This is a genomic window from Moraxella marmotae (assembly GCF_042219885.1).
In the GTDB taxonomy this organism is placed as follows: Bacteria; Pseudomonadota; Gammaproteobacteria; order Pseudomonadales; family Moraxellaceae; genus Moraxella; species Moraxella marmotae.
Map to the genome: position 1 here is coordinate 807,400 of NZ_JBHJHR010000002.1, position 57,671 is coordinate 865,070.

Here is a 57,671-nt window from a genome sequence, read left to right on the forward strand (position 1 = left end):
ATGCCGATGGACTGCACCGAGCGTAAGGCGGTATCGGCAAGCAGTAGGGCATTGGGGTTGGCAAGTCCGATGTCTTCGCTTGCCAAAATCACCAAGCGGCGTGCAATAAAGGCAGGGTCTTCGCCAGCAGCCAGCATTCTGGCCAGCCAATACACCGCCGCATCAGCGTCCGAGCCACGCACCGATTTTATCATCGCTGAGACCAGGTCATAATGATTGTCGCCAGTTCTGTCGTAGCGGACGAGTGATTGCCCTGCCACGGCGGTAACGCTGGCATTATCCACCACAATCGGCTCATCGCTGGCACAAGTCAGCTCAAGCAAGTTCAAAGCACGCCGACCATCGCCTTGGGATAGATCAATTAAGGCAGTTAAGTCTTTGATTTGTATTTGTTTTTGATTTAGATAACTGTCTTGGCTGATGGCACGATGCACTAAAGTACTGATTTCATCAGGGCTTAGGGGGTGTAATTTATACACCTGACAGCGAGACAATAGGGCATTATTGACGCTAAACGATGGGTTTTCGGTGGTTGCTCCAATAAAGGTAATCTCGCCAGTTTCGATGGCTTGTAACAAAGCGTCTTGTTGGGCTTTATTAAAACGGTGAATCTCATCAACAAACACCACAGGCGGCTCATGAAACAAACCATCATCACCGCCGATGACTTCACGCAGCTCTTTGACGCCACTACTGATGGCAGACAGCGGACGAAATGGCCGACCGACAGCGTCCGCCAGTAGCATGGCAAGTGTGGTTTTGCCGATACCTGCCGAGCCGTGCAAGATCATCGATGGCAAAAAGCCTTGTCGCAGAATATTGCCAATGGGTGCATTTTTGCCCAAAAGGTGGCTCTGTCCGATGATGTCGTCAATCTTTGTGGGGCGAATGCGTTCGGCAAGTGGCTTGGTGATGGCTTTCATAATGGCTTGGTTTTGGTGGTTGATTGTGTTATTTTAGCACAATATTTGGCACAATATTCATGGTGTCATCATCACGGCGTTATCTTTGCTTGTTTTGCTTTTTATTTCTTTTGCTTTGTTTGTTTAAAATCGGTTTTATTTGGGTTTGTTATGCTAAATAATCCTTTGACCCATCAGGCCAAATCTCGCCCCCTAACCCTTGGTGAGCGGCAGATGGCACGCCGTGTGTTTGGTGCGGCGTTGGTGCTTGACGATATCCGCCTAAAAACAGCGTGGTGGGTGCTAAAAGGCTATGCCGTCGCTCCTGATGGTAATATTTATTTTCACCCAAGCGATTGGTGTGATGATTTTTGCCAAAAAAATTTGGCACATCGAGCTTGGCTCATACATGAGCTGACCCATGTTTGGCAAAGACAACAAGGCATTTGCGTGTTTTGGCGTGCTTTGTTTAATCGTCGTTATCGCTATCGGCTCAAGGCGGACAAATCGTTTTGGCGTTATGGCGTTGAGCAGCAGGCTTGTATGGTTGAAGATTTTTATATCCGCTGTGAGCGTGGCGAAGATTGCACGGCATGGCGGCAGTGCATTCCGTTTTTGGCAGATTTATCAAATCTATCCAACACCACCAATTATGACAATGATACCAAAACTTAAATTTGCCCATTTGCCGATTTGTTAGGTAATCGTTGAATTTGCATGATTTGAATAAGTTGGTAAATCTGAACACCGCTTGGCGTTATCAATCCCAGTTTAATAAAATTATCAAAGAAAATGCGATGATAATATTGATAATGATTGTTATTTTTATTATAATATATCTGCGGAGATGCTCAGCATTTCTTGATATTTGGTCGTTTTATTGTATAAGGATTGCACCATGACAAAGCATTTTATGTTATCACTATTGGCTTGTTCAGTACTTATGACAGCTTGCCAAGACAAGCAAGCAGCCACTGCCGAAACCCCAGCTGCCACAGAGCAGGCACAAGAAACTGCCGCCGCTGGTAAGCCTGATTTGTCTGCTGAGACGGCAGCGTATCGTGCTTGGGTAGAGTCGGAGATTGGTCAGCTGGTTGATGGCACCGAAAAGTTCGTCGCCGCACTCAAAGCAGGCAATGTCGAAGAAGCCAAAGCCCTGTATCCGCATGTGCGTATGCACTTTGAGCGTAGCGAGCCGATTGCAGAGAGTTTTGGCGATCTTGACCCACGCATCGATAACCGTGAAGCAGATTTGGCAGAAGGCGAAACTTGGACAGGTTTTCACGCCATCGAAAAAATCCTATGGACCCAAAACACCACCGAAGGCACGGACAAATTGGCAGATCAACTGCTTGCTGATGTCAAAGAATTGCACGCCAAAATTTCTACCGTTGAAGTGACGGGCGATTTGATGGTTCAAGGTTCGGTGGATTTGTTGAACGAAGTTACCACCAGTAAGATTACTGGCGAAGAAGACATTTTCTCAAAAACTGACTTGTACGATTTTAAGGCAAATGTTGAAGGTGCACAAAAGATTTTTGAAATCCTAACGCCAAAAATCGAAGCCAAAGACCCTGCATTGGTCAAGACTTTGACAGAGCGTTTTGCGGCGGTCAATGATTTGCTGGCAAAATACCAAGTCAGCGATGGCGAATACAAGCCATACAATGAACTGACCAGCGATGACACCAAGGCACTTGCCGAATCGGTCAATAAATTGGGTGAACCTTTGGCACAGATGGGTATTGTGCTTGAGTAAACCAACAAAAAGCTGGGGCGATTTCCCAGCTTTTTTCAATTTAACCGTTTAACCTTGATTTAACCTTGAGTAGTATTGAATCGGTCTTGAGTTACTCTTAGTATTTATATTTTAATATTTTTAGCAATTTGACAAGCCAATCCTGGCATTGCGTTTTATTTGGAGAAATGGAGATACATCATGTCAAAACTTGGGTCAGTGAGCCATCGCCGCAATTTTTTAAAGGGTATGGGCGTGGCAGGATTGGGAGCTGGTACATCGGTGCTGGCGGCTTGTCATCAATCCACGGCAGTCGCTACCGCTGATAAATCCGAGCCATCTAACTGTATGGCGGATTTGCGTTATGAGTTTTTTGGTGAGCATCAAGCAGGCATCATCACGCCAGCCCAGCGGCATGTGTATTTTTTGGTGGCGGATTTGCATTCGCATGATTTGGGCGAGATACGCCAAATGTTTGAGCATTGGACGCAGGCGGCTGCCAAGCTGACCCAAGGCGAAAACATCGCCGAATACGCAAAAAATCCGCATGTACCGCCAACCGACACAGGCGAAGCGGACAGCTTGGGAGTGTATGGTTTGACCTTGACTTTTGGGGTCAGTCCCAGCTTTTTACAAAAATTGGGCTTAACCGACAAAGCCCCAGCGGTGTTTAAGGATTTGCCAAGTTTTTCCCGTGATCAGATTCGCCCAGAATTGTCTGGCGGTGATATTTGCATTCAGGCGTGTGCCAACGATCCGCAAGTGGCCTTTCATGCCGTGCGTCAGTTGGTGCGTCAGGCAAGGGACAAAATCACCATGCGATGGTCGCAAGCTGGCTTTAATTCATTTGACAAAGGCAGCGACACACCACGAAATTTATTCGCCTTTAAGGACGGCACTGCCAACCGCCTAACTTTACAAGAAGCCGACAAATACATCTGGGCAGACGATGCCGATTGGCTCAAAGGCGGCAGTTATTTGGTAACTCGGGTGATTCAGATGCACCTTGAGACTTGGGACAGAACATCTCTGCAAGGTCAAGAAGAGACCTTTTCACGCCAAAGAAGCAGCGGCGCACCACTGGACGGCAAGGACGAATTTGACACCTTTGACCCCAATGCTGTCGATGACAAAGGCGAAGCGGTCGTACCAGAAGGCGGTCATACAGCACTTGCCAATTTGACAGGATTGCAGCTGCTGCGTCGCTCGTTTTCGTACAGCAGCGGTATTGATCGCAGAACAGGGCAATTTGACGCAGGCTTGTTGTTTATTTCTTTTCAAAAATCGCCAGAGCAATTCATCGCTATCCAAAACGCCTTGGGTCGCATGGATAAGATGAACGAATACACCACGCACATTGGTAGCGGCTTGTTTGCGGTGTTTGGCGGTGTCAAACAAGGCGAATATTTGGGACAAAAATTGCTCGGCTAATGCCAAATCAACCACAAATCTGCCAGTTTTGGTGGGTTTGTGGTTTGTTGATATTAACTTAATATTAAATTGATTAATTGATATTAATTTGTTGATATAAAAAAATTGGTATTAAAATTGATATAAAAAAGTTGTGAAATTTTGGAGAAAATTTTGGGAAAAACCATGTTTCGGCATTTTTCTGCCGTGGTGATGGCATTGGTGCTGGGCGTGGCACCAAGCATGGCAACCATCGCCCAAGCCAACACGCCAGCCGACCAAGTTCAAGCTGATGCCAAGGCGGATAAGTCGTTCAATTTTAGCCCTGTGTTTGTGATGCTGTCTGATGCGATGACTGCCCAAAAAGCAGGCGATATGGCTTTGGTTCAGACGCATCTGACAGCCATCGGTGAGCAGCTGGCTGCCGTGCCTGCCGATGCTGACCAAAAATCAGCACTGCAAGACACGCTAAACGCTGCCATGCAGTCGCCCACACCAGAGACGATGGCGACATTTTCAAGTCAATTATACGAGCTACAAAAATCGCTCAACCCTGTGGATTATACCGCCGAGCGTCAAGCCTTTGCCAAAAAAATCAATCCTGCCTTTGATGAGCTGGCAGGCGTGCTACAAGCCATGAATGCCGATGATGCCGACAGCGTGGCAGCTGCCAAAATGGCGTATGATAAATTTAACCGCACATGGGTGGCCAATGAGCGAGTGGTGCGAAATACCAGCAAAGGGCATTATGGCAAAATCGAAGTGGCGATGGCACTGATGCGAGCTGCTATCGAGACGACGCCTGCCAACCGTGAGCAGCTGCTGGCACAGACAGCCATTTTAAAGCAGCAATTGGACAGCTATAACCAAGGCGACACCGAACAAAGTCAAAGTACAAATCCAGCGGGTTTGTCAGATGGTATTGCTTTATTGCAAGATGGCTTGGCGGCGTTTAAAGCACAAGATACAGCGACAGGTTCGGCAAAGCTGGGTGAATTTATCAGCCTATGGACGAGCATCGAAGGTGAAGTCAGTACTCGCAATCCGTCGCTATACACACGCATCGAATCGCAAATCCCTGTCATCATGGCACAAGGGCAAAACCCCAAGCATCAGCAGGATTTGGCTGATTTGATTGAACAATTACAAGCCATCAATCCGCAAGCTGGCTACACGGCAGTCGATGCCATGCTGATATTGCTGCGTGAAGGACTAGAAGCATTGCTCATCGTGGTGGCACTGATTTCGGCATTGGTTGCCGCCAAGCAGACACGAGCCAAAATCTGGGTCTATGCTGGCGTGGTGGCAGGACTTTTTGCCAGTATCTTAGGGGCGGTTGCCTTACAGATGCTATTTCCTGCGGTCACTTCAGGGGCTAGCCGTGAGATGATCGAAGGCGTGGTCGGCATCGTGGCGGTAGTGATGATGGTTGGCGTCGGTGCGTGGCTGCACAGCAAATCTTCGGTCAAATCGTGGAATCAATTTATCAAGCGGCAGATGAATCAGGCGCTTGGCACAGGCAGTTTTGTGGGTTTGTTTGCCTTAAGTTTTTTGTCGGTGTTTCGTGAAGGGGCGGAGACCATTTTATTTTATGCAGGCATTTTGCCCAGTATCAGCACCGCAGATTTTTTGACAGGCATTGGCTTGGCGTTGGCGATTTTGGCATTGATAGCGGTTATTTTATTAAAAACTTCGGTCAAATTGCCCATTCCTAAGCTGTTTTTGGGTTTGACGCTGCTGATTTATGGCTTGGGGTTTAAGATTTTGGGCGTAAGTGTCGCTGCTTTGCAATTAACCAATCACCTACCACGCACGGTGCTGGACTTGCCAAGTGTGGCATGGGCAGGGTTTTATCCGACCGTACAAGGCGTGGCGGCACAGCTGATTTTTGTGCTGGCGATTGTTATTGTGTGGTGGTGTGTTAAGCGTCAAGAAAACGCCAAATTATAAATTAAATCTAACAAATCACAGCATGCTAACGCCTGAGATGTCGTGTGCCAAGCGTGCGGCGGTGTTGTCGGTTAGGCCACAGATAAAATCCAGCACCGCCATATAATCATCGTACAGCGTGCTTTTGGCGGTTTTATCCAGTCCAATCAAATCCAGTGCCAAGGCGTGCTTGGTACTGGCTTTGCCCTGATGATGGGCAAAAACCGCAGGAATCAACAAATCTAAAATCGAACCCAAGCAGCCAAAAGCCGCAATCTCGGTGGCAAGTTTGCTGCGATGACGAAAAATCTCATTGGCGGCAAGATTTTTGGCATTTTTTAGTGTGGTTTTGATGGCATCATCGCTGACAGCGAGCAAATCTGGCTGGTTAAACCGCCCCATCAACAAATCATCATGATGCTGCATAAAGGCATCGCTGATGCTTTTGGTTGCCTGTCCGATTGCCGTGCCACGCATCGCCCCACAACGCTGCTCAGGATTTTTGATGTTGTTAAGTTTATCAATGCCGTCAATATTTTTAAGAATATCATAAAAATCATCAATGCCGATTAAGCCCAGTTCGACAGCATCTTCTAAGTCAAGCAGTGCATAGCAAATGTCATCAGCCGCTTCCATCAGATAAGATAAGGGGTGTCTTGCCCAGCAATCTGGGGCAATGCTTGGTAGCTGCAGCTCATTGGCGATTTGGCGAACTGCAGGCAGCTCGCTTTGGTAGATGTTAAATTTTTTGCCATCATGGGGGTGAGTGCTAAGCCAAGGGTATTTTATCAACGCACCGATACTGGCGGCGGTCAGACGCATGCCGCCTTGGTTTTGGTACATTTCTAGGCGTAGCACGGTACGCAAGCTGTGGGCGTTGCCTTCGTAGGTGCAGATGTCGCTTCGCTCATCATCGCTTAGAGCGTCAAGATAGCAGGCGTGCCTTGGGTCGCCAAACCATTCTTGCAGTGCCGATTCGCCAGTATGACCAAAGGGCGGATTGCCCAAATCGTGTGCCAGACATGCCACCTGCACCACCGTGCCGATATTGCTTGGGCTATAACCTGTTGGCAACAACTCGGCAGCTTGTAAGGCGACACCGACAGCGTTACCGATACTGCGGCCGACACTTGCCACTTCGACACTGTGAGTTAGGCGGTTGTGTGTATGGTCGGAGACGGCCAAGGGGTGAACTTGGGTTTTGCGTCCCAATTTGCGAAAAGCACGACTAAACACCACACGATCATAATCCACATGAAAGCTGCTTCTGATGTTATCCAAGTCGTGCGTGGACTTTGGGCGATTGGGCTTGTCATCGCCAAACCGCTGGGTGGATAGCCGTGCTTGCCATTGCTTGGTGTGGTTTGTCATGCGTTTTGCCTTGTGTGTGTCAAATTGCCATGAATTTGGCAATTTATTGCCATTTGCCAATTTATAATTAATCTTTAATTGCCATGGTGACGGTGTAGGTTTTGCCTTGTTTGATTTTGTCGGCATTACCAAAAACTTCGGTAAATGAACGCTTCATAAAATCACGCAAGCCGTTGATGGTAACGACATAAAATCTGCCGCCAGATGTCATCGCATTGTATGCATCTAGTAAGTACAGATAATGCTGCTCTTTGCTGGCTTTGGCAGGCAGGTTGCTCATCACTAGGCTAAATTTGTCCGCTTTATCGACATGATAAAAGCCGTTTGAGAGCATGACTTTGGCATTGGTTAAGCCGTTATTTTGGCAGTTGAGCTTGGCGTATTCGACAGCGACAAAGTCCTTATCAATCAGCAAATGCTGACCGTCTGGGCATTCTCTGGCGGCGGTCATGCCCAGCACGCCATAGCCGCAGCCTAAATCGATGGAGCAATCGTCTTTTTGAAAATTGATATAATCCAGCAGCATCAAACTGCCATCGTCCAATTTTTCAGGCGAAAAAATCCCCCAAGTGCTGCGAAAATGAAACGGCTTGTCCAGCACCTGCTGCTCAAAGCTGATGTCATGACGCCATTGTTGGGATTTGGTGAGAAGTTCGGAGTTGATTTGGTGCATGGTGTACTCATTTGTCGGTGTATTTGGGCAGATTGTAGCACATTTTGGGCATTAGGCATATTCAACAATCAGCGGCGTGCGTCCGATGGCAGTTGCACTCACCACAGGGCGGACGCTTGCCAGTTGTGCTTTGATACGCTCGCTGACTGCTTGGGCGTAGGCGGTGTGCGTGGCGGTGATACGCTCATCATGCTGATTAAACAAATAAGCGTCCAACAGCCGCTCGGCGTGCATGCCATCACGGCAGTGGTGCAGTATGCCAGCGTGCTGGTCGCCAAACAGCGTGCCGACTGCCGTCATTTGTGCCAAAGCGATGCCCAATGCCCCATCTTCGCCGCCCAATTCACGAAATAACTCATCTTGGGGAAAACCGCCGCACGCCAAAAAGATGCTTTTGCGAAATATCGTATTGCCGCCGACCGTCATTTGTAAAATGTCCCACGCTTGGGTAAGATTTGGGTGGGTGGCGTAGCGTTCGGCAAGATTGACAGGGCGAAGTTTTAGCCGCACCAGACTCAGCTGCGGCATCATCTCAAAAATACTCGGCAAAATGTCCAAAGCGTGCGGCTCATACGCATCATCAGCGTCCAAAAACGCCAGCAAATCGGCATCGCTTGCCATCGCCCCAAAGTTTCTGGCGGCGGCGACACCACTATTATTTGCCAAAAATAAGGCGGTAATTTTGTCAGGATAGGCATCAGCAAGCTGCCTGATAATCGCAGGCGTGGCATCGCTTGAGCCATCATCAACTAGAATAATGCGGCGGCAGGCGGTTTGCTCAAGTGTGCTAAGTATCGCACGCTCAAGCGTGGCAGCGGCATGATAGCAGGGGATAATCACATCTAAAGTTGGCATGGTTTACGGTTTTGGTGAATGTTTGGCAAATAAGCCATTATAACGACAATGGAAAAAATTACCAAATCATCAGCACTATCAAATTGGCAAATGGCAAATGGCAAATTTTAATTTTTCATGCAAATTTAATGCTGAAAATCGTCCAATCGGTAAATTGCCAATATCATTAAAATTACCAAAATCGCTAAATTTTAAAATAAAAATCGCTAATATCAGCCAATTTACCAAACCATTTGCCAAAATGTTTCATGTGAAACAACACATCGCTATCAATCATCGCAAATTGGTCAAAATCGCCTAAAAACTGTCTGCTGGTACAAATACTTGCCCTGCCATCAGCCGTCTTGCCGAGCGGCTCATGGATACCTTGCGGGCGAGCCATTTGCCGTCCACGCATTCTGACTGACCGCCCACCGTGAGCGTGCCAGATGGGTGTCCAAAACACACTTCGGTGAGTGCCTGACCGCCTGCCATATCATTAACCAATGTACCGACTATCGTCGCTGCCGTGCCGATGGCAACCGATGCCGTTCCCATCATGGCGTGATGCAGCTGCCCCATGCTCATCGCTCGCACGAGTAGGTGAATGTCGCTGGCGTGGACGGTCTTGCCGCTGGACGACACATAGTCGGCAGGTGGGGCGACCCAAGCGATTTTGGGCGTGTGCTGGCGTGTTTTGGCTTCATCAATATCTGTTATCAAGCCCATTTGCAATGCACCATAAGCTCGGATCTTTTCAAGTTTTGCTAAAATATCAGCATTGGCATTGATGTCTTTTTGGGATTCTGTGCCAGTCAAACCCAAATCAGCCGCTCTTAAAAATATCGTAGGAATACCAGCGTTAATCAATGTGACGGCAAATTCACCGACTTCAGGCACGACCAAAGTATCCACCAAATTGCCCGTGGGGAACATTTCGCCATCATCGTCCACAGGATTGATAAATTCCACCTTAATTTCGCTGGCAGGAAAGGTGACACCATCAAGCTCAAAATCGCCCGTTTCTTGGACTTGTCCGTCTTTGATGGGCACATGGGCAATGATGGTTTTGCCGATGTTTTGTTGCCAAATTCGCACGGTGCAGATGCCATTTTGGGGGATTTTATCAGCATCTATCAAGCCATTAAAAATCGCAAAACTGCCCACCGCTGCCGTCAAGTTACCGCAGTTGCCTGACCAGTCAATCACAGGCTTATCGATGGCGACTTGCCCAAACAGATAATCAACATCGTGGTCGGCTTGCTTGGACTTTGATAAAATCACCACCTTTGATGTGCTTGATGAGCCACCGCCCATGCCGTCAATCTGCTTGCCATAAGGGTCAGGGCTGCCCACCACTCGCAGTAAAAACGCATCTCGTGCCGCTCCTACCACTTGGCAACGCTCAGGCAAGTCAGATAATTTAAAAAATGTGCCTTTGGAAGTGCCACCACGCATATAGGTGGCTGTGATTGGGGTTTGCATGGGTTAGTCCTTGTTTTGAGTGTTAAAACTTTCCAGTAGTTCATCAACCAAATAACCGTCTGATAAGCAGTGGCTATCACCAACACCTTCACGCATCAGTAGATAGGTGTTTGAGAGCATAAAAAAATCCAATGCATCCGCCAAAGAAATATTGGCTTTTTTGGCAAATTCGCTGATGATGCGAGCGTATTTGCGTTGTAACAAAATTGGGTTGGCGTTCATAATCTTTCACTGCCTTTAAAAATCAAATGCTTATCAATCACGGATTGATTTAAAAAGCAAATTTGCAAATTATTTTCTTCATAAATCAGGCGACCTAAGGCAGTTTTTTTATCAATTAAATCTTCTAAATATAATTCAATGGTATTAAATACTCGATCATTTGCCACGCCACCAATGATGACATCAAATTTTTCAACCGCATTGCCTGTACGATTGGCAACAATAAAATCAAACCACTGTTCATTATAAGAATAAAACTCTTTAATGTTAATGATTTTAAAGACATTTTCGTCAAATTCATAAATATTTAATACCGCATTCTTGCCAATTCGACCAAATCTTTTTGCCCAGTTTATGGCTTGCTGCTTGATGGGTGTGGTATAAAATCCTTGTCCAAAATCCAATTTTTCACGAGAAAAGGCGGTGTTTGGTGCATGAATTTCTTGATAAGAACCGTGATACAAAATCATAGCAAATCTCGCTGTTTCATCACATCAATAATATCATCAACCAAATACTCCTTGCCTAGGGTGTGTAAGGTTTCATAATTGTCAATGATATAATCTTGCAACAATCCGCTAATTTTTAATTTTTGATAAACAATATCAGGTGATTGATTGAGTTTTTTGGCAACAAAATCAATGCAAAACAAGGCAAATTCCAGCTGTTTTGGCGACAGTTCGGTTTGGTTGTTTGTGGATTGTTTCATAATTTTTCTTAAAAATTTAGCAATATGATGATTACGATTACGATGATATTGTCAAGTTTTGACAAATCGGGCACGATGCCAAAACTTGGCAGATCAAGACGATTTTATCACAAAACCGCCTTGGTTGAATCAGTCATGATGACGCTTAGTCGCCTTTTGCTTTATTTAATCGTCTTTTAAAAACTCCCTAGCAAATTGCTGCAACACGCCGCCAGCTTGGTAGGTTTTGACATCGCTGTCGCTATCTAGGCGGCACAACACAGGCACGATTTCGGTATTGCCGTTTAATATGCCACTTGGCAACGCTCAGGCAAGTCAGATAATTTAAAAAATGTGCCTTTGGAAGTGCCGCCACGCATATAGGTGGCTGTGATTGGGGTTTGCATGGGTTAGTCCTTTTGTTATACCAAACATTTACGCATTATCTTGCACCAGTTGCACCGTTTTATCATCAAGTTTTCCAGCAAAAAACTGTCGCAATAACTGGTCAAATATCGGCTGATTGTCCTGCACAAGCGAAAATAAAGTCAGGCTTGAATGCAATTTTAACGCATCAATTTCGCCAAAAATCTCAACCGCCGTTTTATCGTCAAAATGCAAAAGTAGCGTGCAGCACTCAATCAATCGCAATCCCAAAATGGGGTGATTGAGATAAGCATGGGCTTCACTCAAATCATTTATGGCGTATTTGACAGACATCGCACTTTGTCCAAGTCCTTGAATTTGTGGGAAAATATACCACATCCAATGGCTTTTCTTTTTGCCGTTTTGTAGCTCACGCCACGCCTGCGGATAGACGAGTGCTTGAGCGGTTTCAAAGCGAGACAAATCACTACTCATAGTTTAAAAATCCTAACAAGTGGATTGGCAAAAAGGCATCAGCCTGATTGCCAATTTTTATGGTTTAAATTGCCAAACCAAAAAGAGCGATTTAGGCAGTTTTTAAAAACTCCCTAGCAAATTGCTGCAACACGCCGCCAGCTTGGTAGGTTTTGACATCGCTATCGCTATCTAGGCGGCATAATACAGGCACGATTTCGGTATTGCCATTTTGGCGTTCGATGATAAGCTCAAGCTCACAGCGAGCCGAAATTTCGCCCTTGACCGAATAAATCTCCGTGCCATCAAGCCCAAGCGTGTGGCGATTGACACCGTCTTTAAATTGCAGCGGCAGTACGCCCATACCGACCAGATTGGTGCGGTGAATGCGTTCAAAGCCTTCGGCGACAATCACTTGCACACCAGCCAGTCGCACGCCCTTAGCCGCCCAATCTCGTGATGAACCTTGACCATAGTCTGCTCCAGCGATGATGATCAGCGGTTGATTTCTATCCATATAGGTTTCGATCGCTTCCCACATTCGCATCACTGTGCCGTCAGGTTCGACACGAGCCAGTGAGCCTTGGCGTACCGTACCATCGGCATTACGCACCATTTCGTTAAACAGCTTAGGATTTGCCAAAGTTGCTCGTTGGGCGGTCAAATGGTCGCCACGGTGGGTGGCATAGCTGTTAAAGTCGGCTTCTGGCACGCCCATTTTGGTCAGATATTCCCCTGCCGCTGAATCTTTGATGATGGCATTGGACGGTGAGAGATGGTCGGTGGTGATATTATCTGGTAAAATCGCCAAAGGACGCATCTGGCTTAGGGTGCGTGGTGCTGCCAATGCCCCTTCCCAGTAGGGCGGACGGCGAATGTAGGTGGACTGCTCTCGCCAGTCGTACAGTGGGCTTTTGGCTTTTTGTGATTTGTCCAGATTAAACATTGGGATATACACTTGTAAAAATTGCTCTGGCTTGACCGATTTTTTTACCAAATCATCAATCTCATCATCAGATGGCCAGATGTCTTTTAGATAAATCGGCTTGCCATCATGATAGCCTAGGGCATCATTTTCAATATCAAAGCGTATCGTCCCTGCGATGGCATAGGCGACAACGAGCGGCGGACTTGCCAAAAACGCTTGCTTGGCATAAGGGTGAATGCGTCCGTCAAAATTGCGGTTGCCCGACAGCACAGCAGTGGTGTACAAATCACGGTCAATAATTTGCTGCTGGATAGCAGGGTCTAATGCACCGCTCATGCCGTTACAAGTGGTGCAGGCATATGCCACGATGCCAAATCCCAATTTTTCCAAATCCGCCAACACGCCAGCTTGCTCTAGGTATAATGCCGCTGCCTTTGAGCCGGGGGCAAATGATGATTTGACCCATGGTTTACGAGTCAAGCCCAGCTGATTGGCTTTTTTTGCAAGCAGTCCTGCCGCCACGGTGTTGCGTGGGTTGGAAGTGTTGGTGCAACTGGTGATGGCAGCGATGATAATTGCCCCATCTGGCATCAAGCCATCATCACGCTGCTCTACTGCCCCTGCGATGCCTTTTTGTTTTAATTCGCTGGTGGCTACTTTGGCGTGTGGGTTGGACGGGCCTGCGATATTGCGAGTGACGGCGGACAAATCAAAACTCAACACTCGTGGATATTTGGCATCTGCCATCTCATCTGCCCACAGCCCCACGGTTTTGGCATATATCTCCACCAGTTTGACTTGACTGGATTCACGCCCTGTCAAGGTCAGATAATCCAGCGTGTTTTGGTCAATGTAGAACATGGCAGCGGTTGCACCATATTCAGGCGTCATGTTTGAGATGGTCGCACGGTCGCCGACTGATAAGCCGCTAACACCTTCACCAAAAAATTCCAAATACGCCCCAACCACTCGCTCACAGCGTAAAAACTCGGTCAAAGCCAGCACAATGTCCGTTGCGGTGATGCCTTCGCCACGCTTGCCAGTCAGATGCACACCGACAATCTCAGGCGTTCGCATCATCGATGGCTGCCCCAGCATGATGCATTCGGCTTCCAGACCGCCCACGCCCACCGACAGCACGCCCAGTGCATCGGTATGTGGCGTGTGGCTGTCTGTACCCACGCAAGTATCGACAAATGCCACGCCATCTTTGACTTGCACCACAGGTGACATTTTTTCTAGGTTAATCTGGTGCATGATGCCGTTACCTGCTGGGATAACATCGACATTGACAAAGGCGGTTTTTGTCCAGTTGATAAAATCAAAACGGTCATCATTGCGGCGGTCTTCGATGGCACGGTTTTTGGCAAAGGCATCAGGGTCATCGCCACCATGCTCCACCGCCAGCGAATGATCAACAATCAGCTGCGTCTGCACCACAGGATTGACTTTGGACGGATCGCCGCCTTGTTCGCTGATGGCATCACGAAGTCCTGCCAAATCCACCAATGCCGTCTGTCCCAAAATATCGTGGCACACCACACGGGCAGGATACCAAGGAAAATCCAATTCTTGTTTATTATCAATCAGCTGAGATAAATATTCACCCAGCTGCCCATCGTCCACACGGCGAACCAGCTGCTCGGCAAGCACTTTGGCGGTGTAGGGCAATGCATCATAAGCATTTGGCTTGACATCGTTGATGGCTTGACGCACATCATAATAATCAAGGTTGGTATTTGGTAGGGGTTTGCGGTAGTTTTTCATCGCTGTGTCCTTTTGGCTGTGAAAATTACGAGAAGAATATGAATGCAAAAATCTATTTGCAATATCTTAATTAAAACGGCATTTATTCTTGGTTGCCTTGATTATTTTTAATGTCAAACCCTGTTGTACAATCATAAGCCACCCCTGTTGCAGCAACTTGTGATTTATCAACCACAGGAGTTCCACCATAAGCAATAGCCATTGGCTTAACAGAGTAACCAACAAAAATAATATTTAAATCCAAATGGGGATTTTTCCAAGCTTTTTGTAATTGGTTGATTTTTGATTGCATCTTATCGGTATTTTGAGCATTAATTTCAATATCTATTTGTCCAGTTTTTTCATTGTAACTGACCATTTGCACGCCAGTTAGGTATTGCTGTGCCAAATTTTGGGCTTTTTGCAACTGTCCTTTTGCAACATTGATTGTGGTCTTTGCTCCATAAATAAATTCAACTGGAACATTGATATTAGGCAATGTCTTATCCAGAGCGATTTCCTTTTTCTCGTTTCGCCCACTTCCTTTTAATTTAACAACAATTGTATAAGTTGGCGTATTTTCAATATAAATGCCAGCCAAACGCCCCTTATACTGATTTTCTATCAGGCTAATAATGTCATCTCTGTGCAATTCAATATTCAAAGCCTTTTTTGCTTCGTCAATACCAACGCCGTGCAAGATGGCGTACTCTTGAGCATCTCTATCAAAAGCTTCATTGGCAAAGGTCGCAGTAGAAGGTATCAATATTGCACACAGTAGGGCTTTTGAGATCATGGTTTTCATTTAAGCATACCCCTTAAATTAAGTTATTAAAATCTAAATAAAGTTAGATTTAATCTAACAGATTAAGAATAAAAAATGTGACTTTTTTGTAAAATAAAGGCATGTCTCTCAACTATCCATCGCCACAAACGCTAAATTGCATGATAATTTAGCTAATTTTGCCGATTCTCCGCCCAAATCATCACCAATCCACCGATGACAATCAGACCCAAGCCCAGCAATTTGACTGGCTCAATTTTTCTTACTTCCAAGCCCAAAAATCCATAATGGGCAAGGACAGTAGCAAATAACATTTGTCCCAAAAACACCCACAGCAGCGTATTGGCAGAGCCGATTTTTGGGGCGGCGATAAACATAAATAAAATATAAAAACTGCCCAAAAATCCTGTCAGATAGTGCCACCATTGGGCATTTTGGGCTTGTGGCGGTCTGATGCCACCACTGATCAAAAAAGACATCAGCAGCGACGCCACCGCACCACCCAAATACAGATAAAAAGTTGCTTGGATTTGGCTGGCTCCACTACTTTGGCGAAAGGCATGAACCATCGCCAACTGCAAGGGAATAATCAGTCCGCCCAAGACGCTTAGTAGCACAAATGGTAGCAGTTTCATCATCTCTCCTTAGATGGCAAATCCATCATGCCTTGACCTTTTGGCATAAGGCGACACCAAATAACGCAATGGCAAAACCCAAAATCTGTAATAGCGACAACCGCTCGTCAAACAATAAATTGGCTTGTATTGCCGCCAAAGGTGGGCATAGCAGCATGAGCGATGTCGTCTTGACTGCATTGTGATTTTTGGTCAGATACATCAGCAGGTACACGCCCACGCCCGATAGCACAAAAACCGCCCAAAATAACGAAAACAAAAAATCAAAATTGACATAAAAAGTGCTTTCTTTTAAAACAGTTGCCAATATCACCGACATCAACGCACCAGATAGATTTTGAATAACCAGTGATGTGATTAATTCTGAACTTTTTATGTAGTATTTTTGAAATAATAATCCCACTGTAATACAAACAATGGACAACACTGAGATTAAAAATACTAAAAAATCGTAACTTTGGTTGGGTGATTGATGAGATGATGGCAAAGCCAAATACACGCCAAACAAGCCAACAATAATGCCCCAAATATAATCAATTTTAAAACGCTCACCAAACAAAACACTGCCAAAAACCAAAGTTATCAAGGGCTGCAGTCCGCCCAACAGTGCCATGATGCCAGCAGGCATGCCGTGATTGATTGCCCAATAACTGCCACCCAAATAAATGCCATTGCACAAAAATCCGACAACCATATGCTTGGGGATTTCTGAAAATTTGGGGTATTGCTTTTTTAATAATAAAGCAATGCTAAAAAACAAAACCGCAGTACCAAAAAATCTGATTGCTAAAAATATATTGGGCGAAACGCTACCAACAATCATACGACCGACAATAAAGCCAGACGACCAAATCAAGACAAACACCACAAATAACACAATCAATTTTTTATCAGACATCATCAGTACCAATCATTAAAACGCCATAAATAAACCTTGGTTGTGCTATTTGTTGAATAATTTATTGATTTTTCTATAAAAATTTCTTAAATTTACATGCCAAACATCTTAATGAATAAGATATTTGGCAGTTTTTAACAATCACCGCTCACCCATCGCCACAAACGCCAAATCATCAGGCCCTGTATAATTGGCAGATGGGCGGATAATCTTACCGTCCGCTCGCTGCTCTAGCACATGAGCCGACCAGCCTGTGGTGCGAGCGATGACAAATAGCGGAGTAAACATCGCCGTCGGCACGCCCAGTTTTTGATAGGAGACGGCAGAGAACCAGTCAAGATTTGGGAACATTTTTTTCTCATGCCACATCAAGCTCTCAAGTCGTTCGGCAATGTCAAACATATAAAATCTCCCCTGCAAATAACAAAGTTTGTGAGCATTCTTTGGGTACTGGTTTTTTTGATGAAGTGGCATTAACTGTATTTGTGCCACTTAATTCAACATTATCGCCAATTAAGAATTTTTTGTTTGATTTTGGATTGATTAAGCCAATAATCTTTTGATTTTCATCAAATAAAATTAAATTTTCATCTGACAAAATAAAAGTAAAATATTCTTCTTCCCCAATAGATTTCACTGACAAGCAATTATGATATATTACTAAATCCATACCAACCACATGTTCTTGCATTTCGATTGGCATATTAAAAATATCATTGCGTGTTAGATAAAAAATTTCTTTATTTCCTATTGGTGTTTCTGAATTTTTGATTTTTGTGCTTCTGACAATATCGGCATTTTTCTTTATTTCTACTTCATTTGGTTTTGACTTATCAATATCATTGGTTTGCTGGCAAGCACTTAACAACATTGCTAAACATAAAAAAGAGATTGTATGAATTTTCATATATTTACTCCAAAGCTGAATAACATAAATACATTATTCAGCTCTAAATAAAAACCACAATTTAAATATTATTTTAGTATTAAGGAGATTGATGAATTGTGATCATCAATATAATCAATAGGCATATAAATAGCAAAGTCTTCCACATTTGCTGACGGTTCATCTCCTGCACTGTGAATGCCTACAGCAGTAATAGTGGTTGCTTTACCGGGATATAAAAACCAAGGTCCACCGCTATCGCCACCTGCACTGACATTGGGCTGCTTGCTGTTTTTAACTTCAATCCAACCACTAGCACCATTTCTTGTATAATTGCCGTTGGTAATCTCTCCACAAGTAATGCCTGTGGTTTGACCTGATTTACACACGATCATCCCTTTCTTTTGATTCATAAAACCCAAAGTTTTAGTAACCTTAAAAGTACCAGCAGGTTTTGCAAATTCTGGAATACCATTAGTGTTTTTGTATTTAACTTCGTTGGTTAAAGCCAACCCTGTGGCATCAAAAACTGCATAATCATATTTGTCATTTTTGCCATCACCATACCTCCCTTCTTTGCTACTATACCATACGATTGGATTGGAAAAAGCTATGTTTCTACCATTTATATCAATATTTATGGATTTGCTACAATGCCCAGCAGTCAAAATACCTTGTTTGGCTATTGCACCAACCTTATAGTTAACAGCGTATCCAATAGTGCAATATCCACCAGTATTGTTTGGTTGCAAGGTAATTTTATTGCCACCAAAAACCTTATCGCCTTTTTGCACGCCTGTTGGGGCAGATTGAGAGACTGGTAATGATCCAATTTCTAAATGAATATCATTTTTGAACGATAGCTTTTTAGCTTCCTGTTTTATAGCATTGAAATCATCTTTATTTTCCACTGTTACTTCATAACGCTGTTTTTCTAGGTCAAATTTGGCGGTATAAGGAATACCTAGCGTTTGAATAAGTTTGCCCAACTCGTTCAATTCTTGCTCATATTGACTACGAGATTTTTTAACATTTTTTAGCTGAACGTATCGTTGTAATTTTGGATCAAGTGATTTTAAAAATTGATGACGGTTTTTGTTGTCAGAAAATAAAATCACAATTTTATAAACTGGCGTATGCTGAATGTACATATCTGCATAATTTGGATCGTTTTCTGTATTAAGTTTTTCTGACAAGGCAATAACTTGCTCTTGTAAGTCAAGGCGAAGTTGTGCTTCTTCGGCACTAATGCCATAAGTCGCTTCTAGGTAGGAAGGCTCTGCGTAAGCATAAGCTCCTATTAAAGCAAGGCTTAGCAGGGTGGCTTTAAACAATTTTTCCATAGAATTACTCCGTTTGGTTTAAAATAAATAATAAGGTTAGTCATTCTAACAGTTTAAAGACTGGGTAAAGTGGTATTTTTGCAAACAGGGGCGCATTTTGCCCATAAAATATACCCCTGTTTTATTTAATCACCGCTCACCCATCGCCACAAACGCCAAATCATCAGGCCCTGTATAATTGGCAGATGGGCGGATAATCTTACCGTCCGCTCGCTGCTCTAGCACATGAGCCGACCAGCCTGTGGTGCGAGCGATGACAAATAGCGGAGTAAACATCGCCGTCGGCACGCCCAGTTTTTGATAGGAGACGGCAGAGAACCAGTCAAGATTTGGGAACATTTTTTTCTCATGCCACATCAAGCTCTCAAGTCGTTCGGCAATGTCAAACAGTCGCATATCGCCTGTTTCGGCGGACAAATCTTTGGCGACTTGCTTAATCACCACATTGCGTGGATCGCTGATGGTATAAACAGGGTGTCCAAAACCGATGATAATCTCTTTTTTGGCGATGCGTTCTTTGATATCGGCTTCGGCTTCGTCAGCATTGCGATAGCGTTTTTGGATATCATAAGCCACTTCGTTAGCACCGCCGTGTTTTGGGCCTTTTAATGCCCCAATAGAGCCTGTGATGCACGAATACATATCCGAGCCTGTGCCAGCGATGACACGACTGGTAAAGGTGGACGCATTAAACTCATGCTCAGCGTACAAAATCAGCGAAATGTGCATGGCTTTGATATGGCTGGCACTGGGTCGCTTGCCGTGCAGCATGTGCAAAAAGTAGCCACCGATGCTGTCTTCTTCGCTGTCTAGCGAGATGCGTTTGCCATTGTGGCTGTATTGATACCAATACAGCAGCATTGAGCCTAGGCTGGCGATGAGTTTATCGGCAATATCACGAGCTTCGGACGCAGGCTGGCTCTCACGCTCAGGGTGTACGCAGCCGAGCATCGACACGCCAGTACGCAGCACGTCCATGGGGTGCGTGTGGGCAGGCAGACTCTCTAGCACTTCAATCACTCGAATTGGCAAGCCACGCAGCGATTTGAGCTTGGTTTTATAGGCGATGAGTTCAAACTGGTTTGGTAAATGACCGTGAATCAGCAAATGGGCGACTTCTTCAAATTCGCAATGCTTTGCCAAATCCAAAATGTCATAGCCACGATAAGACAAATCGTTGCCTGATTTGCCGACCGTGCATAGGGCGGTGTTGCCTGCAGGCACGCCAGAGAGTGCGACGCTTTTTTTGGGTTTGAAGGTGGTGGTGTCTGTCATAATCAACTCCTTGTTCGACAGTGGGTGGGTCCAATTTAAGGTTTGGCGTTAAGCGAATAAACCTTGTAAGCCTGAATAACCAATTTTTAGGGCAAGCAATAACAGCACGCCATAGGTCAAGGCCTTAAACGCATCGATACTTATCTTGGCTCGCAGATAAATACCGAGCAATAAAAATCCAATAGAAACGGCGGTCAAAGCCAACAATACCAGCCAATTTGTATAAGTAAAACTTAAAAATCTGTCTTTTAATAAAATCACCTGCACCACTTTGCCAAGCAGATAGCATAAGTTGCTGGCTTTGGCGATTTCGTTTTTGTCTTTGGTGTAGCTCATCAAAAACATCAATAAAATCGGCGACATGGCGTTGGTTGAACCGCCGATTATCCCAGCTAATAGCCCAAAAGCTGCCATGCTCATCGGCGTGGTCGGTACGCTAAGTTCGGGCAATTTGCCTTTTAAACTTAAAAATCCTTGACCGACATAGTACAAGGTTACCACCGACATCGCCAGATACAGCACATAATTTGGCAAAATGAGCAATAATTTGACACCAATGACACCGCCGATAATGCTACTGATGGCAAGCAGTTTATAATGCTGGCAATAATGCCAAAGCTCCGCCATCAGCGATTGCTTGCGGCCTGTACTCATCACCAAAAGGCTCATCACCACGCTGGGCAGGGCAACCATGGCGACCGCTTGCGGCAAAGGCATGATAAACGCCAACGCCGTCGTACCAATCATCGGAAAGCCCATGCCAGTGATGCCGTGCAGTATCGATGCGATGGCAAATGCCAATATTTGAATCAACTCTTGCATGGGTGCGATTTCCTGTGTCTGATTGATGCTTATTGAGATTTGGGCGATTGACCAAGAGCGATATTTACCAAATTACCCAAATCTCACACCAATCTGGCAAGGACGGATTTGTCAATTTAGGCATTTTTGGCTTGGAATAATTCGTCCAATTTTTGTTCAAAACTATGATAATTCAAAAACTCGTACAATTCCATGCGAGTTTGCATACTTGCCAGTGCGGCCGTCTGCACGCCGTCATTTTTGAGCGTTTGATAGACATTGAGTGCCGCCTTATTCATCGCTCGAAATGCCGATAAAGGATACAGCACCATATCCACACCCACGGCAAACAGCTCATCGGTGGTGTATAGGTCCGTTTGCCCAAATTCAGTCATGTTGGCAAGCACAGGAATATCCAGCACATCGGTGAATTTGCGGTATTGGGCGATATCGGTCAAGGCTTCGGCAAAAATCATATCCGCCCCCGCTTCGGCAAAAGCCACCGCCCGCTCAACAGCAGCGTCCAGCCCTTCGACCGCCAGAGCGTCCGTGCGTGCCATCACCACAAAATCAGGGTCAGTTTTGGCATCCAAAGCCGCTTTTAGGCGATCGACCATCTCGGCAGTTGAGACGATTTCTTTGTTGGGACGGTGTCCGCAGCGTTTTTGTGCCACTTGGTCTTCGATATGCACCGCCGCCACGCCAGCACGCTGCATTTGCTTGATGGTGTTGGCGATATTAAACGCACCGCCCCAGCCAGTGTCAATGTCCACCAACAGCGGCGTATCCACCGCAGCGGTGATGCGGCTTGCGTCTGTCAGCACATCGTTTAGGCTGGTCATGCCAAGGTCTGGCAGCCCAAAAGACGCATTTGCCACGCCACCGCCTGACAGATAAATTGCCTTGTGTCCGACTGCCGTCGCCATCATGGCGGTGTAGGCGTTAATCGTACCGACAATTTGCAAAGGGCGAGCGTGTTGTTTTTCGCTCATGATGGCATCACGAAAACGGCGACCTGCAGAACTTTGACTCATTTCACATTCCTTATGATTGATGGTTGGTAATTTATTGAATCAGCTGAATAAGCTGGGTAAATGGGATAAGCGGCTGCGCAGTTTGTTTGATAATCGTCCTTTGATAATTTTGGCTGGCAGTTTATGATGAAGTTTTATTTATTTAAATTCGCCTTTGCATTTAAAATGCAATCAAATATGAATTTAACCATTTATCAAAAACTCATGAAAAACTTAAAAGCTCGCCTTTGGTGTTTGTTAATCACCGATGTTATTGATGTTGCTGATGTTTGATATACTACCGCAAATTTTACGCCCTGTCAGCAAGGTGGCAGGGCGTAAATTGGCAAAGCTGTGTGAGATTTTGGCTTATTATGCCATTGATGAATAATCATTTTAAAAAATCACATAAAAACCGCCATGGTTATTAACATCATACATAGTGTTGGCGATTTTTGTTACAAAAACAATACAAAATTCATCAGCATCAGCGAATTTTAGTCATCAAAAACATGGGGTGCTTGGATTTGATGGCGTTGATAGACATTGAGTATCGCTTTGTGCAGGGTTTGCAGATGCGGAATTGGGTTGTGTGCCAGCGTGTTAATATACATCGGTGAAGTAAAATCGTGTGCCAAAGGCAAATAGCAAATCTGCTCGGTGCGGACGGTTTTTAGGCTGTCAGGGACGATGGTAAAGCCTTCGCTGGCGGCGACCATTGCAAGGGCGACTTGAATATCTCGCACACGGATATTGTTCTTTGGCTGGGTTTGTGTTTGTTCAAACAGCTGCAGCAAAGGATCGCTTTCGGTCAAGCTGGCATGGGGGTTGGGCGTTTTGTGGTACAAAATCAGCGTGTCATTGCCAAGATCGGACAGGCGGATAGGCTGCGTGGACTGCTTGGCCAGTGCGTGCCATTTTGGGACTGCCAGCACAAACATCTCATGGCGTAAAAAAGTCTGCTGAATCAGTGGGTCATCGCATTCTATACGACCAAAGCCCACATCGATTTCGCCAGCTTTTAGGGCGCTGATTTGTTGTTCAAAGCTCATTTCGATGACTTTGATATCAAAATCAGGGTGCGTACCGTCAATGTCTTGGCGAATTTGCGAAATCACTTCAGGTAGCAGTCCGTACAGCACCGAGACCACCGAGCCGATGATTAGGCGGTTTTGGCGGCCATCACCGAGTCGGCGAGTCAGTGCCATCGCTTGTTCCAGCTCGTGCAGCGGCTGCTTGATATGGCGGTACAAAAACTCACCAGCATCAGTCAGTGCCATTGGGCGATGATGGCGTTCAAACAACTCAACTTGTAAGTTTTCTTCAAGCTGCTGAATCTGACGGCTCAAAGAAGGCTGGGATAAGCCTAAGACCTTTGCCGACTGGCTGACGCTGCCTGTGCTTGCCAAATGAAGAAAATAACCCAGTTGTCGAAATTCCATGTATGATCTCCAGTTTGTTGATTTGTGTTATTGATTTGTGATTACAAAGCATTACAAAGCGTGTTGGCGGATTGTCAAACTGCTCATTGTTAGGCATCGGCTCTGGGCAAGATGCGAGCAATGACAAAATGTCATAGACAATCATGCTGTCAGCGTATTGTAATATTCTATCATAAACATTTTATCACAAATCACCATAAAATTGCTGGCAACTTAACAACTTTATATAACAAGACTTATCAAAAACACACCTGCCCCAGCACTACCGCCTTATTTGCCCCAGTAACGGCAGGGACATTGCCTGCTCGCCCAAGGATATTTTGGCGAGCCAGCCAAGCAAAGGCGATACTCTCAACCAAAGTTACCGCCACACCCAAACGGCTGGTTGGTTGCACGGATAGGGCGGGCAGATGTGCCTGCAGCCTATGCATCAGATGCGTGTTTAATGCACCGCCACCACAGACGAGCAGCGTGCCTGAACGGACATATTGGGCGATTTGTTCGGCGGCACTGATGGCGGTCAGCTCCGCCAAAGTCGCCTGAACATCGGCAGGACTATAACGCAAATCAGGGCAGGCGTGGTTGAGCTTGGCAATCATCTCATCTAACCAAGGCAAGTGAAAATCTTCACGCCCTGTGCTTTTTGGTGGCAATTTGGCAAAAAATGGGTGGCTTAATAGCAGCTTGAGCAAAGGGGCAATCACTTGCCCTGATGCCGCCCAAGCACCGTCTTTGTCGTAGCTCATATCGGTATGGCGAGCGATCCATGCGTCCATGAGCAGATTTGCCACGCCAGTATCAAAGCCCATCGGCGAGCTGTCTTGATCATCGTGCTGGGTTAGTAGGGTAATATTGGCGATACCACCAAGATTTAGCACGGCTTTGACATCGCCGTGTGAGCCAAACATCGCTTGATGAAACGCTGGCACCAGTGGCGCCCCTTGACCGCCCACCGCCATATCACGGCGGCGAAAATCACTGACCACGGCGATGCCTGTGTATTCTGCCAGCACATTGGGGTCAAACAGTTGCAGGCTAAACGACCATTCAGGACGGTGTCGCACCGTTTGCCCATGGCAGCCGATGGCATCGACTTGCTCGCTGCTGATGCCTGCTTTGGTCAGTAGCTCTAGCACCACTTGGGCGGCAAAACTGGCATAATAGACGCTTGCCCAGCCGTACACATCTAGCTCGCTTTGAAAACTTAGCCCATTGGCTTGGATAAAATCCGCCGTGCCGTTGGGTGTGGTCAGTGCCAATAACGCTGCACGCAAATCATCAGCAAACGGCAGGCTATGGCTTGCCAGCACTTCCACCGTGCGTTCATCATCAAAAAATCGGCACAGCACAGCGTCCATGCCGTCTAGGCTGGTGCCGCTCATCATGCCGATAAAATACGGTGCATCATCGCCGCTGCCGTGCTCTTCTGCAAATAATTGCCCAAATTGTGCCAAAAAATCTGCTGATGTTGTCATCATTGCCCCAAAATTGTCCAAAAATCAGCGATTAGCATAGCAAATTTTGCCCACAAGCGGTATGAATTTTTGACAAATCTTGCTTTGTGTGATGACTTTTTGGCGAATTTTGCTATAATCAAGGGTTTAAATTTGGGCAATCAGATTTGGCAAACTGCCAGCGTTTTTACCAGATTTCACCAATTTTCATCAACAAGGCAAAGACAATGAGTGATTTTTTAGCAATTGACGAGCAATTAGAATTAATCATGCGTGGCGTGCAAGACATTTATTCTAAAGAAGATTTGATAAAAAAACTGGAACAAAAACGCCCACTGCGTATCAAGCTTGGCATGGATCCGACCGCCCCTGATTTGCATTTTGGGCATACGGTGGTGCTAAATAAATTGCGTCATTTTCAGGATTTGGGGCATGAAGTGCTGTTTTTGATTGGCGATTATACCGCTCGCATCGGCGACCCGTCGGGCAAAAATGCCACTCGCCCGCCACTGACCGAAGCGGAAGTTAAGGCGAACGCCCAGACTTATGCCGAGCAAGTGTTCAAAATCTTGGACAAAGACAAAACCACGATTATGTTTAACTCTGAGTGGTTTGGCAAGATGAACGCAGGCGATATGATTGCTTTGGCAAGTCAAGTGACGGTGTCTCGCATGCTTGAGCGTGATGATTTTGCCAAGCGATACGCCAGCCAAACGCCGATTGCCATTCATGAATTTTTGTACCCTTTGGTGCAAGGCTACGACTCGATTGCAATGCAGGCAGATGTGGAGTTGGGCGGTACGGATCAGACCTTTAACCTGCTGATGGGACGCACCTTGCAAGGTCGCTACGGCAAAGAAGCCCAAGTGTGCATCACCATGCCGATTTTGGAAGGTTTGGACGGCGTCCAAAAAATGAGTAAATCGCTGGGCAACTACATTGGTATCAGCGATTCTGCTGGCGTGATGTACCAAAAAATCCTATCCATGCCAGATTCGCTGATTCCTCGCTATTTTGAGCTGCTCAGCTTTAAGCCGATGAGCGAGATTAATGCACTGCTGGACGAGATGGCAGGTGGCCGCAATCCCCAAGAAATCAAGCGAATTTTGGCGTTGGAGCTGATTGAGCGTTTTCATGACAAACAAGCCGCCGAAAACGCCCACAAATCGGCAGGCAACCGCTTGGCAGACGGTGAGCTGCCAGTAGATTTGCCAGAAGTGACTTTGTCGCTAAATGGTGCTGATAAGCTGTTTATCACCCAAGTGCTGAACGGGGCAAATCTTGCCAAAAATTCCGCCCAAGCCAAAGACATGCTGTCTCGTGGTGCGGTCAAGGTCGGTGGCGAGACGGTTGATGCGTCATTTGCTCTAAGTGCTGGCCAAACCGTGGTTATCCAAGCAGGCAAAAAAGCGTATGCCAAAGTGAGCGTGGCTGAATAACTTACCACTGCTCTTTTGATTGAATTAAAAGAAAAATAAAAAACCTGCCGATTGTTTTGTTGGCAGGTTTTTCAATGGGTATTTATCAAGGTTTAATTTCATTTAATTAATTTTATTAAATTGGCTGCGGCGTTTTGTCCAAAAGCACCAAACGAATTTTATGATAAATCATCGCCAAAACAAATACCACCGCCTGCATCAGCACAATCGTCGCCCCTGTGGCAGAGTCCAAATGATAACTGACAATCACCCCAAGCACACAAGTTGTGCATGAGCTGATGATGGCAAGCAGCAACATCGCATCAAAGCGTTTGCACAGCATAAATGCCGTAATCCCGGGGGAGATTAGCATGGCGACCACCAAAATTACCCCAACCGCCTGCATCGCCACGACAATGGTCGCCGACAACAAAATCAAAAGACCATAATGCAGCCGCTCCACCGCAAGGCCTGCCACTCGAGCATGATGGCTATCAAAACAATACAGCAGCAAATCTTTTCGCTTGATGATAAGCACGGCAAAAATCATTGCCGACACCGCCAGCGTCTGCGTGAGCAGGCTGCGACTGATGCCCAAAAGATTACCAAATAAAATGTGCTTTAGGTGCTGATCGGTGTCAATCTTATGAAAAATCACCAAGCCGATGGCAAACATACCAGCAAAGACAATGCCCATCAAGGTGTCTTCTTTGATGCGAGTGTTGTTTTTAAGATAGCCGACCGTGCTGGCACACAAAACCCCAGCGACAAACGCTCCAAACGCCATCGGCAATCCCAGCCAAAACGCCACCACGACGCCCGGGAAAACCGCATGCGAGATGGCATCGCCCATCAAAGACCAGCCTTTTAGCACGATATAGCACGAAAGCATGGCACAGACGATGGCAACTGCCACCGCCGAGATGAGTGCATGCTGCATAAAAGTGTGGGCAAATGGTTCGCTAAACCACGATAACAGTTGATTTGACATAGTTAGTTGCTTATTTGATTGCCGATTTTGCAAGTTTTTGGCTCAAAAGTCCATATTTTGGTGAAAATAAAAACGCCAAAATAAATAATAAAGTCTGCAGTGATACGATGACGCCGCCTGTTGCTCCGTCCAGATAATAACTCAAATACACCCCAAGTCCGCTGGTGCAGACGCCGATTGCCCCAGCGATTAAAATCAGCGGACGAAATTTGTCCGTCAGCTGATAGGCAGTCGCCCCTGGTGTGATGACCATGGCGATCACCAAAATCGCCCCAACCGTCTGCAATGCCGACACCACGCACGCACTCAATAAGCCAAAAAACAGCAGCTTAAAGACTTTTGGCGAGATGCCGACCGATTTGGCTTGCACTTCATCAAAAAACACCAACAGCAAATCTTTCCAAAAAATCATTAGAAAAATCAATGAGATAAGCATGACGATGCCCACTTGCCAGACATCACTGTCAGCAATGCCCAAAATATTGCCAAAGACGATCTCTTGGACATTGACGGCGGTGGGATTTAGAGAAATGATAAACAGCCCTAAGGCAAAAAAAGTGGTAAAAATAAAACCAATCACCGCATCTTCACGCAGTTTGGTAACAGATTTTATCCATAAAATCGCCAATGCCGCCAAAATGCCCGAAAAAAAAGCCCCCAAAGCATAAGGTAGGCCAAACGCATAAGCAATCGCCACGCCGGGAACGACAGCGTGCGATAGGGCATCGCCAATCAACGACCAGCCCTTTAGCATTAAATAAGCGGACAAAAACGCACAGACGCCGCCAACCAAGGCACTTAGGCAGATGGCTTTTATCATGTATTCATAAGCAAAAGGCTCAAGCAGCAGCTCAATCATGGCAACTCCTTGGTGTGTTTGGCGTCATCAGTATCGCTGGTGTCGTTGGTATTGACTTCGGCAGGGTGCGTTTTGCGGTTATAGGAAGTGTGATTTTCTTGATGTCCATAAAACACCGCTGGCACTTCATCGTCTGCCAAGATGGTCAAAGCTCGCTCATCGTTATCATCGTGCAAATCCTTACCAGCTAGGCGAATTTGGCGTAACACACCGCCAAACACTTTTTCTAAATTGGCTTGGGTAAAGGTGTTTTTGGTGCTGCCCATCGCCAAAACCGTGCGGTCAATCATCACCACTTGATCACAAAACTCTGGCACCGTGCCAAGGTTGTGCGTAGAAATCAAAATCAAATGGCCTTCGTGCCGCAGCTGATCTAGTAGATCCATGATGGCTTTTTCGGTTTTGACATCGACACCAGTAAACGGCTCATCAAGCAGGATAATTTTGCTTTCTTGAGCCAAGGCACGAGCCAAAAACACTCGCTTTTTTTGTCCGCCAGACAGTTCGCTGATTTGGCGTTGGGTGAGATGCTCAATGTCCAGCCTTGACAGTGCTTGGGCGACTTTTTGCTTATCAATCGCCTTAGGAATGCGTAAAAAATTCATATGGCCATATCGCCCCATCATCACCACATCAAGTACTGAGATGGGAAATTGCCAATCCACTTCTTCGCTTTGGGGAACATAGGCGACCAGATTTTGCTTGAGTGCTTGATAAATGGGTAAGCCACAGAGCTTGACCTGTCCAGACTGCGGACGAATCAAGCCCATGATGACCTTAAACAGCGTGGATTTGCCGCTGCCATTGACGCCGACCAACGCACAGGTTGTGCCGCCTTGTAAGGACAAATTGACATCATACAGTGCGGTATGCCCATTGTTATAACGAACACAGACATCGGTAATTTCAATGGTAGCGGTTTTCATTATTTTTCAAATCCATTAGCAACAGTTGAGACAGTGGCTTGTAATAAATCCAGATAAGTCGGCACAGGGCCATCGGCTTCAGACAGCGAATCGACAAATAGCACGCCGCCATACGCCGCCCCAGTTTCTTTGGCGACTTGTTTGGCAGGCTTATCCGAGATGGTGCTTTCGCTAAAGACCACAGGGATTTTGTTGGCACGCACAGTGTCAATCAAGGCTTTGACTTGCTGCGGTGAGCCTTGTTGTTCGGCGTTGATTGGCCATAGATAGGCTTCTTTTAGGCCATAATCTTTGGCAAGATAGCTAAACGCCCCCTCGCTGGTTACTAGCCAACGCTGATCTTGTGGGATTTTGTCCAGTTTGGCACGAAGCGGTGCGTCCAGTGCTTTGATTTTATTGCTATAATCTTCGGCATTTTTGATATAAACATCTTTATGCTCAGGATCGTATTTAATCAGTGCGTTTTTGATATTTTCTACATAAATCAACGCATTGCTCGGCGACATCCAAGCGTGTGGGTTGGGTGTGTCTTTATAAGAGCCTTCGCTGATATTAATTGGCGTAATGCCTTCGGTAACGACAACCGCTGGCACATCTTTGGCATCGTGATAAAACTTCTCAAACCAACGCTCAAGATTTAGCCCATTCCACAAAATCAAATCCGCATCTTGCACTTTGGCAATGTCTTGGGGTGTCGGCTCGTAGTCATGAATCTCAGCACCGGCTTTGGTGATTGATGAAACATCGGCGGCATCGCCTGCGACATTTTGGGCGATATCAGCGATAACGGTAAAAGTGGTTACAACCGCCAGTTTTTCGTGCTGCGTTGGCGTTGGTGCATTTTCTGCTTGTTCAGGGGCGTTTTGTTGATTGCAACCGACCAACGCCAGACACATGGCCAAGCAGGCGGCCAAAGATTTGATGGGTTTCATAGACTAATCCTTTAAAATTTGGGGTAAGTTGGAGTAAGACAGCATCATAAGAGTGTATCAAAGCCACAATCGCATAGCTTTTAAATAATAATGATAATCATTATTAAATATAAAGTCAACCAAAATCTTACAAATTTCCTTAAATTATCCTTATCCACCACCCATTTTAGCAGATTTCGCCTGATAAATACAAAGCAAGCAAATATCACTGCTCAAATTTTTCAAACAAAAACCCCCTAAAAACCAACAACTTACAAACTTTCTCCCCACCACCCAAAAAAACCGCTTTACAAGACAAACAATGATACCTATAATACGCACCACTCAAGCAAAGCAGATAAACAAAATCTTCTGCTAAATCAATAACTTAGCTAACACTTTATCATATTACTTTATCATACAAAGTATCATAAAGCTGCCTAAGATAAATTGATTGATCACCGATTTAAAATTTGACAATTTGACTTGACAATTTGCATCAAATCAATCAAATTGAAAAATTTTAAAAAAAAGTGAAAAAGACGCTTGACAACAAATTTTAAGCGTGTATAATACGCAACTCATTGAACAACTGGACGACAGTGTTCAACACTATTTAAAATCCAAACTAAAGAACAACTTGTGTGGATTTTTGTCAATACAAGATACTTAAAAATATTATCATTTATTGATACTTTTACTTATCTTAGTATTACACTTATTTAAGTAAGGCAAAAATACTCAAAGTTAATTCATTTACACGATGAGCAAATATTTGCTAGTAAGTACGATAAATGAGCCAACATTAAAGCCCTATCGATTTAACTTAGTTTACTAAGTCAAACTCATAGGCAAAACAAGATTAAACTGAAGAGTTTGATCATGGCTCAGATTGAACGCTGGCGGCAGGCTTAACACATGCAAGTCGAACGAGGTTAGAAAGCTTGCTTTTGATACCTAGTGGCGGACGGGTGAGTAATGCTTAGGAATCTGCCTAGTAGTGGGGGATAACTTGGGGAAACTCAAGCTAATACCGCATACGACCTACGGGTGAAAGGGGGCGCAAGCTCTCGCTATTAGATGAGCCTAAGTCGGATTAGCTAGTTGGTGGGGTAAAGGCCTACCAAGGCGACGATCTGTAGCTGGTCTGAGAGGATGATCAGCCACACTGGGACTGAGACACGGCCCAGACTCCTACGGGAGGCAGCAGTGGGGAATATTGGACAATGGGCGAAAGCCTGATCCAGCCATGCCGCGTGTGTGAAGAAGGCCTTTTGGTTGTAAAGCACTTTAAGTGGGGAGGAAAAGCTAATGGTTAATACCCATTAGCCCTGACGTTACCCACAGAATAAGCACCGGCTAACTCTGTGCCAGCAGCCGCGGTAATACAGAGGGTGCAAGCGTTAATCGGAATTACTGGGCGTAAAGCGCGCGTAGGTGGTTACTTAAGTCAGATGTGAAAGCCCTGGGCTTAACCTAGGAATTGCATCTGATACTGGGTAACTAGAGTAGGTGAGAGGGGAGTAGAATTCCAGGTGTAGCGGTGAAATGCGTAGAGATCTGGAGGAATACCGATGGCGAAGGCAGCTCCCTGGCATCATACTGACACTGAGGTGCGAAAGCGTGGGTAGCAAACAGGATTAGATACCCTGGTAGTCCACGCCGTAAACGATGTCTACCAGTCGTTGGGTCTCTTGAAGACTTAGTGACGCAGTTAACGCAATAAGTAGACCGCCTGGGGAGTACGGCCGCAAGGTTAAAACTCAAATGAATTGACGGGGGCCCGCACAAGCGGTGGAGCATGTGGTTTAATTCGATGCAACGCGAAGAACCTTACCTGGTCTTGACATACACAGAATTCGCTAGAGATAGCTTAGTGCCTTCGGGAACTGTGATACAGGTGCTGCATGGCTGTCGTCAGCTCGTGTCGTGAGATGTTGGGTTAAGTCCCGCAACGAGCGCAACCCTTTTCCTTAGTTACCAGCACTTCGGGTGGGAACTCTAAGGATACTGCCAGTGACAAACTGGAGGAAGGCGGGGACGACGTCAAGTCATCATGGCCCTTACGACCAGGGCTACACACGTGCTACAATGGTAGGTACAAAGGGTTGCTACACAGCGATGTGATGCCAATCTCAAAAAGCCTATCGTAGTCCGGATTGGAGTCTGCAACTCGACTCCATGAAGTCGGAATCGCTAGTAATCGCAGATCAGAATGCTGCGGTGAATACGTTCCCGGGCCTTGTACACACCGCCCGTCACACCATGGGAGTTGATCTCACCAGAAGTGGTTAGCCTAACGCAAGAGGGCGATCACCACGGTGGGGTCGATGACTGGGGTGAAGTCGTAACAAGGTAGCCGTAGGGGAACCTGCGGCTGGATCACCTCCTTAACGAAGATATCTGATTGGCAAGAATTCACAACAAGTTGTTCTTTAGTAAGATGTTTAAAACGGGTCTATAGCTCAGTTGGTTAGAGCACCGTGTTGATAACGCGGGGGTCATAAGTTCAAGTCTTATTAGACCCACCATTTATGGGGCCATAGCTCAGTTGGTAGAGCGCCTGCCTTGCACGCAGGAGGTCAGGAGTTCGACTCTCCTTGGCTCCACCAATCATTAAACATCAAGCATACATAAGCGATTTAAGAAAGATTTCTTATCTATGCTTTAACTTTATAAACTGACGAAGTTTATATTATTATTTAACAACATGATTATGAGTCTGGGTTAATAAATTATCCAACGTAATTTATTAACCATGCTAAGTACACCCCAAAATGTACTTAGCTAAAGTAAAGAGAACTGAATCAAGCGTAAACATAGGTGAATCGTTACACATTACCCATACATTAAAGACCCTTTGGGGTTGTATGGTCAAGTAATGAAGTGCACATGGTGGATGCCTTGGCAGTCAGAGGCGATGAAAGACGTGATAGCCTGCGATAAGCGTCGGTGAGGTGGCAATATCCTGTGACCCGGCGATTTCTGAATGGGGAAACCCACCTAAGATAACTTAGGTATCATAATTTATTTTATGAGGCAAACCGGGAGAAGTGAAACATCTCAGTACCCCGAGGAAAAGACATCAATTGAGATTCCCCAAGTAGCGGCGAGCGAACGGGGAGGAGCCGATCAATTAAACAGTAGCAAAATGGCGTGGGAAAGCCAACCATAGTAGGTGATAGTCCTGTATGCGAAACTGTTTAAGCGACATATTAAGTAGGGCGGAACACGAGAAATTCTGTCTGAAGATGGGGGGACCATCCTCCAAGGCTAAATACTCCTGACTGACCGATAGTGAACCAGTACCGTGAGGGAAAGGCGAAAAGAACCCCTGTTAGGGGAGTGAAATAGAACCTGAAACCGTGTGCATACAAGCAGTCGGAGCGGACTTGTTCCGTGACGGCGTACCTTTTGTATAATGGGTCAGCGACTTATATTCTGTAGCAAGGTTAACCGTATAGGGGAGCCGTAGGGAAACCGAGTCTTAATAGGGCGTTTAGTTGCAGGGTATAGACCCGAAACCGAGTGATCTATCCATGAGCAGGTTGAAAGTGCCGTAACAGGCACCGGAGGACCGAACCCACTCCCGTTGAAAAGGTAGGGGATGACTTGTGGATAGGGGTGAAAGGCTAATCAAACTCGGTGATAGCTGGTTCTCCCCGAAAGCTATTTAGGTAGCGCCTCGGACGAATACCATTGGGGGTAGAGCACTGTTTCGGCTAGGGGGTCATCCCGACTTACCAAACCGATGCAAACTCCGAATACCGATGAGTAATATCCGGGAGACAGACGGCGGGTGCTAACGTCCGTCGTCAAGAGGGAAACAACCCAGACCGCCAGCTAAGGCCCCAAATTCCTAGTTAAGTGGGAAACGATGTGGGAAGGCACAGACAGCTAGGAGGTTGGCTTAGAAGCAGCCACCCTTTAAAGAAAGCGTAATAGCTCACTAGTCGAGTCGGCCTGCGCGGAAGATGTAACGGGGCTCAAACTAGGAGCCGAAGCTGCGGATTTAATTGTTTCAATTAAGTGGTAGGGGAGCGTTGTGTAAGCCTGTGAAGGTGTATCGTAAGGTATGCTGGAGGTATCACAAGAGCGAATGCTGACGTGAGTAACGACAAAACGGGTGAAAAGCCCGTTCGCCGGAAGACCAAGGGTTCCAGTCCAACGTTAATCGGGGCTGGGTGAGTCGACCCCTAAGGCGAGGCCGAAAGGCGTAGTCGATGGGAAATCGGTTAATATTCCGATACTTGTTTATGATGCGATGGAGGGACGGAGAAGGTTATGCCAGCCTGGCGATGGTTGTCCAGGTGGAAGGATGTAGGTAGGTTTAGTAGGCAAATCCGCTAGACTATTACTGAGATCTGATAGCAAGCCAGTTTACTGGCGAAGTGGCAAATACCATGCTTCCAGGAAAAGCTTCTAAGCGATAGTTATAAACAAATCGTACCCGAAACCGACACAGGTGGTCAGGTAGAGAATACCAAGGCGCTTGAGAGAACTCTGCTGAAGGAACTAGGCAAAATGGTACCGTAACTTCGGGAGAAGGTACGCTGCCGACGGTGAAACCCTTGCGGTGTAAGCTGTTGGCAGTCGCAGATACCAGGCTGCTGCAACTGTTTATTAAAAACACAGCACTCTGCAAACACGAAAGTGGACGTATAGGGTGTGATGCCTGCCCGGTGCTGGAAGGTTAATTGATGGGGTTAGCGTATGCGAAGCTCTTGATCGAAGCCCCAGTAAACGGCGGCCGTAACTATAACGGTCCTAAGGTAGCGAAATTCCTTGTCGGGTAAGTTCCGACCTGCACGAATGGCATAATGATGGCAGCGCTGTCTCCAGCAGAGACTCAGTGAAATCGAAATCGCAGTGAAGATGCTGTGTACCCGCGGCTAGACGGAAAGACCCCGTGAACCTTTACTACAGCTTTACATTGAACTTTGACCTAACTTGTGTAGGATAGGTGGGAGGCTTTGAAGTGGCGACGCCAGTTGCCATGGAGCCAACCTTGAAATACCACCCTGGTTATGTTGGGGTTCTAACTCAGATATCACAATATCGAGGACAATGTATGGTGGGTAGTTTGACTGGGGCGGTCTCCTCCTAAAGAGTAACGGAGGAGTACGAAGGTGCGCTCAGAACGGTCGGAAATCGTTCAAAGAGTATAAAGGCAAAAGCGCGCTTAACTGCGAGACCCACAAGTCGAGCAGGTACGAAAGTAGGTCTTAGTGATCCGGTGGTTCTGTATGGAAGGGCCATCGCTCAACGGATAAAAGGTACTCTGGGGATAACAGGCTGATACCGCCCAAGAGTTCATATCGACGGCGGTGTTTGGCACCTCGATGTCGGCTCATCTCATCCTGGGGCTGAAGCAGGTCCCAAGGGTATGGCTGTTCGCCATTTAAAGAGGTACGCGAGCTGGGTTTAGAACGTCGTGAGACAGTTCGGTCCCTATCTACCGTGGGCGTTGGAAATTTGAGAGGATCTGCTCCTAGTACGAGAGGACCAGAGTGGACGAACCTCTGGTGTTCCGGTTGTCACGCCAGTGGCATTGCCGGGTAGCTACGTTCGGATGGGATAACCGCTGAAAGCATCTAAGCGGGAAGCCCACCTCAAGATAAGATTTCCCTAAAGAGCCGTTGTAGACTACGACGTTGATAGGTTGGGTGTGGAAGCGTAGTGATACGTGTAGCTAACCAATACTAATTGCTCGTTTGGCTTGACCATACAACACCCAAGTGGTTTAGTATGATAAAGTGTAAAGATTTTACCTAGCAAGCTTGAATCAATCTTGAATAGCTTTAAAAAGATAACAATTTAAAGTAAAAATTAAATAACAGACTCATAAGCAGCGTTGTTAATCCTTTTACGCTGACGACAATAGCAAGATGGAACCACCTGATCCCTTCCCGAACTCAGAAGTGAAACGTCTTAGCGCCGATGGTAGTGTGGTTCGCCCATGTGAGAGTAGGTCATCGTCAGCACCTTATTTCAGACCCCCGTACGAGAGTGCGGGGGTTTTTGCTATTTATCCTTTCTTTTTGATTGCTTATTATCTTTCCTAAAAATAAAAATCAAAACAGCCAAAAACTGCCATCACAATTTATTTAGAAAAAGTAAAAAAATTCAAAAGTAGTATACTACTTTTTACCTTCTCTTGTCAGAGAAGGTAAAACAACTTGTAGTGAATTTTTTTTGGAATTAGAAATTAGAGTTGGAGGTGAGTTGTGAGGTTGTTAAAAGGACTGATGCTAACGGCATTGGTGGTGGCAATGGCTGGCTGTGAGACAGTCAATGCAATCCACAGAGATATTAAGCAGCAAGTTAAGCAGATTGTCAATGATGTGCCAAAGGGTATCGTTCATACTGGCACCAAAAAACAAAGCCTTAGCGATGGGCATAAAGGGCTATATCACGATACTGATACAGGTCTGATGTGGTATGTCTGTGCAGTTAGTCAGGGTTGGAAGTTGAATAGATCATCTGGGGAATATGGGGAATATGTTTGTGAATCATCATATCCAATTAGCCTGAATGCTAAAGATACCGAAATTTATATTGCACAGTTTATTAATGGTCAAAACTTTGCTGGTTATAGCGATTGGCGGCTGCCGACAGTATTTGAGTTTGAACAGCTGCGAGTCAATAATTGTGTAGCATGGGAGCAAGAACAGACAGGCACGGTATTAACCGCCAATGGTCGAGAGCCCACCTATAAAACTGCTACTCGTGAGACCTTGGATAATACGGGTAGCAAGATTATCATCAATAACTGTAGATACGCTGGTTATAGCAAGCTTATCCACGAGATGAAGTCATCATCTTCAGATGTTTATATAAAAGATCCTTTCTCTCACAACATGGGACGGTATTCTTATTATGAAAGATTTAGAGCAAGCACTGGTATCACTGGCCCAAATAAAAACTCTTATAGTGCTGTAGCGACAAATAAAATCTTTGAACATCGTGAGAATATTCTTACTTTGCAGCTCTTACTAGAAAAACTTGATGATAGCGAAGAAGATCGCTTCTATATCGTCCGACAAGCCACTGCACCAAAATCAGCACAGGGAGCAAATCCATGACTGCCAAGCCAAAAGTTTATTTTATCCGCACCGACATCGAAGCGGTTGAGAGAGATTGTGTCGGCTACGGTTGGGGTCAGCTGGATTTTTCGGCATATTCATTGCTTGCTCGGCTGTTATCAGACTGGGTCAAGCTGGACGAGCAGGTGAATTGGCAACAAGAACGCCAAATCCAAGCCTTTTATCAGCTATCGGCAGGTGATTTGGTGCTGGCGACATTGCGTGATGGCTCGGATATTTTGCTGGCGACTGTGGTTGGCACCAAGTCCTATGATGTGACTTTGGCAGATGGTTGGGCGGCAAATTTGGTGGCGGTGGACTTTATCAAGGACAGCCACGGCGTTTTTCACGGCAGTTGTTGAGCGATGCACTACAAAACAAGCTCAAATCGGCAAGAATGACCATTACCGACTTGGCAGAATATGCCGATGAGCTGATTGCCAAGCATGCCTACCTAACCACCATCGATGGCGATATTGATGAAGCGACACAACTTGGGCTATCTAAGCTGTACGATGTGCAGCAGCACCAAAAAGACACTGCCGAACAAAGTTTCAATCAAATGATGGTACAAATTGCTCGTCTGCTCTAAGCGTAAATGATAAATCCCAAGCACACAATCGTTAAAGTGATTGTGTGCTTTTTATTGGGCGGTAGATTGTTTATAATAGCTTTCTTAAATTGCATTATCAATATTCACCAGCAGCATCAAATTATCATTTGACCAAAAGTTAAAAACCAAAACCAAAACCAAAACCAAAACCCAAAAAAAAGGACAATGCCCATGCGATTGATTTATTTACACGGTTTGGACAGCGACAGTAACGCCATCAAAGCACAAATCACCGATGAATTTTGCCGCCATAACTACCCAGAGATTCAGGTGATCCGCCCTGATTTGAACCAAAGCCCTGATGAAGTGGTGGCGTTATTGCAAGCATTGATTGGTGATGGGGCGGATACGGTGCTGGTTGGTTCGTCATTGGGCGGCTACTTTGCCAATTTATTGTCGGATATGACTGCCGTACCTGCGATTTTGCTCAATCCGAGCATTCGCCCTGATTTGAGTTTTCGCCGATTTTTGGCGGATAATTTTGATGGTGCGGTGCTGGCCGATGATGCAGTGATTTATACGACAACGGGCGGTTGGCAGATTCGTTTTGGGGATTTGGCATGGTTTGAAAATCATCGCCTGATGGTCAAAAATCCCAATAAAATCAAAGTATTATTAAAACTTGGTGATGAGCTTTTGGACGCATACGCCACGCAGGATTTTTATACTGACAAAGGGGTGTTTGTGCTGGCTCAAGATGGCGGTGATCACCGCATGAGCGATTATCAAAACCAAGTGGCACAGGTCATCGGCTGGGCAAAGGCTTTATTATAAAAGATTTGGTGTCATTGGCTAAAATTGCCAATATTACTAATATTACCAATGTGCAAAATCAAAAATGTGCAAAATCAGATTAGGGAGAGAAAAATGGCAAATATCACAATTTTGGACGGTGGCATGAGCCGTGAGTTGATGCGTCTGAATGCACCGTTTCGCCAGCCAGAATGGTCGGCATTGTCGCTGTATGAAGCACCCAGTGCGGTGCAGCAGGTGCATGAAGATTTTATCGCCAGTGGTGCGATGGTGATTACCACCAACAGTTATGCCATCGTGCCGTTTCATCTTGGCGATGAGCGGTTTGCTCGTGATGCCCAGATGCTGGCAGAGCGTGCTGGCAGCTTGGCAAGGGCAGCGGTACAAAATCGGCCGTCAGATAAAGGGGCTGTGCCAAAAATCGCTGGTTCATTGCCGCCGTTATTTGGCTCTTATCGCCCTGATTTATTTCAAGCGGACAAAGTGGCAGAAGTTGCCATGCCGTTGATTGCTGGCTTATCGCCTTATGTGGATTTGTGGCTGTGCGAGACCCAAAGTGCCATCGTCGAGCCACAGTCAATCAAGCCATTATTGCCGGATGACCGCCCATTTTGGGTGTCGTTTACGCTACAAGACGACAAGCCGACCACCGAGCCTGCATTGCGTTCAGGCGAGTCGGTGGCGTCGGCGGTGGTAGCGATGGTTTCGCTTGGCGTCGATGCGATATTGTTCAACTGTTGCCAGCCTGAAGTCATCGAGCAGGCGTTAATCGTTGCTAGACAAACTTTAGACAAATTAAACAATCATAGCATAAAAACAGGTGCTTATTCCAACGCCTTTGCACCGCAGCCAAAAGACGCCACCGCCAACGACGGCTTGGACGAAGTGCGTCAAGATCTCACCCCTGATGCCTATACCCAGCTGGCGACACGCTGGGCGGCGGCAGGTGCAGAGATTATCGGTGGCTGCTGCGGCATTGGCATTCATCATATCGCCGCTTTATCAAAACATTTTCACCCAAATGGATAACTACGATGTCAAATAAAAAAATTGGTCTGATTTCTTTGACCGCCTTGGTGCTAAGTTCAATGATTGGCTCAGGGATTTTTGCCCTGCCACAAAACATGGCGGCAGTCGCTGGTGCAGAAGCTCTGATCATTGGCTGGATAATCACTGGTATTGGGATTATTTTTCTGGGCTTGTCGTTTTTTTACATTTCTCGGCTAAGGCCTGAGCTTGATGGTGGCATTTATACTTATGCCAAAGAAGGCTTTGGCGACTTGATGGGCTTTATGTCGGCGTGGGGCTATTGGCTGTGTGCAACCATCGGCATTGTCGGTTATTTGGTGGTGGCGTTTGAAGGCGTTGGCACTTTTACCGATCGTGATGATTTTGTTTTGTTTGGCCAAGGCAATACCATCGCTGCGTTTATCGGCTCATCGATAATCGTGTGGCTGGTGCATTGGCTTATTGCCAAAGGGGTCAAAGAAGCGGCATCGGTCAATCTGATTGCCACTGTGGTCAAGGTTTTTCCGCTGGTGCTGTTTATCGGTTTGGCGTTTTGGTATTTTTCGCCAGCGACTTTTGCCCTAGATATGCAAGGCAGCCAATTAAACAACAGCGTCAGCACGCAGGTCAAGGACACCATGCTGATCACGCTGTGGGTGTTTACTGGCGTGGAAGGGGCGGCGGTGCTGTCGGCTCATGCCAAAAAACGAAGTGATGTCGGTCTGGCAACGGTGCTGGGTATCATCATCGCTTTGGTGCTGTACATTGCGGTTACGGTGCTGTCTTTGGGCATTTTACCACGCCAGACTATCGCTGAGATGTCCAATCCGTCTATGGCGGGGCTGCTTGCGGCGATGATGGGTGCGGGCGGTAAGGTGATTATTACGGTGTGTTTGATTGTCTCGGTGCTGGCGTCTTATATCAGCTGGACGATGTACTCATCAGAAGTGCCATATCGTGGGGCAAAAAACGGTGCATTTCCCAAGATTTTGGATAAGGTCAATCACAACAACATTCCGATCAATTCGCTGTGGTTCACGGGTTTGGTGGTGCAGTTTTGTCTGTTTTTGGTGCTATTGACTGGCAAAAGTTATGAAGTGCTGCTGCTGATCGCCACTTCGATGATTTTGGTGCCGTATTTGCTGATCGGTGCGTATCTGCTCAAATTGTCAGTGCAACAAAATGCCGCTTGGTACATCAAATTTACTGGTCTGATGGCGACTTTATACGGTGCGTGGATTGTCTATGCCGCAGGTCTGGATTATTTGCTGTTGTCGGTGATTTTGTATGTGCCGGGTATTGCGTTGTTTTTGTATTCGCATTATCAGCATCATGGCAAGCGTTTTGCCCTAAAGCCATGGGAGCGTATCTGTCTGCTGGTGATTGCGGTGTTATTTGTCTGGGCGGTGTATCACAGCCTATATCATGTGGCGTGGTAGCATTGTTTTGGCTAACATGTTTAAACACAAATTTACAGAATTTTACTCATGATTTGGCGTTAAATTTGTATAATCCAAAATGGCGGTTTGATCAGTTACAAATCACTTGATTGAACAATTTACAAACAAATCTTTTTTTAGTAAACTTTACAAGCCAAAACAAGGGGTTTGTTTACTCAGCCCCTTGTTTGTCCGTTTATAAAGCTGGTGTTTGTGGGGCATTGCTTACAAACCAAATTGATTTCCATTGAGAATTAAGATTAGTTGGAAAACTTATGAATAAAATCTTTAAAGTTATTTTTAACCATGCCACACAAACTTGGGTTGCTGTTTCTGAATTGGCAAAAGGGCACACCAAGTCTAGCGTTTCGGCAACCAAGCCTAATGATGTGACAGGTGGCAGCTTTGTTTTAACGGCATTGGCTTTTGGTTTGGGGCTTGGCTTAGCGGGGCAGGGTTATGCAGCGGTTGAGACTGTTAGCTCACGAGCTCCCCATATTACAACAGGTGCAGCACCAAATTATAATAATTTGATTGGTGTTGAATCTTCCACTTCAGGTACTGGCAATGTGGTGGTTGGTGCATTTGCCGCAAATGGTCGGATTATTACAGAAACAAATGGTAGAGTTAATAGACCAGTAGAAATCGGCGAAATTAGCCAAGGCACGGCTGTTGGTTTTAAAGCAAAAGCATTGGCAAGTCAATCTACGGCGTTGGGTGCTGATGTGGTTACTGTTGGCTATGGCTCAGTGGCATTGGGTGGTGATGATTTTCAAGATACAGAATCAAAAACTAAAATTAACGAGAAATTTGCTACGGAATATAACAATTCAGCTGGCGTTTATAATGTCGGTAACGGAACTGCTCTAGGTAGTTTGGCCAAAAAATATGGCACAGCATTTAATACCAATGAATATGCTAATACCGCATCAGTCGGCACAGCATCAACGGCACTTGGCGTGTCTTCGCAGTCTTTGGGAACTGGATCGTTGGCAATGGGTTTAAATGCGGTGGGCTTTTCAGCAGGTTCCGTAGCAGTGGGTGCATTTGCTCGTGCAGGGCAAGGCGCAGGCAAAAATATTGATGGTTTTAATGGTGATCACGCCATAGCCGTTGGTACGGGAGCAAATGCCTCTCAAAGTGAAACCATTGCGGTGGGGCATAATGCGACTGCCAGTGCGGCAAATACGATTGTAGCCGGTCAAAACGCCACTGCAGTTGGGCAAGGGGCGATTGTAGTTGGTCAAGACGCCAACAGCAATGCAATCAATTCGGTTGTAATCGGCAATCAAGCAAATGTTGCCCGTGGACAATTTAGTAACAGTGTAGCAATTGGTTTTAATGCCACATCATCAGGGACTGAAGGAACAGCGGTAGGTAATAACGCTACTGTTACACACCCATACGGCACCGTTCTTGGCTCAGACAGCAGAGCGGCGAATTACGGTACCGCAGTGGGTTATAAAGCCAATACCAATAACGAATATTCCGTAGCGGTTGGTAATAATGCGTCCACCAATCATAAAAATGCAAGTGCATTTGGTAGTAATGCCACAGTAACTGGTGAGCTTGCTGTTGCATTGGGTAGTGGGGCAAATGCGTCTGTAACCAACTCTGTCGCTCTTGGTGCTGGCTCAACCACCACAGCAGCAAACATCGACAATGATGCAAAACTTTGGGTAGGTAAAAATGATGCCGGTAAAGATGCAAATGCAAATTTTGCTGGTGTTCCAAGCAAAGCTACGAGTGTAGTTTCTGTCGGTTCAGCAGGCAAAGAACGCCAAATCCAAAATGTGGCAGCGGGAAAAATCTCTGCCGATTCCACCGATGCGGTAAACGGTAGCCAACTTTATCAAGTTGCCAAAAATGTGGGCTTTAACATTGCAGAAAATACCGCCAATAAATCTCGTATCAATACTGATGGCAATGTGGCATTTTCAGACGGCTCTTATACCACCGCCAATGTTACTGATGGCAATAATGCCGCCACGGTGAAATTTGATGTGGTTACTCAAGATGTTACTGTTACAAATGGTGTAGCAAGTGCTGCTACTGGTACAGCTGGCTTGACCACAGCGGCAACGGTTGCCGATGCGATTAACAAAGTGGCAGATGCTTCAGGTTTTAGGTTAAAAGCAAATAGCACAGACACTGGCGAAAAAATTAACGCCAATAACACAGGCGTTGTAACGATTACCGAAGGCACAAACATCAATGTCAGCCGTAACGGTTCAACCATTACGGTTAAAACCAATGACAATGTGAACTTTACCAATGTCAATGCTACCGGCACGGTAAAAGCGGCAACAGTTAATGCGACTACAGGTAATATCCAAACTGTAAATGCCACCACAGTAAATGCAACTACAGGCAATATTCAAACCGTGAATGCCACCACAGTCAATGCAACTACTGGCAATATTCAAACTGTAAATGCCACTAATGTAAACAGCACAAGCGTCAATGCAAAAAACGGCAATTTCAGCGAAAACCTTAATTCAACAGGGAACACCACCATCGGTGGCAGTGGCAAAAACTTTAATGTGACTGCTGGCACTAATGTGGACTTTGGTGGAAACAAAATTCAAGGCGTGGCAGAAGGTACGGCTAACACTGATGCGGTGAATAAAGGTCAATTAGACAAAGCCCTTGCTAATGCCACCACCAATATCAGCTATTCAGGCAATACTGGATCGGCTAACCATACCTTAAAAGACAGAACCATTGCTATTACTGGTAGCAAGAATATCAGCACAAAAGTCAGTGATGGCAAAATTGAAATTGAAATGTCGGAAACCCCGAGTTTCACCAACATTACCACCACAGCAGGTGCGACAATCGGCGGCGATCTGAATGTCACTGGTGCAAGCAATTTACAAGCGGTCAATGCTACGAATATTTCTGCAAATAACATCACCGCTAAAGAGAAAATCAGCACCAAAGATTTAACAGCGAACGGCGACACAACCTTAGCCAACACCACTATCGGTGGCGAAGGCCAAACCTTTAATATCGCGGGCAAGACCGCAGTGAACTTTGGTAATAACAAAATTCAAGGCGTTGCAACTGGTGAAGGCGATACAGATGCAGTCAATGTGAAACAGCTTAACGAAGTGGTCAATGCCGCCAAAGCCTCATCTCATTTTAAAATTAAAGCCAATTCCGAAGGCAGTGCGACAGATATCAAAACTGACGGCACCGGCGTGATCGACTTTGTACAAGACAAGAATATTGTGATTTCTCGTTCAGGCGAAAAAATCACAGTTAAAACCGCCGAGAATGTGAAATTTACCAATGTTGATGCTACCAAAGTGAATGCCACAACGGTTAATGCAACGCAAGTTGAGGCAACCAATGGTACTTTTTCTAACGGCTTAACCGCCACAGGCGACACAACCTTAGGCAATACCACCATCGGCGGTAAAGACAAAACCTTTACTATCTTGAAGGATACAAAAACCGACTTTGGCGGCAATACGCTAAATAACATCACCAGCGGTGCGATTGAAAATGGCAATACCAGTGCAGTAACTGGTGGTGCGGTGCATAATGCCATTGAAAACATCAGCAATACTTTGACTGACAAAGGCTTGAAGTTTGCTGCCAATGAAGGAACAGCGGTAACTCGTAAACTTGGCGAAACCTTAACCATCAAAGGCGATGCAACGACAGCAGGTAACTACTCATCTGCCAATATTAAAACTGTGGTAAATAACGACACGGTAGAAATTAAATTTGCCGAAGATCCAACCTTTAACAACGTCACAGCCAAAGGTAATGTGACTGTTGAAAAAGATTTAACCGTTAATGGCAACACCACGGTGAAAGACATCACCGGTGAGAATGCATCGTTTAAAAACGTGAATGCAACCAAAGTTAATGCTACCGATGTGAATGCGACAAATGTCAATGCAACCAACGGCACATTTACCAATGTAACTGCTAGCAACGGCACAATTACTAATTTAACTTCAACCAATATCAACACCACGAACCTAACCGCCACAGGCGATACCACCTTAGCCAACACCACTATCGGTGGTACTGGTAAAAACTTTACCGTGGCTAATGGCACAACGGTGAATTTGGGTAATAACCGTATTCAAAACGTGGGTGATGCAGTTGAGAAAACCGATGCAGTAAATAAAGGTCAGTTGGATACAGCAATTAACACTTTGGATAAAAAAGGCTTGACCTTTAGTGCCGACACAGGTACAGATACCAAACGTGAACTGGGTCAAACCCTAAAAATTGCCGGTGGTAATGGCAATGGCAATTACGCAACCACAAACGTAAAAACCGAAGTGGAAGAAGGCGTAGTCACCATTAAGATTGCCGAAGATCCAACCTTTAACAACATCACAGCCAAAGGTAATGTGACTGTTGAAAAAGATCTAAAAGTAGATGGCAACACCACCGTCAAAGACATCACAGGTGATAATGCAACGTTTAAAAACGTGAATGCTACTGAAAGTGTGACCACTAAAGACTTGAATGTAACCAATAACGCCACAATCAGCAAAGATTTAACCGTTAATGGCAACACCACCGTAAAAGACATCACCGGTGAGAATGCAACGTTTAAAAATGTGAATGCCACTGAAAATATTACTACTAAAAACCTAACCGCCACAGGCGACACAACCTTAGGCAATACCACCATCGGCGGTAAAGACAAAACCTTTACTATCTTGAAGGATACAAAAACCGACTTTGGCGGCAATACGCTAAATAACATCACCAGCGGTGCGATTGAAAATGGCAATACCAGTGCAGTAACTGGTGGTGCGGTGCATAATGCCATTGAAAACATCAGCAATACTTTGACTGACAAAGGCTTGAAGTTTGCTGCCAATGAAGGAACAGCGGTAACTCGTAAACTTGGCGAAACCTTAACCATCAAAGGCGATGCAACGACAGCAGGTAACTACTCATCTGCCAATATTAAAACTGTGGTAAATAACGACACGGTAGAAATTAAATTTGCCGAAGATCCAACCTTTAACAACGTCACAGCCAAAGGTAATGTGACTGTTGAAAAAGATTTAACCGTTAATGGCAACACCACGGTGAAAGACATCACCGGTGAGAATGCATCGTTTAAAAACGTGAATGCAACCAAAGTTAATGCTACCGATGTGAATGCGACAAATGTCAATGCAACCAACGGCACATTTACCAATGTAACTGCTAGCAACGGCACAATTACTAATTTAACTTCAACCAATATCAACACCACGAACCTAACCGCCACAGGCGATACCACCTTAGCCAACACCACTATCGGTGGTACTGGTAAAAACTTTACCGTGGCTAATGGCACAACGGTGAATTTGGGTAATAACCGTATTCAAAACGTGGGTGATGCAGTTGAGAAAACCGATGCAGTAAATAAAGGTCAGTTGGATACAGCAATTAACACTTTGGATAAAAAAGGCTTGACCTTTAGTGCCGACACAGGTACAGATACCAAACGTGAACTGGGTCAAACCCTAAAAATTGCCGGTGGTAATGGCAATGGCAATTACGCAACCACAAACGTAAAAACCGAAGTGGAAGAAGGCGTAGTCACCATTAAGATTGCCGAAGATCCAACCTTTAACAACATCACAGCCAAAGGTAATGTGACTGTTGAAAAAGATCTAAAAGTAGATGGCAACACCACCGTCAAAGACATCACAGGTGATAATGCAACGTTTAAAAACGTGAATGCTACTGAAAGTGTGACCACTAAAGACTTGAATGTAACCAATAACGCCACAATCAGCAAAGATTTAACCGTTAATGGCAACACCACCGTAAAAGACATCACCGGTGAGAATGCAACGTTTAAAAATGTGAATGCCACTGAAAATATTACTACTAAAAACCTAACCGCCACAGGCGACACAACCTTAGGCAATACCACCATCGGCGGTAAAGACAAAACCTTTACTATCTTGAAGGATACAAAAACCGACTTTGGCGGCAATACGCTAAATAACATCACCAGCGGTGCGATTGAAAATGGCAATACCAGTGCAGTAACTGGTGGTGCGGTGCATAATGCCATTGAAAACATCAGCAATACTTTGACTGACAAAGGCTTGAAGTTTGCTGCCAATGAAGGAACAGCGGTAACTCGTAAACTTGGCGAAACCTTAACCATCAAAGGCGATGCAACGACAGCAGGTAACTACTCATCTGCCAATATTAAAACTGTGGTAAATAACGACACGGTAGAAATTAAATTTGCCGAAGATCCAACCTTTAACAACGTCACAGCCAAAGGTAATGTGACTGTTGAAAAAGATTTAACCGTTAATGGCAACACCACGGTGAAAGACATCACCGGTGAGAATGCATCGTTTAAAAACGTGAATGCAACCAAAGTTAATGCTACCGATGTGAATGCGACAAATGTCAATGCAACCAACGGCACATTTACCAATGTAACTGCTAGCAACGGCACAATTACTAATTTAACTTCAACCAATATCAACACCACGAACCTAACCGCCACAGGCGATACCACCTTAGCCAACACCACTATCGGTGGTACTGGTAAAAACTTTACCGTGGCTAATGGCACAACGGTGAATTTGGGTAATAACCGTATTCAAAACGTGGGTGATGCAGTTGAGAAAACCGATGCAGTAAATAAAGGTCAGTTGGATACAGCAATTAACACTTTGGATAAAAAAGGCTTGACCTTTAGTGCCGACACAGGTACAGATACCAAACGTGAACTGGGTCAAACCCTAAAAATTGCCGGTGGTAATGGCAATGGCAATTACGCAACCACAAACGTAAAAACCGAAGTGGAAGAAGGCGTAGTCACCATTAAGATTGCCGAAGATCCAACCTTTAACAACATCACAGCCAAAGGTAATGTGACTGTTGAAAAAGATCTAAAAGTAGATGGCAACACCACCGTCAAAGACATCACAGGTGATAATGCAACGTTTAAAAACGTGAATGCTACTGAAAGTGTGACCACTAAAGACTTGAATGTAACCAATAACGCCACAATCAGCAAAGATTTAACCGTTAATGGCAACACCACCGTAAAAGACATCACCGGTGAGAATGCAACGTTTAAAAATGTGAATGCCACTGAAAATATTACTACTAAAAACCTAACCGCCACAGGCGACACAACCTTAGGCAATACCACCATCGGCGGTAAAGACAAAACCTTTACTATCTTGAAGGATACAAAAACCGACTTTGGCGGCAATACGCTAAATAACATCACCAGCGGTGCGATTGAAAATGGCAATACCAGTGCAGTAACTGGTGGTGCGGTGCATAATGCCATTGAAAACATCAGCAATACTTTGACTGACAAAGGCTTGAAGTTTGCTGCCAATGAAGGAACAGCGGTAACTCGTAAACTTGGCGAAACCTTAACCATCAAAGGCGATGCAACGACAGCAGGTAACTACTCATCTGCCAATATTAAAACTGTGGTAAATAACGACACGGTAGAAATTAAATTTGCCGAAGATCCAACCTTTAACAACGTCACAGCCAAAGGTAATGTGACTGTTGAAAAAGATTTAACCGTTAATGGCAACACCACGGTGAAAGACATCACCGGTGAGAATGCATCGTTTAAAAACGTGAATGCAACCAAAGTTAATGCTACCGATGTGAATGCGACAAATGTCAATGCAACCAACGGCACATTTACCAATGTAACTGCTAGCAACGGCACAATTACTAATTTAACTTCAACCAATATCAACACCACGAACCTAACCGCCACAGGCGATACCACCTTAGCCAACACCACTATCGGTGGTACTGGTAAAAACTTTACCGTGGCTAATGGCACAACGGTGAATTTGGGTAATAACCGTATTCAAAACGTGGGTGATGCAGTTGAGAAAACCGATGCAGTAAATAAAGGTCAGTTGGATACAGCAATTAACACTTTGGATAAAAAAGGCTTGACCTTTAGTGCCGACACAGGTACAGATACCAAACGTGAACTGGGTCAAACCCTAAAAATTGCCGGTGGTAATGGCAATGGCAATTACGCAACCACAAACGTAAAAACCGAAGTGGAAGAAGGCGTAGTCACCATTAAGATTGCCGAAGATCCAACCTTTAACAACATCACAGCCAAAGGTAATGTGACTGTTGAAAAAGATCTAAAAGTAGATGGCAACACCACCGTCAAAGACATCACAGGTGATAATGCAACGTTTAAAAACGTGAATGCTACTGAAAGTGTGACCACTAAAGACTTGAATGTAACCAATAACGCCACAATCAGCAAAGATTTAACCGTTAATGGCAACACCACCGTAAAAGACATCACCGGTGAGAATGCAACGTTTAAAAATGTGAATGCCACTGAAAATATTACTACTAAAAACCTAACCGCCACAGGCGACACAACCTTAGGCAATACCACCATCGGCGGTAAAGACAAAACCTTTACTATCTTGAAGGATACAAAAACCGACTTTGGCGGCAATACGCTAAATAACATCACCAGCGGTGCGATTGAAAATGGCAATACCAGTGCAGTAACTGGTGGTGCGGTGCATAATGCCATTGAAAACATCAGCAATACTTTGACTGACAAAGGCTTGAAGTTTGCTGCCAATGAAGGAACAGCGGTAACTCGTAAACTTGGCGAAACCTTAACCATCAAAGGCGATGCAACGACAGCAGGTAACTACTCATCTGCCAATATTAAAACTGTGGTAAATAACGACACGGTAGAAATTAAATTTGCCGAAGATCCAACCTTTAACAACGTCACAGCCAAAGGTAATGTGACTGTTGAAAAAGATTTAACCGTTAATGGCAACACCACGGTGAAAGACATCACCGGTGAGAATGCATCGTTTAAAAACGTGAATGCAACCAAAGTTAATGCTACCGATGTGAATGCGACAAATGTCAATGCAACCAACGGCACATTTACCAATGTAACTGCTAGCAACGGCACAATTACTAATTTAACTTCAACCAATATCAACACCACGAACCTAACCGCCACAGGCGATACCACCTTAGCCAACACCACTATCGGTGGTACTGGTAAAAACTTTACCGTGGCTAATGGCACAACGGTGAATTTGGGTAATAACCGTATTCAAAACGTGGGTGATGCAGTTGAGAAAACCGATGCAGTAAATAAAGGTCAGTTGGATACAGCAATTAACACTTTGGATAAAAAAGGCTTGACCTTTAGTGCCGACACAGGTACAGATACCAAACGTGAACTGGGTCAAACCCTAAAAATTGCCGGTGGTAATGGCAATGGCAATTACGCAACCACAAACGTAAAAACCGAAGTGGAAGAAGGCGTAGTCACCATTAAGATTGCCGAAGATCCAACCTTTAACAACATCACAGCCAAAGGTAATGTGACTGTTGAAAAAGATCTAAAAGTAGATGGCAACACCACCGTCAAAGACATCACAGGTGATAATGCAACGTTTAAAAACGTGAATGCTACTGAAAGTGTGACCACTAAAGACTTGAATGTAACCAATAACGCCACAATCAGCAAAGATTTAACCGTTAATGGCAACACCACCGTAAAAGACATCACCGGTGAGAATGCAACGTTTAAAAATGTGAATGCCACTGAAAATATTACTACTAAAAACCTAACCGCCACAGGCGACACAACCTTAGGCAATACCACCATCGGCGGTAAAGACAAAACCTTTACTATCTTGAAGGATACAAAAACCGACTTTGGCGGCAATACGCTAAATAACATCACCAGCGGTGCGATTGAAAATGGCAATACCAGTGCAGTAACTGGTGGTGCGGTGCATAATGCCATTGAAAACATCAGCAATACTTTGACTGACAAAGGCTTGAAGTTTGCTGCCAATGAAGGAACAGCGGTAACTCGTAAACTTGGCGAAACCTTAACCATCAAAGGCGATGCAACGACAGCAGGTAACTACTCATCTGCCAATATTAAAACTGTGGTAAATAACGACACGGTAGAAATTAAATTTGCCGAAGATCCAACCTTTAACAACGTCACAGCCAAAGGTAATGTGACTGTTGAAAAAGATTTAACCGTTAATGGCACAACCACGACCAAAGACTTGAGCGTGAACAACAATGCAACCATCGCCAAAGACTTGACCGTCAAAGGTACGACGACCACAAATAACTTAACCGCCACAGGCGATACCGTGTTAGGCAATACCACTATCGGCGGTAAAGATAAAACCTTTACGATTGCAAATGGTACAACAACCGACTTTGGCGGCAATACGCTAAATAACATCACCAGCGGTGCGATTGAAAATGGCAATACCAGTGCAGTAACTGGTGGCACGGTGCATAATGCGATTGAAAATGTGACCAAAACTTTGACCGATAAAGGCCTGAGTTTTGCGACCAATGATGATGGCAAAATTGACAAAAAACTCGGGGAAACCTTAACCATTAAAGGCGATGCAACTACGGCAGGCAAATATTCGTCAGCTAATATCAAAACCGTGGCAAATAATGGCGTGGTGGAAGTGCAAATTGCCGAAAATCCTGAGTTTAACGATGTCAAAGCCAAAGGCAATGTCAGCGTGGATAAGAACTTAAGCGTCAGCGGTGATACCACTTTGGGCAATACCACCATCGGCGGTGAGGGCAATCATCTGATGGTTGAGCGGGGAACTGCTGTGAATATGGGCGGCAATACCATTCACAATATTGGCGAAGGCTATGCACCGACCGATGCGGTGAATAAGGCACAGCTTGATCGAGTGTCAGAAAATCTTGACAGAACCGACCGCAAGCTGCGTGCTGGCATTGCTTCTGCGTCTGCCGCGGCTAACATTCCGCAGGTGACGCTACCGGGTAAGAGCTTGATCGGTGCTGGCGTTGCTAACTTTAGCGGTGAAAGTGCGGTTTCGATTGGCTACTCTGGCATGACCGATAACGGCAGAGTGATTATCAAGTTTAACGCAGGTGCGACCACACGAGGCGATCACAACATCGGTGGTGGTATCGGCTATCAGTGGTAACGGATAACGCCGACAAACTCCGCCAAGCATCAAGTTTGGTGGCGTTTGTTCGATAATCACGATTTGACCGTTGCCATTATCAGGCAATTATCAGGTAATTTCCCAAATCACCGCCTTTGGTGTACAATAGGCGGTGATTTTCTATTTAAAAAACGATTATGACCACACAAAATTACACTTCCCAAAAACTAGAAGTCCTAGAAGGGCTAGAGCCTGTGCGTCGCCGTCCGGGCATGTACACGGACACCACTCGCCCCAATCACCTTGCCCAAGAAGTCATTGATAACTCAGTCGATGAAGCACTGGCAGGCTACGCACAGCACATCATTGTCACCTTGCACGCCGATGGTTCGCTGTCTGTCGAAGACGATGGGCGTGGCATGCCGACCGACATTCACCCTGAGTTTAATCAGTCTGGCGTGGAGCTGATTTTGACACGCTTGCACGCTGGCGGTAAGTTTAGCACCGAAAACTACCAAGTCTCTGGCGGCTTGCACGGCGTCGGCATCAGCGTGGTCAATGCATTATCCACCAAAGTTGCTGTGACGGTGTGGCGTGATGGCATGGTGCATACGATGGATTTTGCTCACGGTGAGCCTGTCACGCCACTATTGGCGGACAAAGCTGCCAACAAAAAAAAGCGTGGCACTAAGGTGCAGTTTTGGGTTGATGAGCGATATTTTGACAATCCCAAATTTGCCATCAAGGCACTTAAGCACAATCTGAAGGCTAAGGCGGTTTTGTCGGCAGGTTTGCAGATTGATTTTATTAGCCAAATCGAACCTACCGATAGCGAAAGCTGGCAGTTTGCCGATGGCGTGGTGCAGTATCTGACCGAGCAGCTGGACGGCTTGGCGACTTTGCCCGCTGAGCCATTTTATTTTAGCCAAGAGCCTACCAAGGGCGAGCGTGGTGGGGCAACTTTTGCTCTGTCGTGGCTGGCAGATGGCGGCGTGCCGATTACCGAAAGTTATGTCAATCTGATTCCCACTTCCCAAGGTGGTACGCATGTCAATGGTCTAAGAACTGGCGTGCTAGAAGCGTTGCGTGAGTTTTGTGATATTCATAATTTGCTACCACGCCAAGTCAAGCTGTCTGCCGAAGATGTCTGGGACGGCGTGAACTATATTTTGTCGCTAAAATTTGTTGAGCCGCAATTTAGCGGTCAGACCAAAGAACGCCTGTCAAGCCGTGAAGCTGCTCCTTTGGTGCAGACGATTGCCAAAGATGCCTTTAGTTTGTGGCTCAACCAGCACCCTGACAGTGCCAAAGCCATCGCCGAATTGGCAATTTCAAAGGCGAGCAAACGCTTAGCAACCGCCCAAAAAGTCGCCCGCAAAAAAGTCGCCCAAGGCCCTGCTTTGCCCGGCAAGCTGTGGGATTGTCGTGGTGGGCTAAAAGAAGGCTCAGAGCTGTTTTTGGTGGAAGGGCAATCGGCAGGCGGCTCTGCCAAGCAGGCACGAGATAACTCATTTCAGGCGATTTTGCCGCTGCGTGGTAAGATTTTGAACGCTTGGGAAGTGTCGTCTGACACCGTGCTGTCCAGCCAAGAGATTCACGACATCGCCATCGCCATCGGTGTCGATCCTGCCAGCGATGATTTGTCCGAATTACGCTACGATAAAATTTGTATTTTGGCGGACGCTGACAGTGATGGGCTGCACATTGCCACGCTGATTTGTGCGTTATTTGTCAAGCATTTCCCTGCACTGATTGAAGCAGGGCATCTGTATGTTGCCGTGCCGCCCTTGTACCGTGTCGATGCTGGCAAAGAAGTGCATTACGCCCTTGATAATGACGAGCTTGAGCAGGTGCTTGCCAGACTTGGCAACAAAAAACCGCAAATTACTCGCTTTAAGGGTCTGGGTGAGATGAACCCCAATCAGCTCAAAGAAACAACCATGAACCCTGACACTCGCAAGCTGGTACGCCTAGATTTGGACGATGTGAGCCAGACCAACAGCATCATGGATATGCTGCTTGCCAAAAAACGCTCAGCCGATCGCAAGCATTGGCTTGAGACTAAGGGCGATTTGGCGGATTTGTCGGTCTGATGGCGGCTTGTCGGTACATGGTTAAAATTTATTGATAAATTTATCAGTAAAAATAAAAAGCCTTGTTTGCGGACAAGGCTTTTTTTGGTGCTTTTAAAAAACAGCAAAAAGGGTAAAAACGGCAAATCAAGGGCGAAACAGCTGCCAGTTGCCGTTGGTGTTTTGTAGGCGAATGGTGCTATCATCGGACAAATAACCGCCTTTGACCGCATTTAAGATGGTGGGGCGTGGCAAATCGGTGGCAAACACTTCGGCAAATTGTCGGTCAGTGGATAAGATCACAAACACGCCAAGCGAAGGGTGGCGAGCATCGGCAAATTGAATGTCGGCAACTTCGGACAATTGCACACATTGCTGTTTTAGCAGTGAATGGCTAAAGCCAGCACTGGTCAGGCAGCCGTGGGCATCGCTGCTGGCTTGAATTACTTGCAGTGGTGGACGGCTGGCAGTTTGGCAAGCCATCAAGCCTGCACCGATGATGCCGACAGCAAATAAGGCAAGGGTTTGGGGGAGTTTTGCCGTGCGTGATTTTAAGATTGTCATAAACTGCCTTGAATGGTTTTGGCTTGGATACCTTAGCATTAGCATTTAAAGGTATGGCGTCATTTTGATAATTCAGATTGCAATTTTGGTTTATCAAGGTTGCCACTGGATAAAGTTGGACAACAGCCGTAGCCCAGCACGGTGGCTTTTTTCGGGGTGGAATTGGGTGATAAACAGATTGTCCAAAATCACACTGGCACAAAACGGCTGGCCATAGGTGGTGTGTGCCACGATTAGGCCATCTTCGCTGTCAGGCTGGCAATAATAACTGTGGGTAAAATAAAAATGCTCGTGATTGCAGCCTTGCCACAGCACATGATCAGTGTCGGCATCGACACGGTTCCAGCCGACATGGGGGATTTTGATGGGGCTGCCATTTTCTTGCCAAGTGTCATCAAATCGGCGTACCGTGCCTTTGATGATGCCAAGGCATGGCACATCGCCTTCTTCTGAGACATCAAACATCGCCTGCATACCCACACAAATCGCCATCACAGGCTTGTTGGTGATGGCGTCTTTGACAGCGACATCGATGCCGTGCTGCTGCATGTGTGCCATGGCATCACGCATCGCACCGACACCGGGTAGCAGGATTTTGTCGGCGGCTTGGATATCGGCAGGTTTGTTGGTGATGCACACATCAGCACCAGCGACTTTTAGGGCATTGGCAACCGAAAACAGATTGCCCACGCCATAATCTAACAAAGCAACGGTGGTCATAATTGTCCCTTCAGGCTGTTTCTTAAGACCATTTCTTAAGATTATTTTAATATTATTTAAGTGATTTCTTTCACGCACGCACTTTGGTGAATTATTTGCCCGACAGCATCTTTATAGCATCTCTTTGGTGGAAGGCAGCTGTCCCAACGCTCGCTCATCGTATTCAATCGCCATGCGTAATGCTCGAGCCAGTGCCTTAAAGACGCTTTCGATTTGGTGGTGGCTGTTTTTGCCCTTAAGATTGTCAATGTGCAGCGTGATAAAGGCGTGATTGACCAAGCCATAAAAAAATTCTGAAAACAAATCCACGTCCATCGTGCCAATCATCGAGCGAGTGAACGGCACATTCATATGCAGACCGGGGCGGCCTGAAATATCCACCACCACACGAGATAAGCTCTCATCAAGCGGTGCATAAAAATGCCCATAACGGCGAATGCCTTTTTTGTCGCCTAGAGCGGCTTTGAGTGCTTGACCGATGGCGATACCGACATCTTCGACACTGTGGTGATCGTCAATGTGCGTATCGCCGACACATTTGACATCAAGGTCAATCAAGCCATGCCGCTTGATTTGATCCAGCATATGATCCAAAAAAGGCACGCCAGTATCCAGCACGCCTTGACCTGTACCGTCTAGGTTGATGCTGACGCTGATTTGGGTTTCTGCGGTATTTCTGGTGATGCTTGCGGTGCGTGCCATGACAATCCTTAATCCTTGATAAAGACAAAACAAAACTGAACAACCTATTTTTGCACAAAATCGCCACCTTGCCAACCGCTATTTTGGCGTTTTGTGCATTTGTTTGATTCATGATAAATGCCCAGCACAAAATTTACAAAAAACTTTTGCCAAATGCACTGGCAGATTTTCTTTTTGCCCCCATTTTGATTATAATAACCGATTAAAATCATGAGATTAAGATTATGGCATTATTACCGATTTTGGCGTATCCTGACCCACGCTTGCGTACCATCGCTAAGCCTGTACAGACTGTGGATACTGCGATTAAAACCTTGATTGACGATATGTTTGAGACCATGTATGACGCACGGGGCATTGGGCTTGCGGCGACTCAGGTGGATCGTCATATCCAGCTGATTGTGATGGACTTGGCAAAAGACGGCGAACCGCCTGCTCCACAAGTGTTCATCAACCCTAAAGTTACGCCGTTGTCGGACAATTTAGTACCTTATCAAGAAGGCTGCCTGTCGATTCCTGAAGTGTTTGACACCGTTGAGCGTCCTGATCGTGTCCGCATCGAAGCCTTGGACAAAGATGGTCAGCCGTTTAGCATCGATGCCGATGGCTTGCTGGCGGTGTGCATTCAGCATGAGATGGATCATCTCAATGGCAAATTGTTCGTGGATTATTTATCCACGCTTAAGCAAACTCGAGCCAAAGACAAAGTCAAAAAAGTCCTAAAAGCCAGACAAAAGCGATAAGGTGTTGGGATATTTTGCCATTTGCAGTCAGCGAATGGCTTTTTTGTCGCTTTTTAATCACTTGGTCTTAAAATTTTACGCACTTAAGCTTAAAAATGATGCCACGCCAAAAATCGGTGATACATTTTGTCATTGTCAAATTTGCCAACTTTGATTATGATAAAAGGTTGGCGTATTCAACAGGTTTTTTATGATTATTTCTCTTACCTTACAAAATCTGGCATTGGTCGATGAAAAAGAAATCAGCTTTGATGAGCGGTTTAATGTCATCACTGGCGAGACTGGTGCAGGCAAGTCATTGATTTTGGACGCATTGTCTTTGTGTGCAGGTGAGCGTGCCGACAGCGGCATGGTACGCCACGGCTGCGATGAAGCGACTGTGTTTGGTGAGTTTGATGTCAAAAATCATGCCGAAGTGGCGGCGTGGTTTGCCGAGCATGATCGAGCCTTGGACGATGATACTTTGCTTATTCGCCGCAAAATCAGCAGCCAAGGCCGCTCAAAATCATGGATTAATGGCGTGCCAGCCAGCATCAGCGAGCTAAAAAGCTTGGGTGCGATTTTGGTCAATATTCACAGTCAGCACGCAGGTCTTGAGCTGCTGAAACCACAGTTTGT

The 57,671-nt window shown here is 45.6% G+C and carries 43 protein-coding genes, 2 tRNA genes, 3 rRNA genes and 2 pseudogenes (2 of these 50 only partly in view); 20 read left to right on the forward strand and 30 right to left on the reverse strand.

Annotated features, from left to right (window positions below; translation table 11 throughout):
* A protein-coding gene (locus ACFBZI_RS03825) for a replication-associated recombination protein A (protein WP_375715114.1) crosses the window boundary here: on the reverse strand, positions 1-923 show its 5' portion. 328 nt of this gene lie to the left of the window's left edge; 923 of the gene's 1,251 nt are visible here — the first part of the coding sequence; its start codon is at positions 921-923; the stop codon falls past the left edge of the window.
* 150 nt (positions 924-1,073) lie between these two features.
* Between ACFBZI_RS03825 and ACFBZI_RS03830 the strand changes: the two genes are divergently transcribed.
* The 4 genes from ACFBZI_RS03830 (at position 1,074) to ACFBZI_RS03845 (ending at position 6,000) form a co-directional block, all read left to right on the forward strand.
* A complete protein-coding gene (locus ACFBZI_RS03830) occupies positions 1,074-1,577 on the forward strand; it encodes a type IV secretion protein Rhs (RefSeq protein ID WP_375715115.1) in 504 nt (167 codons plus the stop codon).
* Between the two features lie 223 nt (positions 1,578-1,800).
* Positions 1,801-2,661 carry an iron uptake system protein EfeO gene (gene efeO, locus ACFBZI_RS03835; RefSeq protein ID WP_375715116.1) on the forward strand — a complete coding sequence of 287 codons (861 nt, stop codon included), beginning with the start codon at positions 1,801-1,803 and terminating at the stop codon, positions 2,659-2,661.
* A 180-nt stretch (positions 2,662-2,841) separates the two neighbouring features.
* Positions 2,842-4,071 carry an iron uptake transporter deferrochelatase/peroxidase subunit gene (gene efeB / locus ACFBZI_RS03840; RefSeq protein ID WP_375715117.1) on the forward strand — a complete coding sequence of 410 codons (1,230 nt, stop codon included), beginning with the start codon at positions 2,842-2,844 and terminating at the stop codon, positions 4,069-4,071.
* A gap of 153 nt (positions 4,072-4,224) precedes the next feature.
* Complete coding sequence (locus tag ACFBZI_RS03845) at positions 4,225-6,000, forward strand: FTR1 family iron permease (protein ID WP_375715118.1); 1,776 nt, start codon at positions 4,225-4,227, stop codon at positions 5,998-6,000.
* 15 nt (positions 6,001-6,015) lie between these two features.
* Here ACFBZI_RS03845 and ACFBZI_RS03850 read toward each other — a convergent pair whose 3' ends face one another.
* From ACFBZI_RS03850 to ACFBZI_RS03955, 22 genes and pseudogenes are all read right to left on the reverse strand, one after another.
* Positions 6,016-7,350, reverse strand: a complete 1,335-nt coding sequence (locus tag ACFBZI_RS03850) for a deoxyguanosinetriphosphate triphosphohydrolase (RefSeq protein ID WP_375715119.1) — start codon at positions 7,348-7,350, stop codon at positions 6,016-6,018.
* 67 nt (positions 7,351-7,417) lie between these two features.
* Positions 7,418-8,023 carry a class I SAM-dependent methyltransferase gene (locus ACFBZI_RS03855; RefSeq protein WP_375715120.1) on the reverse strand — a complete coding sequence of 202 codons (606 nt, stop codon included), beginning with the start codon at positions 8,021-8,023 and terminating at the stop codon, positions 7,418-7,420.
* Positions 8,024-8,074: 51 nt separating this feature from the next.
* Positions 8,075-8,878: a glycosyltransferase family 2 protein gene (locus ACFBZI_RS03860; protein WP_375715121.1), complete on the reverse strand. Its 804-nt coding sequence runs from the start codon at positions 8,876-8,878 to the stop codon at positions 8,075-8,077.
* 297 nt (positions 8,879-9,175) lie between these two features.
* Positions 9,176-10,342 (reverse strand): 2-methylaconitate cis-trans isomerase PrpF, encoded by a 1,167-nt coding sequence (gene prpF / locus ACFBZI_RS03865; protein WP_375715122.1) that lies wholly within the window; start codon positions 10,340-10,342, stop codon positions 9,176-9,178.
* Between the two features lie 3 nt (positions 10,343-10,345).
* Positions 10,346-10,564 (reverse strand): hypothetical protein, encoded by a 219-nt coding sequence (locus tag ACFBZI_RS03870; RefSeq protein ID WP_375715123.1) that lies wholly within the window; start codon positions 10,562-10,564, stop codon positions 10,346-10,348.
* Entirely contained in the window at positions 10,561-11,034 is a 474-nt protein-coding gene (locus ACFBZI_RS03875; RefSeq protein ID WP_375715124.1) for a DUF3990 domain-containing protein, read from the reverse strand. Before ACFBZI_RS03875 ends, ACFBZI_RS03870 begins: the two co-directional genes overlap by 4 nt.
* Positions 11,031-11,273: a DUF3791 domain-containing protein gene (locus ACFBZI_RS03880; RefSeq protein ID WP_375715125.1), complete on the reverse strand. Its 243-nt coding sequence runs from the start codon at positions 11,271-11,273 to the stop codon at positions 11,031-11,033. Before ACFBZI_RS03880 ends, ACFBZI_RS03875 begins: the two co-directional genes overlap by 4 nt.
* A 165-nt stretch (positions 11,274-11,438) precedes the next feature.
* Entirely contained in the window at positions 11,439-11,576 is a 138-nt protein-coding gene (locus tag ACFBZI_RS03885) for a hypothetical protein (protein ID WP_375715126.1), read from the reverse strand.
* Positions 11,564-11,659 (reverse strand): annotated as a pseudogene (locus ACFBZI_RS03890) (PrpF domain-containing protein); the annotation flags it as partial. The pseudogene ACFBZI_RS03890 and the gene ACFBZI_RS03885, both read right to left, overlap by 13 nt.
* A 28-nt stretch (positions 11,660-11,687) precedes the next feature.
* Entirely contained in the window at positions 11,688-12,113 is a 426-nt protein-coding gene (locus ACFBZI_RS03895) for a DUF1810 domain-containing protein (RefSeq protein WP_375715127.1), read from the reverse strand.
* 91 nt (positions 12,114-12,204) lie between these two features.
* On the reverse strand, positions 12,205-14,787 hold the full coding sequence (gene acnD / locus ACFBZI_RS03900; protein WP_375715128.1) for a Fe/S-dependent 2-methylisocitrate dehydratase AcnD: 2,583 nt from the start codon (positions 14,785-14,787) through the stop codon (positions 12,205-12,207).
* 82 nt (positions 14,788-14,869) lie between these two features.
* Positions 14,870-15,571 (reverse strand): hypothetical protein, encoded by a 702-nt coding sequence (locus ACFBZI_RS03905; RefSeq protein ID WP_375715129.1) that lies wholly within the window; start codon positions 15,569-15,571, stop codon positions 14,870-14,872.
* Positions 15,572-15,723: 152 nt separating this feature from the next.
* On the reverse strand, positions 15,724-16,185 hold the full coding sequence (locus tag ACFBZI_RS03910; protein ID WP_375715130.1) for a DMT family transporter: 462 nt from the start codon (positions 16,183-16,185) through the stop codon (positions 15,724-15,726).
* Between the two features lie 25 nt (positions 16,186-16,210).
* Complete coding sequence (locus ACFBZI_RS03915) at positions 16,211-17,083, reverse strand: DMT family transporter (RefSeq protein ID WP_375715131.1); 873 nt, start codon at positions 17,081-17,083, stop codon at positions 16,211-16,213.
* Positions 17,084-17,224: 141 nt separating this feature from the next.
* Positions 17,225-17,527: pseudogene (locus tag ACFBZI_RS03920) on the reverse strand (citrate/2-methylcitrate synthase); the annotation flags it as partial.
* Positions 17,478-17,990 (reverse strand): hypothetical protein, encoded by a 513-nt coding sequence (locus ACFBZI_RS03925; protein ID WP_375715132.1) that lies wholly within the window; start codon positions 17,988-17,990, stop codon positions 17,478-17,480. The pseudogene ACFBZI_RS03920 and the gene ACFBZI_RS03925, both read right to left, overlap by 50 nt.
* A 68-nt stretch (positions 17,991-18,058) precedes the next feature.
* Entirely contained in the window at positions 18,059-19,312 is a 1,254-nt protein-coding gene (locus ACFBZI_RS03930) for a S1 family peptidase (protein WP_375715133.1), read from the reverse strand.
* 129 nt (positions 19,313-19,441) lie between these two features.
* Positions 19,442-20,587: a bifunctional 2-methylcitrate synthase/citrate synthase gene (prpC, locus tag ACFBZI_RS03935; RefSeq protein WP_375715134.1), complete on the reverse strand. Its 1,146-nt coding sequence runs from the start codon at positions 20,585-20,587 to the stop codon at positions 19,442-19,444.
* Positions 20,588-20,635: 48 nt separating this feature from the next.
* Positions 20,636-21,409, reverse strand: a complete 774-nt coding sequence (locus ACFBZI_RS03940; protein WP_375715135.1) for a sulfite exporter TauE/SafE family protein — start codon at positions 21,407-21,409, stop codon at positions 20,636-20,638.
* Positions 21,410-21,525: 116 nt separating this feature from the next.
* A complete protein-coding gene (prpB, locus tag ACFBZI_RS03945) occupies positions 21,526-22,422 on the reverse strand; it encodes a methylisocitrate lyase (protein WP_375715136.1) in 897 nt (298 codons plus the stop codon).
* Between the two features lie 476 nt (positions 22,423-22,898).
* The gene (locus tag ACFBZI_RS03950; RefSeq protein ID WP_375715137.1) at positions 22,899-23,843 is read right to left on the reverse strand and encodes a LysR family transcriptional regulator; all 945 of its coding nucleotides are present in this window, start codon (positions 23,841-23,843) and stop codon (positions 22,899-22,901) included.
* A gap of 239 nt (positions 23,844-24,082) precedes the next feature.
* On the reverse strand, positions 24,083-25,318 hold the full coding sequence (locus tag ACFBZI_RS03955; RefSeq protein WP_375715138.1) for an anhydro-N-acetylmuramic acid kinase: 1,236 nt from the start codon (positions 25,316-25,318) through the stop codon (positions 24,083-24,085).
* A 206-nt stretch (positions 25,319-25,524) separates the two neighbouring features.
* Between ACFBZI_RS03955 and tyrS the strand changes: the two genes are divergently transcribed.
* Positions 25,525-26,736, forward strand: a complete 1,212-nt coding sequence (gene tyrS / locus ACFBZI_RS03960) for a tyrosine--tRNA ligase (RefSeq protein ID WP_375715139.1) — start codon at positions 25,525-25,527, stop codon at positions 26,734-26,736.
* Positions 26,737-26,851: 115 nt separating this feature from the next.
* Here tyrS and ACFBZI_RS03965 read toward each other — a convergent pair whose 3' ends face one another.
* From ACFBZI_RS03965 to ACFBZI_RS03980, 4 genes are read right to left on the reverse strand one after another with little or no spacing between them, the layout of a single operon-like run.
* Entirely contained in the window at positions 26,852-27,706 is an 855-nt protein-coding gene (locus ACFBZI_RS03965; RefSeq protein WP_375715140.1) for a metal ABC transporter permease, read from the reverse strand.
* A 10-nt stretch (positions 27,707-27,716) separates the two neighbouring features.
* Positions 27,717-28,565: a metal ABC transporter permease gene (locus tag ACFBZI_RS03970; RefSeq protein WP_375715141.1), complete on the reverse strand. Its 849-nt coding sequence runs from the start codon at positions 28,563-28,565 to the stop codon at positions 27,717-27,719.
* A complete protein-coding gene (locus ACFBZI_RS03975) occupies positions 28,562-29,491 on the reverse strand; it encodes a metal ABC transporter ATP-binding protein (RefSeq protein ID WP_375715142.1) in 930 nt (309 codons plus the stop codon). The genes ACFBZI_RS03970 and ACFBZI_RS03975 overlap by 4 nt, the downstream gene beginning before the upstream one ends.
* Entirely contained in the window at positions 29,491-30,423 is a 933-nt protein-coding gene (locus ACFBZI_RS03980) for a metal ABC transporter substrate-binding protein (protein WP_375715143.1), read from the reverse strand. The genes ACFBZI_RS03975 and ACFBZI_RS03980 overlap by 1 nt, the downstream gene beginning before the upstream one ends.
* A gap of 843 nt (positions 30,424-31,266) precedes the next feature.
* Between ACFBZI_RS03980 and ACFBZI_RS03985 the strand changes: the two genes are divergently transcribed.
* The 13 genes from ACFBZI_RS03985 to parE all read left to right on the forward strand — a co-directional run bounded on the left by ACFBZI_RS03985 (position 31,267) and on the right by parE (position 54,345).
* Positions 31,267-32,795: ribosomal RNA gene (locus ACFBZI_RS03985) — 16S ribosomal RNA — on the forward strand.
* Positions 32,796-32,856: 61 nt separating this feature from the next.
* Positions 32,857-32,933 (forward strand) — tRNA-Ile (locus tag ACFBZI_RS03990).
* A gap of 5 nt (positions 32,934-32,938) precedes the next feature.
* Positions 32,939-33,014, forward strand: a tRNA-Ala gene (locus ACFBZI_RS03995).
* A 260-nt stretch (positions 33,015-33,274) separates the two neighbouring features.
* A 23S ribosomal RNA gene (locus tag ACFBZI_RS04000) occupies positions 33,275-36,129 on the forward strand.
* A gap of 143 nt (positions 36,130-36,272) precedes the next feature.
* Positions 36,273-36,386: ribosomal RNA gene (gene rrf / locus ACFBZI_RS04005) — 5S ribosomal RNA — on the forward strand.
* The 16S, 23S and 5S rRNA genes sit together here with 2 tRNA genes alongside, the layout of an rRNA operon.
* A gap of 264 nt (positions 36,387-36,650) precedes the next feature.
* Positions 36,651-37,487 carry an Lcl domain-containing protein gene (locus ACFBZI_RS04010; protein ID WP_375715144.1) on the forward strand — a complete coding sequence of 279 codons (837 nt, stop codon included), beginning with the start codon at positions 36,651-36,653 and terminating at the stop codon, positions 37,485-37,487.
* Positions 37,484-37,849 carry a hypothetical protein gene (locus ACFBZI_RS04015; protein WP_375715145.1) on the forward strand — a complete coding sequence of 122 codons (366 nt, stop codon included), beginning with the start codon at positions 37,484-37,486 and terminating at the stop codon, positions 37,847-37,849. Before ACFBZI_RS04010 ends, ACFBZI_RS04015 begins: the two co-directional genes overlap by 4 nt.
* Positions 37,846-38,079: a hypothetical protein gene (locus ACFBZI_RS04020; protein WP_375715146.1), complete on the forward strand. Its 234-nt coding sequence runs from the start codon at positions 37,846-37,848 to the stop codon at positions 38,077-38,079. Before ACFBZI_RS04015 ends, ACFBZI_RS04020 begins: the two co-directional genes overlap by 4 nt.
* A gap of 192 nt (positions 38,080-38,271) precedes the next feature.
* On the forward strand, positions 38,272-38,874 hold the full coding sequence (locus ACFBZI_RS04025) for a YqiA/YcfP family alpha/beta fold hydrolase (protein WP_375715147.1): 603 nt from the start codon (positions 38,272-38,274) through the stop codon (positions 38,872-38,874).
* 102 nt (positions 38,875-38,976) lie between these two features.
* Complete coding sequence (locus tag ACFBZI_RS04030; RefSeq protein ID WP_375716306.1) at positions 38,977-39,882, forward strand: homocysteine S-methyltransferase family protein; 906 nt, start codon at positions 38,977-38,979, stop codon at positions 39,880-39,882.
* Positions 39,883-39,887: 5 nt separating this feature from the next.
* Positions 39,888-41,300: a basic amino acid/polyamine antiporter gene (locus tag ACFBZI_RS04035; RefSeq protein WP_375715148.1), complete on the forward strand. Its 1,413-nt coding sequence runs from the start codon at positions 39,888-39,890 to the stop codon at positions 41,298-41,300.
* A 275-nt stretch (positions 41,301-41,575) separates the two neighbouring features.
* Positions 41,576-52,291, forward strand: a complete 10,716-nt coding sequence (locus tag ACFBZI_RS04040; protein ID WP_375715149.1) for an ESPR-type extended signal peptide-containing protein — start codon at positions 41,576-41,578, stop codon at positions 52,289-52,291.
* A gap of 158 nt (positions 52,292-52,449) precedes the next feature.
* Positions 52,450-54,345 carry a DNA topoisomerase IV subunit B gene (gene parE / locus ACFBZI_RS04045; protein ID WP_375715150.1) on the forward strand — a complete coding sequence of 632 codons (1,896 nt, stop codon included), beginning with the start codon at positions 52,450-52,452 and terminating at the stop codon, positions 54,343-54,345.
* Between the two features lie 126 nt (positions 54,346-54,471).
* Here the strand turns inward: parE and ACFBZI_RS04050 are convergent, their stop codons facing one another.
* The 3 genes from ACFBZI_RS04050 to hisB form a co-directional block, all read right to left on the reverse strand.
* Positions 54,472-54,888, reverse strand: a complete 417-nt coding sequence (locus ACFBZI_RS04050) for a hypothetical protein (RefSeq protein ID WP_375715151.1) — start codon at positions 54,886-54,888, stop codon at positions 54,472-54,474.
* Positions 54,889-54,981: 93 nt separating this feature from the next.
* Positions 54,982-55,608 (reverse strand): imidazole glycerol phosphate synthase subunit HisH, encoded by a 627-nt coding sequence (gene hisH / locus ACFBZI_RS04055; protein WP_375715152.1) that lies wholly within the window; start codon positions 55,606-55,608, stop codon positions 54,982-54,984.
* A 111-nt stretch (positions 55,609-55,719) separates the two neighbouring features.
* The gene (hisB, locus tag ACFBZI_RS04060) at positions 55,720-56,310 is read right to left on the reverse strand and encodes an imidazoleglycerol-phosphate dehydratase HisB (RefSeq protein ID WP_375715153.1); all 591 of its coding nucleotides are present in this window, start codon (positions 56,308-56,310) and stop codon (positions 55,720-55,722) included.
* Between the two features lie 224 nt (positions 56,311-56,534).
* On the opposite strand from hisB, the gene def reads away from it, so the two are divergent.
* On the forward strand, positions 56,535-57,053 hold the full coding sequence (gene def, locus ACFBZI_RS04065; protein ID WP_375715154.1) for a peptide deformylase: 519 nt from the start codon (positions 56,535-56,537) through the stop codon (positions 57,051-57,053).
* Between the two features lie 190 nt (positions 57,054-57,243).
* Positions 57,244-57,671, forward strand: the beginning of a protein-coding gene (recN, locus tag ACFBZI_RS04070) for a DNA repair protein RecN (protein WP_375715155.1). The gene runs 1,357 nt beyond the window's last position; the window shows 428 of its 1,785 coding nt (coding positions 1-428); its start codon is at positions 57,244-57,246; its stop codon lies off the right edge, out of view.

Excerpts from the sequence above, each read along its gene's own strand:
- ACFBZI_RS04050 (WP_375715151.1), bottom strand. The coding sequence starts at position 54,888 with ATGACAATCTTAAAATCACGCACGGCAAAACTCCCCCAAACCCTTGCC.
- ACFBZI_RS04025 (WP_375715147.1), top strand. The coding sequence starts at position 38,272 with ATGCGATTGATTTATTTACACGGTTTGGACAGCGACAGTAACGCCATC.
- ACFBZI_RS03915 (WP_375715131.1), bottom strand. The coding sequence starts at position 17,083 with ATGTCTGATAAAAAATTGATTGTGTTATTTGTGGTGTTTGTCTTGATT.
- ACFBZI_RS03860 (WP_375715121.1), bottom strand. The coding sequence starts at position 8,878 with ATGCCAACTTTAGATGTGATTATCCCCTGCTATCATGCCGCTGCCACG.
- ACFBZI_RS04015 (WP_375715145.1), top strand. The coding sequence starts at position 37,484 with ATGACTGCCAAGCCAAAAGTTTATTTTATCCGCACCGACATCGAAGCG.
- efeO (WP_375715116.1), top strand. The coding sequence starts at position 1,801 with ATGACAAAGCATTTTATGTTATCACTATTGGCTTGTTCAGTACTTATG.
- prpC (WP_375715134.1), bottom strand. The coding sequence starts at position 20,587 with ATGACAGACACCACCACCTTCAAACCCAAAAAAAGCGTCGCACTCTCT.
- efeB (WP_375715117.1), top strand. The coding sequence starts at position 2,842 with ATGTCAAAACTTGGGTCAGTGAGCCATCGCCGCAATTTTTTAAAGGGT.
- hisH (WP_375715152.1), bottom strand. The coding sequence starts at position 55,608 with ATGACCACCGTTGCTTTGTTAGATTATGGCGTGGGCAATCTGTTTTCG.
- ACFBZI_RS03950 (WP_375715137.1), bottom strand. The coding sequence starts at position 23,843 with ATGGAATTTCGACAACTGGGTTATTTTCTTCATTTGGCAAGCACAGGC.
- ACFBZI_RS03955 (WP_375715138.1), bottom strand. The coding sequence starts at position 25,318 with ATGACAACATCAGCAGATTTTTTGGCACAATTTGGGCAATTATTTGCA.
- ACFBZI_RS03925 (WP_375715132.1), bottom strand. The coding sequence starts at position 17,990 with ATGAAAATTCATACAATCTCTTTTTTATGTTTAGCAATGTTGTTAAGT.
- ACFBZI_RS03965 (WP_375715140.1), bottom strand. The coding sequence starts at position 27,706 with ATGTCAAATCAACTGTTATCGTGGTTTAGCGAACCATTTGCCCACACT.
- ACFBZI_RS03895 (WP_375715127.1), bottom strand. The coding sequence starts at position 12,113 with ATGAGTAGTGATTTGTCTCGCTTTGAAACCGCTCAAGCACTCGTCTAT.
- ACFBZI_RS03880 (WP_375715125.1), bottom strand. The coding sequence starts at position 11,273 with ATGAAACAATCCACAAACAACCAAACCGAACTGTCGCCAAAACAGCTG.
- prpB (WP_375715136.1), bottom strand. The coding sequence starts at position 22,422 with ATGAGTCAAAGTTCTGCAGGTCGCCGTTTTCGTGATGCCATCATGAGC.
- tyrS (WP_375715139.1), top strand. The coding sequence starts at position 25,525 with ATGAGTGATTTTTTAGCAATTGACGAGCAATTAGAATTAATCATGCGT.
- ACFBZI_RS03905 (WP_375715129.1), bottom strand. The coding sequence starts at position 15,571 with ATGAAAACCATGATCTCAAAAGCCCTACTGTGTGCAATATTGATACCT.
- ACFBZI_RS03910 (WP_375715130.1), bottom strand. The coding sequence starts at position 16,185 with ATGAAACTGCTACCATTTGTGCTACTAAGCGTCTTGGGCGGACTGATT.
- ACFBZI_RS03940 (WP_375715135.1), bottom strand. The coding sequence starts at position 21,409 with ATGCAAGAGTTGATTCAAATATTGGCATTTGCCATCGCATCGATACTG.
- ACFBZI_RS03870 (WP_375715123.1), bottom strand. The coding sequence starts at position 10,564 with ATGAACGCCAACCCAATTTTGTTACAACGCAAATACGCTCGCATCATC.
- ACFBZI_RS04010 (WP_375715144.1), top strand. The coding sequence starts at position 36,651 with ATGCTAACGGCATTGGTGGTGGCAATGGCTGGCTGTGAGACAGTCAAT.
- prpF (WP_375715122.1), bottom strand. The coding sequence starts at position 10,342 with ATGCAAACCCCAATCACAGCCACCTATATGCGTGGTGGCACTTCCAAA.
- ACFBZI_RS03970 (WP_375715141.1), bottom strand. The coding sequence starts at position 28,565 with ATGATTGAGCTGCTGCTTGAGCCTTTTGCTTATGAATACATGATAAAA.
- ACFBZI_RS03855 (WP_375715120.1), bottom strand. The coding sequence starts at position 8,023 with ATGCACCAAATCAACTCCGAACTTCTCACCAAATCCCAACAATGGCGT.
- ACFBZI_RS03850 (WP_375715119.1), bottom strand. The coding sequence starts at position 7,350 with ATGACAAACCACACCAAGCAATGGCAAGCACGGCTATCCACCCAGCGG.
- ACFBZI_RS03975 (WP_375715142.1), bottom strand. The coding sequence starts at position 29,491 with ATGAAAACCGCTACCATTGAAATTACCGATGTCTGTGTTCGTTATAAC.
- ACFBZI_RS03830 (WP_375715115.1), top strand. The coding sequence starts at position 1,074 with ATGCTAAATAATCCTTTGACCCATCAGGCCAAATCTCGCCCCCTAACC.
- ACFBZI_RS04040 (WP_375715149.1), top strand. The coding sequence starts at position 41,576 with ATGAATAAAATCTTTAAAGTTATTTTTAACCATGCCACACAAACTTGG.
- hisB (WP_375715153.1), bottom strand. The coding sequence starts at position 56,310 with ATGGCACGCACCGCAAGCATCACCAGAAATACCGCAGAAACCCAAATC.
- acnD (WP_375715128.1), bottom strand. The coding sequence starts at position 14,787 with ATGAAAAACTACCGCAAACCCCTACCAAATACCAACCTTGATTATTAT.
- ACFBZI_RS03980 (WP_375715143.1), bottom strand. The coding sequence starts at position 30,423 with ATGAAACCCATCAAATCTTTGGCCGCCTGCTTGGCCATGTGTCTGGCG.
- parE (WP_375715150.1), top strand. The coding sequence starts at position 52,450 with ATGACCACACAAAATTACACTTCCCAAAAACTAGAAGTCCTAGAAGGG.
- ACFBZI_RS04035 (WP_375715148.1), top strand. The coding sequence starts at position 39,888 with ATGTCAAATAAAAAAATTGGTCTGATTTCTTTGACCGCCTTGGTGCTA.
- ACFBZI_RS03930 (WP_375715133.1), bottom strand. The coding sequence starts at position 19,312 with ATGGAAAAATTGTTTAAAGCCACCCTGCTAAGCCTTGCTTTAATAGGA.
- ACFBZI_RS03875 (WP_375715124.1), bottom strand. The coding sequence starts at position 11,034 with ATGATTTTGTATCACGGTTCTTATCAAGAAATTCATGCACCAAACACC.
- def (WP_375715154.1), top strand. The coding sequence starts at position 56,535 with ATGGCATTATTACCGATTTTGGCGTATCCTGACCCACGCTTGCGTACC.